This window comes from Cobetia sp. 3AK (assembly GCF_029846335.1).
Classification (GTDB): Bacteria; Pseudomonadota; Gammaproteobacteria; order Pseudomonadales; family Halomonadaceae; genus Cobetia; species Cobetia marina.
The window spans coordinates 1-57671 of record NZ_JARWKR010000012.1 but is presented as its reverse complement, the minus strand read 5'-3'; the positions used below and the strand labels follow the sequence as shown (position 1 = coordinate 57671).

Annotated in this window: 51 protein-coding genes and 1 tRNA gene (1 of these 52 running past the window's edge); 36 read left to right on the top strand and 16 right to left on the bottom strand. The window is 62.5% G+C overall.

The features are described from left to right. The 7 genes from QD228_RS15215 to QD228_RS15185 form a co-directional block, all read right to left on the bottom strand. Nucleotides 1–1207, bottom strand: the 5' portion of a protein-coding gene (locus QD228_RS15215) for an FAD-dependent oxidoreductase (protein WP_279876000.1). 140 nt of this gene lie to the left of the window's left edge; only the first 1207 of its 1347 coding nucleotides appear in the window; it begins with the start codon at nt 1205–1207; the stop codon falls past the left edge of the window. Nucleotides 1208–1281: 74 nt separating this feature from the next. Continuing rightward, nucleotides 1282–2082, bottom strand: a complete 801-nt coding sequence (locus QD228_RS15210; protein WP_136939714.1) for an SDR family NAD(P)-dependent oxidoreductase — start codon at nt 2080–2082, stop codon at nt 1282–1284. Nucleotides 2083–2168: 86 nt separating this feature from the next. Next, nucleotides 2169–2651: a nuclear transport factor 2 family protein gene (locus QD228_RS15205; protein WP_279876010.1), complete on the bottom strand. Its 483-nt coding sequence runs from the start codon at nt 2649–2651 to the stop codon at nt 2169–2171. An 89-nt stretch (nt 2652–2740) separates the two neighbouring features. Beyond that, nucleotides 2741–4192: a deoxyribodipyrimidine photo-lyase gene (phrB, locus tag QD228_RS15200; protein WP_279876009.1), complete on the bottom strand. Its 1452-nt coding sequence runs from the start codon at nt 4190–4192 to the stop codon at nt 2741–2743. Between the two features lie 150 nt (nt 4193–4342). After that, a complete protein-coding gene (locus tag QD228_RS15195) occupies nt 4343–5254 on the bottom strand; it encodes a MerR family transcriptional regulator (protein ID WP_279875999.1) in 912 nt (303 codons plus the stop codon). A 272-nt stretch (nt 5255–5526) separates the two neighbouring features. After that, nucleotides 5527–5913, bottom strand: a complete 387-nt coding sequence (locus tag QD228_RS15190; protein ID WP_084207753.1) for a CbiX/SirB N-terminal domain-containing protein — start codon at nt 5911–5913, stop codon at nt 5527–5529. A gap of 52 nt (nt 5914–5965) precedes the next feature. Beyond that, nucleotides 5966–7117, bottom strand: coding sequence for an FAD-dependent oxidoreductase (locus QD228_RS15185; protein ID WP_279875998.1), 1152 nt, complete (start codon nt 7115–7117; stop codon nt 5966–5968). Between the two features lie 159 nt (nt 7118–7276). Here QD228_RS15185 and QD228_RS15180 point away from each other — a divergent pair, with 159 nt between their 5' ends. After that, complete coding sequence (locus QD228_RS15180) at nt 7277–8209, top strand: TIGR01777 family oxidoreductase (RefSeq protein WP_077373400.1); 933 nt, start codon at nt 7277–7279, stop codon at nt 8207–8209. Nucleotides 8210–8275: 66 nt separating this feature from the next. On the opposite strand, the gene QD228_RS15175 is transcribed toward QD228_RS15180, so the two are convergent. From QD228_RS15175 to QD228_RS15165, 3 genes are all read right to left on the bottom strand, one after another. Next, complete coding sequence (locus QD228_RS15175; RefSeq protein WP_077373403.1) at nt 8276–9040, bottom strand: RluA family pseudouridine synthase; 765 nt, start codon at nt 9038–9040, stop codon at nt 8276–8278. Nucleotides 9041–9206: 166 nt separating this feature from the next. Continuing rightward, nucleotides 9207–12149: an RNA polymerase-associated protein RapA gene (gene rapA, locus QD228_RS15170; protein WP_077373406.1), complete on the bottom strand. Its 2943-nt coding sequence runs from the start codon at nt 12147–12149 to the stop codon at nt 9207–9209. 183 nt (nt 12150–12332) lie between these two features. Next, a complete protein-coding gene (locus QD228_RS15165) occupies nt 12333–13190 on the bottom strand; it encodes a TlpA disulfide reductase family protein (RefSeq protein ID WP_279875997.1) in 858 nt (285 codons plus the stop codon). A 178-nt stretch (nt 13191–13368) separates the two neighbouring features. Here QD228_RS15165 and QD228_RS15160 point away from each other — a divergent pair, with 178 nt between their 5' ends. Continuing rightward, a complete protein-coding gene (locus QD228_RS15160; protein WP_077373412.1) occupies nt 13369–13629 on the top strand; it encodes a hypothetical protein in 261 nt (86 codons plus the stop codon). A 14-nt stretch (nt 13630–13643) separates the two neighbouring features. Here QD228_RS15160 and QD228_RS15155 read toward each other — a convergent pair whose 3' ends face one another. The 3 genes from QD228_RS15155 to ispB all read right to left on the bottom strand — a co-directional run bounded on the left by QD228_RS15155 (nt 13644) and on the right by ispB (nt 15264). Beyond that, nucleotides 13644–13874, bottom strand: a complete 231-nt coding sequence (locus tag QD228_RS15155; RefSeq protein WP_077373415.1) for a hypothetical protein — start codon at nt 13872–13874, stop codon at nt 13644–13646. Between the two features lie 122 nt (nt 13875–13996). Further along, a tRNA-Pro gene (locus tag QD228_RS15150) sits at nt 13997–14073 on the bottom strand. 201 nt (nt 14074–14274) lie between these two features. After that, complete coding sequence (gene ispB, locus QD228_RS15145; RefSeq protein WP_084209569.1) at nt 14275–15264, bottom strand: octaprenyl diphosphate synthase; 990 nt, start codon at nt 15262–15264, stop codon at nt 14275–14277. A gap of 283 nt (nt 15265–15547) precedes the next feature. Here ispB and rplU point away from each other — a divergent pair, with 283 nt between their 5' ends. The 26 genes from rplU (at nt 15548) to thiO (ending at nt 43396) form a co-directional block, all read left to right on the top strand. Continuing rightward, complete coding sequence (rplU, locus tag QD228_RS15140) at nt 15548–15859, top strand: 50S ribosomal protein L21 (RefSeq protein ID WP_065392479.1); 312 nt, start codon at nt 15548–15550, stop codon at nt 15857–15859. A 33-nt stretch (nt 15860–15892) separates the two neighbouring features. Then, nucleotides 15893–16150, top strand: coding sequence for a 50S ribosomal protein L27 (gene rpmA / locus QD228_RS15135; RefSeq protein WP_043335969.1), 258 nt, complete (start codon nt 15893–15895; stop codon nt 16148–16150). Between the two features lie 125 nt (nt 16151–16275). Further along, a complete protein-coding gene (gene cgtA, locus QD228_RS15130) occupies nt 16276–17472 on the top strand; it encodes an Obg family GTPase CgtA (protein WP_077373417.1) in 1197 nt (398 codons plus the stop codon). 261 nt (nt 17473–17733) lie between these two features. Beyond that, nucleotides 17734–18864, top strand: coding sequence for a glutamate 5-kinase (gene proB / locus QD228_RS15125; protein ID WP_136939727.1), 1131 nt, complete (start codon nt 17734–17736; stop codon nt 18862–18864). 264 nt (nt 18865–19128) lie between these two features. Beyond that, complete coding sequence (rpsT, locus tag QD228_RS15120) at nt 19129–19395, top strand: 30S ribosomal protein S20 (protein WP_077373420.1); 267 nt, start codon at nt 19129–19131, stop codon at nt 19393–19395. A 232-nt stretch (nt 19396–19627) separates the two neighbouring features. Next, a complete protein-coding gene (murJ, locus tag QD228_RS15115; protein ID WP_255317675.1) occupies nt 19628–21166 on the top strand; it encodes a murein biosynthesis integral membrane protein MurJ in 1539 nt (512 codons plus the stop codon). Nucleotides 21167–21289: 123 nt separating this feature from the next. After that, the gene (ribF, locus tag QD228_RS15110; protein WP_077373426.1) at nt 21290–22420 is read left to right on the top strand and encodes a bifunctional riboflavin kinase/FAD synthetase; all 1131 of its coding nucleotides are present in this window, start codon (nt 21290–21292) and stop codon (nt 22418–22420) included. Between the two features lie 11 nt (nt 22421–22431). After that, a complete protein-coding gene (gene ileS / locus QD228_RS15105; protein WP_279875996.1) occupies nt 22432–25263 on the top strand; it encodes an isoleucine--tRNA ligase in 2832 nt (943 codons plus the stop codon). A gap of 141 nt (nt 25264–25404) precedes the next feature. Then, complete coding sequence (lspA, locus tag QD228_RS15100) at nt 25405–25932, top strand: signal peptidase II (RefSeq protein ID WP_279875995.1); 528 nt, start codon at nt 25405–25407, stop codon at nt 25930–25932. A gap of 20 nt (nt 25933–25952) precedes the next feature. After that, nucleotides 25953–26396, top strand: a complete 444-nt coding sequence (gene fkpB / locus QD228_RS15095) for an FKBP-type peptidyl-prolyl cis-trans isomerase (RefSeq protein WP_077373432.1) — start codon at nt 25953–25955, stop codon at nt 26394–26396. Between the two features lie 58 nt (nt 26397–26454). Further along, on the top strand, nt 26455–27423 hold the full coding sequence (gene ispH / locus QD228_RS15090) for a 4-hydroxy-3-methylbut-2-enyl diphosphate reductase (RefSeq protein ID WP_077373435.1): 969 nt from the start codon (nt 26455–26457) through the stop codon (nt 27421–27423). 252 nt (nt 27424–27675) lie between these two features. Next, nucleotides 27676–28125, top strand: a complete 450-nt coding sequence (locus QD228_RS15085; RefSeq protein WP_255303302.1) for a type IV pilin protein — start codon at nt 27676–27678, stop codon at nt 28123–28125. 92 nt (nt 28126–28217) lie between these two features. After that, the gene (locus tag QD228_RS15080) at nt 28218–28718 is read left to right on the top strand and encodes a GspH/FimT family protein (RefSeq protein WP_077373519.1); all 501 of its coding nucleotides are present in this window, start codon (nt 28218–28220) and stop codon (nt 28716–28718) included. Continuing rightward, a complete protein-coding gene (pilV, locus tag QD228_RS15075; protein WP_279875994.1) occupies nt 28715–29215 on the top strand; it encodes a type IV pilus modification protein PilV in 501 nt (166 codons plus the stop codon). The genes QD228_RS15080 and pilV overlap by 4 nt, the downstream gene beginning before the upstream one ends. Next, the gene (locus tag QD228_RS15070) at nt 29212–30189 is read left to right on the top strand and encodes a PilW family protein (protein ID WP_271303368.1); all 978 of its coding nucleotides are present in this window, start codon (nt 29212–29214) and stop codon (nt 30187–30189) included. Before pilV ends, QD228_RS15070 begins: the two co-directional genes overlap by 4 nt. Then, nucleotides 30189–30767 (top strand): hypothetical protein, encoded by a 579-nt coding sequence (locus tag QD228_RS15065; protein WP_136939704.1) that lies wholly within the window; start codon nt 30189–30191, stop codon nt 30765–30767. Before QD228_RS15070 ends, QD228_RS15065 begins: the two co-directional genes overlap by 1 nt. 13 nt (nt 30768–30780) lie before the next feature. Continuing rightward, nucleotides 30781–34419, top strand: coding sequence for a PilC/PilY family type IV pilus protein (locus QD228_RS15060; RefSeq protein WP_279875993.1), 3639 nt, complete (start codon nt 30781–30783; stop codon nt 34417–34419). Between the two features lie 10 nt (nt 34420–34429). Then, entirely contained in the window at nt 34430–34774 is a 345-nt protein-coding gene (locus tag QD228_RS15055) for a hypothetical protein (RefSeq protein ID WP_279875992.1), read from the top strand. Next, nucleotides 34774–35259 (top strand): type IV pilin protein, encoded by a 486-nt coding sequence (locus tag QD228_RS15050; protein ID WP_084207762.1) that lies wholly within the window; start codon nt 34774–34776, stop codon nt 35257–35259. Before QD228_RS15055 ends, QD228_RS15050 begins: the two co-directional genes overlap by 1 nt. Before the next feature lie 242 nt (nt 35260–35501). Next, nucleotides 35502–36047, top strand: a complete 546-nt coding sequence (locus QD228_RS15045) for a GspH/FimT family pseudopilin (RefSeq protein ID WP_279875991.1) — start codon at nt 35502–35504, stop codon at nt 36045–36047. Further along, nucleotides 36031–36537, top strand: a complete 507-nt coding sequence (locus QD228_RS15040) for a hypothetical protein (protein WP_127734350.1) — start codon at nt 36031–36033, stop codon at nt 36535–36537. Before QD228_RS15045 ends, QD228_RS15040 begins: the two co-directional genes overlap by 17 nt. Nucleotides 36538–36602: 65 nt before the next feature. Next, entirely contained in the window at nt 36603–37538 is a 936-nt protein-coding gene (locus QD228_RS15035) for a hypothetical protein (RefSeq protein WP_279875990.1), read from the top strand. Then, nucleotides 37535–38074 (top strand): hypothetical protein, encoded by a 540-nt coding sequence (locus QD228_RS15030; protein ID WP_279875989.1) that lies wholly within the window; start codon nt 37535–37537, stop codon nt 38072–38074. The genes QD228_RS15035 and QD228_RS15030 overlap by 4 nt, the downstream gene beginning before the upstream one ends. Before the next feature lie 1261 nt (nt 38075–39335). Next, nucleotides 39336–41510 (top strand): PilC/PilY family type IV pilus protein, encoded by a 2175-nt coding sequence (locus tag QD228_RS15025; RefSeq protein ID WP_279875988.1) that lies wholly within the window; start codon nt 39336–39338, stop codon nt 41508–41510. Between the two features lie 110 nt (nt 41511–41620). Then, nucleotides 41621–42136, top strand: a complete 516-nt coding sequence (locus QD228_RS15020) for a type IV pilin protein (RefSeq protein ID WP_279875987.1) — start codon at nt 41621–41623, stop codon at nt 42134–42136. A 114-nt stretch (nt 42137–42250) separates the two neighbouring features. Further along, nucleotides 42251–43396: a glycine oxidase ThiO gene (thiO, locus tag QD228_RS15015; protein ID WP_279875986.1), complete on the top strand. Its 1146-nt coding sequence runs from the start codon at nt 42251–42253 to the stop codon at nt 43394–43396. A gap of 56 nt (nt 43397–43452) precedes the next feature. Here thiO and QD228_RS15010 read toward each other — a convergent pair whose 3' ends face one another. Next, a complete protein-coding gene (locus tag QD228_RS15010; protein WP_077373474.1) occupies nt 43453–43716 on the bottom strand; it encodes a PP0621 family protein in 264 nt (87 codons plus the stop codon). Between the two features lie 180 nt (nt 43717–43896). Between QD228_RS15010 and QD228_RS15005 the strand changes: the two genes are divergently transcribed. After that, nucleotides 43897–45531, top strand: a complete 1635-nt coding sequence (locus QD228_RS15005) for an NAD+ synthase (protein WP_176494355.1) — start codon at nt 43897–43899, stop codon at nt 45529–45531. 151 nt (nt 45532–45682) lie between these two features. Here the strand turns inward: QD228_RS15005 and QD228_RS15000 are convergent, their stop codons facing one another. Beyond that, on the bottom strand, nt 45683–46474 hold the full coding sequence (locus tag QD228_RS15000) for an outer membrane protein assembly factor BamD (RefSeq protein WP_103751389.1): 792 nt from the start codon (nt 46472–46474) through the stop codon (nt 45683–45685). A 106-nt stretch (nt 46475–46580) separates the two neighbouring features. Between QD228_RS15000 and rluD the strand changes: the two genes are divergently transcribed. From rluD to ilvN, 5 genes are all read left to right on the top strand, one after another. Further along, on the top strand, nt 46581–47534 hold the full coding sequence (rluD, locus tag QD228_RS14995) for a 23S rRNA pseudouridine(1911/1915/1917) synthase RluD (protein ID WP_077373483.1): 954 nt from the start codon (nt 46581–46583) through the stop codon (nt 47532–47534). 39 nt (nt 47535–47573) lie between these two features. After that, a complete protein-coding gene (pgeF, locus tag QD228_RS14990) occupies nt 47574–48353 on the top strand; it encodes a peptidoglycan editing factor PgeF (RefSeq protein ID WP_077373486.1) in 780 nt (259 codons plus the stop codon). A gap of 327 nt (nt 48354–48680) precedes the next feature. After that, nucleotides 48681–51317 carry an ATP-dependent chaperone ClpB gene (clpB, locus tag QD228_RS14985; RefSeq protein WP_279875985.1) on the top strand — a complete coding sequence of 879 codons (2637 nt, stop codon included), beginning with the start codon at nt 48681–48683 and terminating at the stop codon, nt 51315–51317. 577 nt (nt 51318–51894) lie between these two features. Continuing rightward, complete coding sequence (locus QD228_RS14980) at nt 51895–53619, top strand: acetolactate synthase 3 large subunit (protein ID WP_043337225.1); 1725 nt, start codon at nt 51895–51897, stop codon at nt 53617–53619. Next, the gene (gene ilvN / locus QD228_RS14975) at nt 53619–54110 is read left to right on the top strand and encodes an acetolactate synthase small subunit (RefSeq protein ID WP_043337227.1); all 492 of its coding nucleotides are present in this window, start codon (nt 53619–53621) and stop codon (nt 54108–54110) included. The genes QD228_RS14980 and ilvN overlap by 1 nt, the downstream gene beginning before the upstream one ends. Nucleotides 54111–54224: 114 nt before the next feature. Here ilvN and ilvY read toward each other — a convergent pair whose 3' ends face one another. Further along, the gene (ilvY, locus tag QD228_RS14970; RefSeq protein WP_279875984.1) at nt 54225–55154 is read right to left on the bottom strand and encodes an HTH-type transcriptional activator IlvY; all 930 of its coding nucleotides are present in this window, start codon (nt 55152–55154) and stop codon (nt 54225–54227) included. A 320-nt stretch (nt 55155–55474) separates the two neighbouring features. On the opposite strand from ilvY, the gene ilvC reads away from it, so the two are divergent. Next, on the top strand, nt 55475–56491 hold the full coding sequence (gene ilvC, locus QD228_RS14965; RefSeq protein WP_043337232.1) for a ketol-acid reductoisomerase: 1017 nt from the start codon (nt 55475–55477) through the stop codon (nt 56489–56491). A 209-nt stretch (nt 56492–56700) separates the two neighbouring features. Continuing rightward, a complete protein-coding gene (gene pssA, locus QD228_RS14960) occupies nt 56701–57552 on the top strand; it encodes a CDP-diacylglycerol--serine O-phosphatidyltransferase (protein WP_077373497.1) in 852 nt (283 codons plus the stop codon). The last annotated feature ends 119 nt before the right edge of the window (nt 57553–57671 follow it).

Genomic DNA, 57671 nt, shown 5'->3' with positions numbered 1-57671 from the left:
CGGAGATCTCCATGAAGCGCTGCTTGGCGGCCTCGGCCTCAAGCGTGAAGCGCGGGTGATCATAGGCGTAACGGCCCAGTACGAGGGCGGGGTCGATGGCATCGCTGTCGTTGAGCGTGATGCAGAAGGTCTCTCGAGGCGGATAGTCGCGCTCATCGAGGCGCTGCAGGATGTTCATGTCGTAGGTGACGCTGGCTCGCTGGGCGTCATCCCGGCCATCGAGACGGTAGTTCCAGCTCGCCCAGGCCTCACGGCGCCTGGGCAGCAGGGAGGTGTCGGTGTGCATCACTACGTCATTGCGCTGGGTCGTGATCACCGAGAGCACGTCCTGCTCACGGGCGCTGGCGTCTTTCAGCAGAGCCAGTGCCTGAGGCGCATGACAGGCCAGCACCACCTGATCGAAGCGTTCGCAGCGCCCATCGACGTGTTCCAGTGTCACGCCGTCGACATCGCGCCGTATCTGGCGGATCTCGCTGTTGAGGTGAATGCGCTCGGCATAGCCCTCGGTCAGCGGGGCGATGTAGCTGCGTGACCCACCGATCAGCGTGAACCACTGGGGACGATCGTTGATCGACAGCAGGCCGTGATGGCGGAAGAAGCGCACGAAGAACTGCAGCGGGAAGCGCTCGATGTCCGCGATGCTGGCGGACCAGATCGCCGCGCCCATCGGCAGCAGATAATGCTCACGAAACACCTGCGAGTAGTCGTTGGCGTCGAGATAGCTGCCCAGGGTCGCGTCCTCGGCGAGCCTGCCGCTGTCCAGGTCCGCCGCGGCCTGCTGATTGAAGCGCAGGATGTCACGCAGCAGTCGATAGAAGCGCGGACGCAGCAGGTTGCGTTTCTGGGCGAACAACGACAGCAGCGTATGGCCGTTGTACTCGAAGTCCTCGGCGGTGGTGTGTACCGAGAAGCTCATCTCGGTGGGCTGGTAGGCGACATCGAGACGCTCCAGCAGGCGCTGGAAGTGGGGATAGGTGCGGTCGTTGAAGACGATGAATCCGGTATCGATGGCCCATTCGCTGCCATCGGCGGTCTGCACGTCCATGGTCGCAGTGTGGCCGCCGAGACGCTCGGCCGACTCGAAGACATGTACCTCGTGGTGACGACTGAGGTAGTAGGCCGCTGCCATGCCGCTGATGCCGCTGCCGATGACGGCGATCCGCTGGCGGGGAAGAGGAGCTGTTGCCTGTGACGTCGTTGTATTCATGCCACTCCAGAGAAGGAAGACCTGCGATCAAGAAACATGCTGTTCGTGGCAGGCATTCGCATGCCTGATGTCGGTCAATCTCGCGTCATGCGCAGTCCGATCTGGCGGCGCAATGTCGGCGGTAGAATGCCCAGCAGCTTCACCAGCAGCGTGAAGCGCCTGGGGAAGTGGATATCGAGCCGGTGACGCGCCAGCCCTGACACGATCGCCTCGACGGCCTGATCGACCGTGACCTGCATCGGCATCGGGAAGTCATTGCGCTCGGTCAGCGGTGTCTTGACGAAGCCCGGATGAATCACGCTGACATCGATCCCCTGGGCATCCAGGTCCAGCCGCAGCGACTCGAGGAAGTAGCTCACTGCAGCCTTGGAAGCTCCGTAGGCTTCGGCGCGTGGCAGCGGCAGGTAGGCCGAGGCACTCGACACCGCCGCCAGCTGTGGCCGCTCTCCCCCCTGCGCGGCAGCCGTGCGAAGCAGGGGCAGCGCGCTCTCGATCACATCCACGGCTGCCTGGAAATTGGTGGCGAAGACTCGGTGAACCAGGTCGGCCTCGAAATCACGTGCATCCAGATATTCGCAGGTACCTGCGTTGAGGAGCATCAGGTCGAGTCCACCGAAGTCTTCCTCGATCTGTTGTGCGGCCGTGCGGATGGCGTCACGGTCGGTGAGATCCAGCGTGATCACCAGTGCATCACCGGGGCCTTGTTCGGCGTCGGCCGCGATGGCCTTCAGCTTGTCGGTGGAGCGTGCGCTCAGCACGACACGATGCCCATCGGCCAGCAGGCGACGCGCCAGCCCTTCACCGATCCCGGAGCTGGCACCGGTCAACCAGATGCGCTTGCGTGTCGTGGCTGGGGGCCTGGCTTGACTGGGCATTCTCTCTCCTTGGCGTGTTCGCCTGTCGCGATGAGCGCACCGCTTGACTGTCGGTGGGGGATGTCATCTGCGTGCCTGGGGGCACATCAGTCCATGCGTCGCTTGAGCAGCCTGATCACCTTGCCCAGCAACGGCACCTGCTCGTAGAGCAGCTCGCCGGCATCGAAGAAGTCACGGTGCCGACATACCTTGCCGTGTCGGAATTCGAGGCGTGAGGCACCTTCCACCACGATATCGCTGCCGCCGTTCAGGCGCGGATGGCGATAGGTCATCGTCCAGCTCAACCATGCCAGTCCCTGCTCCGCGCTCTCCCACGTGTTCGGTGCCTCATGCGACGTGGCGGCTGGCTCTGGCCGAGTCGGGCCCAGCGGATGATGAAACACGAAATCAATCGATGAGACATTCGTGTACAACCCTGAGAAATACTGGTTGAGCGCTTCGAGGCCCTGAACTTCGTGCAGAGGGTCGCGAAAAACGACATCGTCACTATAGACTGATTTCAGCAGCTCTGTAGAGGTTTTGTCCAGCTTTTCGTAAAGGCGACAGACCCGAACCAGCGCCGGGCTCATCTCGGGGGGCAGCGATTGCATGGCTGTGCTCCTGACGTCGAGACAATGAAAAAGCGGCCCGCTGGAGATCAGCAGGCCGCCTGGCAGGGTCACTCGCTTCTGGTGAGCGCCTTGAAGGCATCGAGGGCTCGCTGGCGGGCGGCCTTGTGGTCGACGATCGGGCGCGGGTAGCCACAGGCATGGCAGTCGTCAGCCGTGGGCTGGTGACGACGCTTGGCGGGAAGTTCGGCCAGCTCAGGCACGAAGCTTGCGATGAAGTCGCCGTCCTTGTCGAAGCGTTGCCCCTGGGTGGTGGGGTTGAAGATGCGGAAATAGGGCGCGGCATCGGTGCCGGTCGAGGCGGCCCACTGCCAGCCGCCATTGTTGGCCCCCAATTCACCATCCACCAGGTGTGCCAGGAAGTAGGCCTCACCACGGCGCCAGTCGATCAACAGGTGCTTGGTGAGGAACATCGCCGTCACCATGCGCAGGCGATTGTGCATCCAGCCGGTCTCGACCAGCTGACGCATGGCGGCATCGACGATGGGGTAGCCGGTACGCCCTTCGCACCAGGCGGCGAAGCCTGCGTCATCATCGCGCCATTGCAGGGCTTCGGTATGGCGCTGGAAGGGGCGGTGGCGATTGACGCGCGGAAAGCCGACCAGGATGTGCTGGTAGAACTCGCGCCAGATCAGCTCGTTGACCCAGGTGGTCAGGCCGACATCACCGTCGGCGAGACTGCCGTTTTCCGCCAATACCGCCGCGTAGCACTGTCGAGCCGAGATCATGCCGAGCGCCAGATAGGGGGACAGTTCGCTGGTGCCGCGCGTGGCGGGCAGGTCGCGCTGCTCGTGGTAGCGGCGCGCCCGGAAGGTCATGAAGCGCTCCAGGCGCTCCTGAGCGGCATCCTCGCCGGCAGGCCATCGCTCCACCTCCAGCGGCTCGCTCGGCCCATGTTCCACGTCGACGCTGAGCGTGTCGGGAAGCGCGGGAATGGCGTCTCCCGAAATCTCGCGTCCCTCGGCGTCTCGGGGCGCATCCTGCACCGCGGGAGCCTCATTGAGCGCCAGACGCCGCGCGTCGATCTCCTTGTGCCAGCGCTTGGAGAAGGGCGTGAAGACGCCGTAGTAATCGCCCTTGCCGGTCAGCAGTTCGCCGGGCGTGAAGGCGAGCATGTCAGTGTAGCGATGCAGGCGGATGTCGCTGTCGGCCAGGCGCGCGCGGACGAGTCTGTCGCGTTCGCGCTCATTGACGGCGTACTCGTCATTGAAGTGCAGCGCCTGGACGCCAAGTTGCGAGCACAGCGTGGCCAGCGCTTCGGGCACTTCCGCGAAGGTGTCGCAGTCGAGGACCTTGAGCGGGATGTGATGGCCGGCGAGTGCCTGCTGCAGGACGTGCAGACCGCGACGCAGGAAGTCGAGCTTGTTGGCACCATGACCATGGGTCATCCACTGGGCGTAGCAGGGGATGACCACCGCCACCACCGGGCCGCGTGCGGCCGCTTGCGAGAGGGCGGTATTGTCATGCACGCGCAGGTCGCTTCGCAGCCACACGAGCTGCAGAGGCTGTCGGCTCGCGTCGGAGTCAGCCCCGGATTCGGTGTCCGTACCGGGAGACCGTGAGGCGGTGGCTGTGCGGGATGTGGGAGAAGGGGCAGGCATGAAAGCTCCTTTGCGGTCGGAAATGTGCATCGCGCAGGAGCTTCGGGGGGATCAACGAGCCAGCAAGGACCTCAGGCGGACCACCGCTTGAACGGGGTCGGCCCCGAGACCTTCCAGGGGCCCGTCCACCAGCTCCTGCTGGCGAATCTGGGCGGCCGGGCCAGCGATGGCCAACGGCACGGAGAGTTGTTCTGCCACCCGCGGCAACTGGCGGCGCATGACATCGCTGCGCTCGGCCTGAGTGCCGACCAGGATCACGGCCTGCGCCTGGAACCGCTCAGCGGCCAGTGGCAGCTCGGCCAGGGGCAGCGGGCCATCCAGCAGGCTGACGTGATAACCGGCATCGCTGGCGACCAGCGCCAGCAGCAGCAGCCAGCTCAACCCCGGTTCATCCGGCAGGCGCGTCAGAGTGATGTGCGGGGCATGGCGCTCCTGATTCGCGAACATCAGGCGGGCGCCGATACGTGAGCGCAGGAAGCTCTCGAGGAAACATTGTGCCAATCGGGCCCCGAAGGTCGTGGTGCCACGCTCCTCCAGCTGCTCGACCACCGGCTTCCACAGGCGTTCGACCACACTGTTGACCGGATACAGCGCCAGACTCTGGTTGTAGAGCTCCGCCAGCCGAGACTCATCCTGGGCGTCGATGGCGGCCATGATCAGTTGCTGCTGGCCGCCCCAGCTGCCTTCATCCGGCATCGGCGTCGTCTCTGGCTGGGGCTGATCCAGCAGCTCTCGCACCTGACTGACGGGCACGCCCCTGTTGAGCCACTGCAGGATGTGCTCGATGCGCTCGATGTCCTCGCGGGCATACAGGCGATGTCCCTTGGGCGTTCGACGCGGTTCGATCAACCCGTAGCGGCGCTCCCAGGCTCTCAACGTGACCGAATTGACGCCGGTCAGGCGTGAGACTTCACGGATCGGAAACAGGGGCGAGCTGGCAGTTTCCGTGGCCTTGTCAGTCATGGATGGTGTTACCTCTGCGGTGACGAGGCATCCCGGATGAAGCACGAAGAGGAACGAAGCACAGAAGTGGGAACTGAAGCATTCGAAGCGCTGCGGGATGCCGGCAATGCATCTTGTGCATTAGCTGTACATGTGGGGCTCAGGATGGCGCAGCCGCCTCGGCCTGACAAGTGGCATCACGCGTCAATTCACGTCGCATATTCGACGCGCAGGCCTGAAGGTGGCATCGCAGAGCCTTTCCGGTTCGCAGTCTCTCTCGGGTCATCGGGTCATCATGCGTTGTCCTGTTGCTCCACAATCTCGATCAAGGCCTCGACAAACGCTGGATGGGCACCTACCGGGTCCAGCAACGTGATCGGACAATCCGGATGCTGCTGGCGGGATGTCTCGAGCATGGCGGGGACGTCTTCGCGCAGATGGCGGCCCGCCGCAAAGAACAGCGGCAGGATGTCGATACGCGCCGCACCGTCCGCCGCCAGGGCGTCGATGGTGTCGGTCAGCAGCGGGTCACACAGCTCCATGTAGGCCAGACGTGTCGGGCGCTTCAGGCGACTGGCGAGCGAGGTCTCGAGTGCCTCGAAGGGCTCGCGCCAGCGTGGATCACGCGAGCCGTGCGCCAGCAGGATCAAGGCATCATCCTGGTGTTCCGTCTTGCTCATGAGGGCTTCCTGTCATGGGGGGATCGTGGGTCAGTTCTCTGAACTCGCGGGCTCATGAGTTCAGCGTGTCAGCCAGTCGCTCTGCCGCTTCGCGTCCTGACAGCCAGGCATCTTCGACTCGCGGTCCTTTCAGTGCATCGCCCGCAAGGCTCAGACCGTGCTGGCTCATCGGCGAGGCGGGCATTGCCTGAGGTGCGCAGCGGGTCGGATGAGCATAGCGCCAGCGATGGGCCGTGAGCGATACCTTGCCTTCACTCCAGTCCTCGCCCAGCGCCTGGATCTCGGGCAGTGCCGTGAAGGCTTGCCAGAGTGCCGCGCAGATGTCCTCAGGCGAGTCTTCCAGGTGAGTCTGGCTCCAGCCGGCGGTGGCCAGCAGGCTCAGGGTCTCGCGAGCCCCCGAGGGGGGCTGGCGGCCGGGGCGCGAATGCTGTCGCATCACGCAGCGCAGTGGTGCGTCATCTCCGCGACTGACCAGCAGCCCCTGCCAGTCCTCGATGCCTGCCAGGGCCGGCAGCGGTGTCTCCAAAGCGGCCATCACGGTCCAGGTGGGTGCCATCTCGATCCGCGAGAGCAGGGCGCTCAGCTCGGGCGCCAGAGAGTGTGAGGCCTGTTGCGCCGAGGCCGGCACGTTGCCTTCAGCGTCGGTGCCGGCGTCATTCAGCAGAGCACGGGCCTGAGGGGCCGGGGCGGTGATCATCACATGATCAAAGGGACCATGCCGCTCGCCGTCCCGGTCCTCAAGCTGCCAGCGAACCTTGCCTCCCGCCGCTTCATCGCGGATCAGGCGTGTGATGCGCAGGCGAGTGTGCAGGGTGGCATTGGCCGGCAGCTCCTCGCTCAGGTGGCGGCTCAGGGCGCTCATGCGCGGACTGGCTACATAGCGGGCAGAATCATCGCGAAGCCGCTGCCATTCCTGCGTGTCAGACGCTGTCTTGCCCAGACGCAACAGCCTGTCACCCCAAGGGGCGACGATACCGTCTGCCCGCCATGTCTCGAGTGCTGACTGGAAGCGCGGATCACGCGCGGTGAAATACTGAGCGCCGATGTCGAGGGGGCCGTGGGGAGTGCGCCGACTGGCCAGACGCCCGCCCGGGCCGCGTCCCTTCTCGAAGATCGTCACCGCGTGACCCTGCGCTGCCAGGTACGAAGCAGCAGAGAGACCGGCGATACCGGCACCGATGATGGCGATGGACGATACTGACATCAGGCAGGGCTCCTGCTGGGGAAGATGGACCGGGAGGATGCAGCATGAAATGACGCCGGCATCCCTTGAAGTTAACTTCTTGTGCAGGATTGTACAATAAAGGTATAGATTCATGGCAAGAGTTGGCACACTCGATGCTTCATCGCCGAGGAGGACAGCATGCGAATCTTGATCACGGGGGCAACGGGATTTGTCGGTCAGGCACTCTGCCGCTCACTGGCCGCGGCCGGGCATGAGCTGGCAGTGGTGTCACGTCGTCCGGAGCGGGCCGAGCGGCAGTTCGCCGAACTGGGCATCACCCTGAAGGCGGCGGATTCGGCGCTGATGTTCAAGGACTGGCAGCCACAGGGCATCGTCAATCTGGCGGGGGAATCGATTGCCGGGAGGCGCTGGAGCGAGGATCACAAGCAAGAGCTGCGTCGCTCGCGGCTGGAAACCACCGAGCATCTGGTGCTGCTGTGTCAGCAACTGGCGGCTGAGGGGCAGGCTCCCCAGGTGATGGTATCCGGTTCGGCGATGGGCTATTACGGCGCGCAGCCCAAGGCGGGCGAGCCGGGTGATGTCGAGATCGACGAGCAGGCAACGCCTCACGATGACTTCAATCATCGCCTGTGTCGCGACTGGGAAGCGGCCGCCATGCCGGTCTCGGACTGTGGTGTTCGCCTGGCGATCATCCGCATCGGTCTGGTGATGGAAGCGGATGGCGGAACGCTCGCCAAGTTGTTGACGCCCTTCAAGTTCGGCTTGGGTGGGCGTCTCGGCGATGGCCGTCACTACATGCCGTGGATCCACCGCCATGATCTGATCCGCATCATCGAGCGTCTGCTGGAGGATGAGGACTTGAGTGGGGCCTTCAATGCCAGTGCACCGCATCCGGTCACCAACATGGGCTTTACCCACGCCTTGGCGCGCGGTCTGGGGCGCCCGGCGATCCTGCCGCTGCCGGCCAAGGCCCTCAAGCTGGGGTTGGGAGAGATGAGCACGCTATTGCTGGAGGGCGCCCGCATGGTGCCGGCGCGTCTGCTGGCCGCAGGCTTCACCTTCGACTACCCGACCCTCGACGTGGCCTTCGCCGACATCCTGAGAAAGTGAAGGCCTGGGCCTGATGCTGCAGGACTTGAGCCTGGTGGCTAGGGCCTCTTGGCCAGAACCTGGCGGCTAGAACGGCAGCGGAGCGTTCAGCACCAGCGATGGTGCGTCGCTGCCTGTCGCTGACGGAATCACCAGCTGTGCGGCATGCAGCAGCAGGCGAGGGCTGGCATTCAGTGCCGCCCCGCGTGCATAGAAGCCATCACCGATGATGGGATGGCCGAGCGCCAGCATATGCAGGCGCAGCTGATGCGAGCGCCCGGTATGAGGTGTCAGCAGGACACGGCTGGCGGCGAGGGTCTGAGGCGAGCCATCCGGGCGCTGGCCATCGAGCATCAGGTGACGCTCGACTTGATAGTGCGTCAGTGCCGGTTTGCCATGGAGGAAGTCGACGATCTGCCGCGGTCTGCGCGGCCAGTCACAGCGCAGCGGCAGGGCGATGCTGCCCTCGTCGGGCGTGAGATGCCCTGCCACCACGGCCACGTAGCGTTTCTCGAGGGTGCGCGACTGGAAGAGGCGCGACAGCCGCCGCTGTCCCTCGACATTGCGCGCCACCAGCAGCACCCCGGAAGTTGCCACATCCAGCCGATGCACGGCACGGGTGTCCTCGCTCAACCGGCACAGGCGCGAATGGACGCTGTCGAAGCGTGAAGGGTCGCGGCCCGGTACCGAGGGCAGCTCGGCCGGCTTGTCGATCGCCCACCAGTCATCGCCTGCCGCCAGCAGCGTCAGCCCCACTCCCTCGACACGCGCGACCTCCTCGGCAAGGCGTTGTCCCTGCCAGCCATGCTCGGTCGTGGTGTCGGGTCGGCTTTCTGGATGTGATGTCGCCATGACGGTGCTCTAGGGTGGTAGGGGTTGGACGGTCAGGCCCAAGAATAACGCTTTCGGCGACTCACAATGAAAAGCGCCCCACTTGCCGATGGCAGGTGGGGCGCTTTTCTTGCGTCATTGGCAAGCCGTGACGTCAGGGGCTACCTGACATCACGGCGCGGGCAGATCAACGTTCGTGAGCATCCACGGTGACGATGACGCGCACGCTGTCCAGACGCAGACGCGTGGTCTCGATGGCGCCATCGAGAGCGGCACGCTCCTGGCGCAGCGCTTCCAGCTCTTCCTCGCGCACCGACGGGTTGTGGCTGGCCAATGCTTCGAGGCGGGCGAGCTCCGCGCTGAGCTGCTCACGCATCTGCTGCTGGGCCTGCTCGACGATGCTCGGCAGTTCGCGCTCGGCTTCCTGCTCGGCGTCGCTCATCAGCTTGCGCAGTGTCGCGTGGCTCTGCTTGATCAGATCACGCGCGACCGCCTTCTTGACCGGCTTGAGGTTCTTGGCCAGCCCGCCGAAGGAGACCTTGTCGGACAGGTTGCTGCCGTTTTCATCCAGCAGTACCCGGATGGCGGTCGGTGGCAGGAAGCGACCCAGGCGCAAGCCGCGCGGTGCGGTGGACTGGGTGCGGAACACCACTTCCGTCATCAGGCGACCGCCCGGGATCGCCGGGTGCTTGAGCAGTGCCAGCGCCGTGTTGCCCATGGAGCCATCGATGATGCGCACCAACATCTCGCGGACCAGCGGGTGCTCCCACGACAGATGCTGGACATCTTCGCGTGACAGCGCCGTGGCGCGGTCGCTGGTGACGCTGAAGCCTTCCTCGCCCTTCACCAGCCCCGGCAGGCCGTCAAGCATGTGCGGGCCTGGCGCCAAGTAGGTGATGCCGTCGCCGAGGTCACGGCTCTCGATACCGAAGATGTCGAAGGCGCGCTCCAGGTAGCCCGGCAGCGCCTTGTCGTTGTCCAGTGTCTCGATGGCGGCGATGACTTCCGCGGCGCGCTCGTGACGACAGGCATTGAGTTCCAGCAGACGGTTGCGACCGGACTGGCGCTCGGCCTGCAGGGCGTCGAAGCGTTCGCGGGTCTGCTCGATGATGCTGTCGATCTCTTCGCTGTCGAGCAGGGCTTCTTCCAGCTCGTCACCGAATTGGGAATACAGCTCGCTGCCGATGCCGTGGGGCGCACTGAAGGCGTCCATGCCATCGCGGTACCAGCGCAGCAGCTGGGCGCCCGGTGAGCCTTCGAAGACCGGTACGTGGATCTCGATCGGGAATTGCTGGCCGATGCGGTCCAGACGCCCGATGCGCTGCTCGAGCTGATCCGGATGCACCGGCAGGTCGAACATCACCAGGTGGTGGCAGAACTGGAAATTACGGCCTTCCGAGCCGATTTCCGAGCACACCAGCAGCTGCACGCCTTCTTCCTCGGAGGCAAAGGCGGCGGCGGCGCGATCACGCTCGACCAAGCTCATGCCCTCATGGAAGACCGGTGCATGCACGCCGCCCAGCACGCGCAGACCTTCGGACAGCTCACGCGCGGTATCGGCGGTGTGACAGATCACCAGCGCCTTCTCGTTGCCGAGGTCGGTCAGGGTTTCCAGCAGCCACATGACGCGCGGGTCGATCTGCCACCAGGGCTCGGCGTTCATGCGGTCATCAGGCAGGGCGCGGTACATCTCGTCGAGGAACAGCACCACCTCGGGGTGGTTCATGCCGGTCTCGATCAGCAGGTCATCGAGGTAGTCCTCGTCACGCTCCAGCTTGCGCACCACACGCCGGTAGGAGGAGGGCAACTCCAGCTCGTGGACGTGCAGACGACGCTCGGGGAAGCCTTCGACGTGGGTGCGCGAGTTGCGGAACATCACGCGGCCGGTGCCGTGGCGGTCGAGCAGCTGGTCACGCAGCTGACGACGGGCGCTGTCCCGCTGGGCGTCATCGCTGTCGCTGTCCATCAGGGTCTCGAGCAGGGCGCGGCTGTCGCCGTCATCCAGCACGGCGGTCAGGCTGTCCAGGCCGCTGGTGTCAGTCGGCAGGGCGTCCAGGCTGTCGATGGCCGAGGCCACGGCGACGTAACCCTCTTCCTCGGCCTTGAAGCGCTCCAGGTCGTGGTAGCGCTCCGGGTCGAGCAGGCGCAGGCGCGCGAAGTGGCTCTCCAGCCCCATCTGCTCCGGTGTGGCGGTCAGCAGCAGCACACCGGCGGTCTGGCGGGCGAGTGATTCGACGCAGGCATAGCCCGGGCCGACCTTGTCTTCGCTCCAGTCGAGGTGGTGGGCTTCATCGACGATCAGCATGTCCCAGTCGCAGGCGGCAGCCTGGACCTGACGCGACGGGTTGGCGAACAGCCAGTCCTGGCTGGCCAGAATGATCTGGTTGCCTTCGAAGGGGTTGCGCGTGCCGTGGGCCTTGCATTGCTCTTCATCGAGCAGCGAGACATCCAGCGCGAAGCGGCGCAGCATCTCGACCAGCCACTGGTGGGTCAGGCTCGCCGGTACCAGGATCAGGGCGCGACGGGCACGACCGCTGAGCAGCAGGCGATGCAGGATCAGGCCGGCTTCGATGGTCTTGCCCAGGCCGACTTCATCGGCCAGCAGCACGCGCGGTGCGTGACGGCGCGAGACCTCATCGGCGATGTACAGCTGGTGCGGTACCAGGTCGACCTTGGGGCCGGAGAGGCCCAGCGCGGGGCTCTGCTCGACACGATGGAAGTGGCGCAGGGTGCGGTAACGCAGGTCGAACCAGTCATTGCGGTCGACCTGGCCGGTCAGCAGGCGGTCACGGGCCTGGTTGAACTGCATCTTGTCGTTGAGGCGTGCCTCGGGAAGCTCGAGCAGCTCGCCGGCGCTTTCGCCTTCACGTTCACAGATGTAGAGGATCTGGCCGCGCACTTCCTTGGAATCATCGACGATCAGCCATTCGCCATCGTCGGACTGGATGCGGTCGCCATTGCCGAAGGCGACTCGGGTCAGGGGCGCCTCGCGGAGGCTGTAGGTGCGGGTTTCTTCGCTGGCGGCAAAGAGGACGGTAACCGTGCGGAAATCGACATTGAGGATCGTGCCAAGGCCGAGATCGGCCTCACCATCACTGATCCAGCGCTGACCGGGAATGAAGTCGCTCATGATGCCTCGGGGTAGGACAAAGACGGGAATCGGGAATACAGGGGCGCGGTATCTTACCGGATCACGCGCCGTGGCTTAAGCGCCTTTTGTCCTTGTGAGGCGTCTTTGTCCTCTCGTGTCGTCACTGGGCGTGGTGCACCCATGGCATGAGGCCTTCTCTCATGATTTGGGGGAGGGTGTCCGTCACGATCCAGACGGGGGCATCAGCGCCTGCAGCTGGGCGCGGCTCAGCTCGCCGATGTGGCGTTCGATCAGGCGGCCTTCGCCATCGAATATCAGGGTGGCAGGCAGGCCCTGTGCGTCGGCGAGCCCCATCAGCTGCATGGCGGGGTCCAGCAGGGCGTATTCCAGCGTGAGTCGCTCACTCTTGAGGAAACGAGTGACCGCGAGCGCCTGTTCGCCCTGATTGGCCAGCACCACGGTGACATCCGGCCGGGCGTCCACCTCGGCCAGCAGCGGCATCTCCCGGCGGCAGGGCGGGCACCAGGTAGCCCACAGATTGACGATCACGCGCTGATTGCGGACCTCATCCAGCGATACCGGGCGACGATCCAGATGATGCAGGGTGATCGACGGCATGCGCTCGATGGAATGCGTGCTGCCCAGCGGGTCGAGCTGCTTGAGGCCGAGGAAAGCGGTCAGGCCCAGAGTCAGACTGCCCAGCGCGATGACCTGGCGAATCACGCCATGCCGGCGCAACAGCCACAGGCTGGCCAGGGTCGCGGCCAGCATGCCGCCGAGCAGGTGGTAGCCCGGTTGCCACAGCTTGAGAATATCCAGCGGTGTCTGCTGATAACTTGCCCAGTGCAGGGCGACGTAAGTGAGGCGCGCACCGATCACCCAGCTGACCAGCATGCGATTGAACCAGCGCGAGGGGCTCAGCGGTGAAGAGTCGTGAGCGGGCGCGGTCGTGCCCCTGGCGTGCATGCGCGCCAGTAGACGAATCAGCAGCGAGAACTCGATCAGCATCACCAGGGCTGCCACGAAGGCATAGAGGCGTTCGACGGAAATCAGGGCAGGGCCCAGAGCGATGGCATCCATGCGGTTATCCTTTGGCGGTGTCCGGGAAGGGGCATTCGGGTCAGCACTACCTGTCGAGCGGCGCTTGGCCGGCGCTGCAGTCGCGAGGCTCGAGTATGCGATAATCGACGGACTTCGACATCCACGCCTCGCGCGCTGAGCATTGCTCTGGCGCCGAGGACGCTCCAGGGATATCCCCATGCTTTCACATCATTATGACCGTAGCCGTGCGATCGCCGTTGCCAGTCAGGCCGCCGGCCTTATCGCCATCGTCGCGCTGGAAACCTGGCTGGGGGATGCCGCCCGCCCGTGGCAGGGGCTGGTGTTCGCCCTGATGCTTGCCTGTGGACTGGGGCTGGCGCTGCGCAGTTACTACCTCAAGCAAAAGGCCCGCCGCGACCGAGAACGTGCTGGTCGCGAGCGGGCCCGCAAGGCGAGTGACACCTGGATGTCCGATTGACGCAGGTGAGCGACTCAGTAGCTCTGCAGTCGGTAGCCTTCACGCTCCATGCAGTACTTCAGCAGCGTCTGTTTCTCGTTGTCTGACTTGTCCGTCAGGCCAAGTTCGTACTGGCAGCCGGCCCAGGTGTTGTGAGCCTCCGTGCTGTTGGCACCGGGCTTCTCCCATTGGGTACGGGTGGAGGCGCAGGCGGAGAGCAGGGAGGTGAGCAGCAGGGACAGCATGGCAAGGCGCAGTGTGTGCATGTGGCATCCTGAGGGATGTAAGGCATTGGAGGGGAGTTCGTCACTGGGCAACATCAGCCGCAGGAAAACCTTCCAGCATCAAAAAAGCCGCTGATCAGTGATCAGCGGCTTTTTCAGATATCTGGTCGGAGTAGCAGGATTCGAACCTACGACCTCTGCCTCCCGAAGGCAGCGCTCTACCAAGCTGAGCTATACTCCGATGCGTCGTGAGCTTGTCTCGACGGAGGTGAATTATACGCAGACAGCTTTGCTTTGCAAGCCCTTGAGGTCAAAAAGTTTTATCGATGTCTCAAGGGGCAATTCGGCTGTCGAGAAGCGCGCTTTTCTTCACCTCATCCTGCCGGTACTTCTCGTCACGTTTTCCTGCTGGTGGTCTGTCTCCCCGTGGCTGAAAGGGGGATCAGGCCTGACGGCCGACGCTCAACAGCGCGATGCGTTCGAGACTGTCGCGGAAGTCACTCTCCGGCAGCGCCTCGAGTTCCGCCAGGGCGTTGTCGGCCATTTCCTGCGCGCGACTGCGGGTATAGTCGAGGCCGCCGGTGAGGCGCACGACTTCCAGTACCTCGTCGAGTTGCTCCAGTCCGCCCTTCTCGATGGCGCCACGTACCAGGCTGGCCTGCGCCGGGCTTCCGACCTGCATGGCGCGAATCAACGGCAGGGTCGGCTTGCCCTCGGCCAGGTCATCACCGACATTCTTGCCCATGGTCTCGGCGTCGCCCTGATAGTCGAGCAGGTCATCGATGAGCTGGAAGGCGAGGCCCAGGTAGCGGCCATAGTTCTGCAGCGCGCTGACCTGTGCCGCCGTGACGGTGCCATCCGCTTCCTGGGCGAGTATCGCCCCGGCATGCGCGGCCGCCTCGAACAGCATGGCGGTCTTGCCGTGGATGGTCTCGAAGTAGGCGGCTTCATCGATGTCGGCATTGCCGATGTTGGTCAGCTGCAGGACCTCGCCTTCGGCGATGGTGCAGGTGGCGGCGGAGAGAATCGCCATCACGTCCATCGAGCCGACTTCCACCATCATCTGGAAAGAGCGGGAATAGAGGAAGTCACCGACCAGCACGGAGGGCGCGTTGCCCCAGGTGTCATTGGCGGTGGAGCGACCGCGACGCAGACTGGACTCGTCGACGACATCATCGTGCAGCAGTGTCGAGGTGTGCATGAACTCGATCAGTGCGGCCAGGTTGATGTGGCGATCACCCTGATAGCCGAGTGCGCGGGCTGCCAGCAGCACCAGGACCGGGCGCAGGCGCTTGCCACCACTCTGGATGATGTACTGACCGATGGTCTGGACCAGCGGCACGCGCGACTCGAGCTGCGCGAGAATGGTGCGGTCTACGGCGGCGAAGTCATCTGCCACTGCCGCGTGAAGGGTCGATGCGTCGGCTTGCATGAGGTCGTCGTGCCCGTAGCGAGAGGTGAGGCCGCCGTGGCGTGCCATTTGCCGGTTATGCTATGGGGCACCCCTATGGCCGTCAAGGCGTGCACCCGCGCAGGGATGCAGGCTGGCGGCGGGTCGGACGTGTGCATCTTGACATTGCTTGTCGATCGCGGCACGCGGCGCTATAATACGCGGCCGTGACTCATCCCGCTCCCTGTCAGATGGCTCCAGAAGGGGCGCCACTCGCAGCAGGCCACCCAAGAGCACACCCTTGATGAGTTCGATGGAGAGAATCATGTACGCAGTTATCAAGAGCGGTGGCAAGCAGTACCGCGTTCAGGAAGGCCAGACCCTGAAGCTCGAGAAGCTTGAAGTCGCCACTGGCGAAACTATCCAGTTCGACGAAGTCCTGATGGTCGCTGAAGGCGACGACATCAAGGTCGGCGCTCCGCTGGTTGAAGGTGCCAAGGTTGCTGCCGAGGTCGTGTCTCACGGCCGTGGCGACAAGGTCACCATCATCAAGTTCCGTCGCCGGAAGCACTCCATGCGTCGTGCGGGCCACCGTCAGTGGTTCACCGAAGTCAAGATCACTGGTATCTCTGCGTAATTGCAGCGCTACCCACCATAGGAGAATTATCCAATGGCACATAAGAAGGCGGCGGGCTCTACCCGCAACGGTCGCGATTCTGAATCCAAGCGCCTTGGTGTGAAGCTGTTCGGTGGCCAAGCGGCTATCGCCGGCAACATCATCGTGCGTCAGCGCGGCACCCGTTTCCACGCCGGTACTGGCGTTGGCATCGGCAAGGACCACACTCTCTTCGCTCTGGCCGACGGCCACGTGAAGTTCGAGACCAAGGGTCCGAAGAACCGCAAGTTCGTCAGCATCGTTTCTGCCTGAAACGTCTGACAGCTTACGCAGACTGGACGATGCCCCGGTATCGTATGACGGTCTGCAAGGAAGCCCCGCTCAGGCGGGGCTTTTTTGTCGCATGACGGCCCGGGTCGTCGTCAGGAGAGAGCAGCATGCAGTTCCTTGATGAAGCGTCGATCATTGTCGAGGCCGGACGTGGCGGCAATGGTTGCCTGAGTTTTCGCCGTGAGAAATACGTGCCGCGTGGTGGCCCCGATGGGGGTGACGGCGGGCACGGCGGCAGTGTGTACCTGATCGGGGATGATTCCCTCAATACCCTGATCGACTTCAAGTTCCAGCGCTATTACCAGGCCGAGAGCGGTGATGCCGGCCAGGGCCGTCAGATGGCGGGCAAGGCGGGTGAGGACCTGATCGTCAAGGTGCCGGTCGGCACTACCGTGATCGACGAGGAAACCCTCGAGATCATCGGTGACGTGACGGAAATCGGCCAGCTGGTGCTGGTTGCGCAGGGTGGGCGTCGTGGTCTGGGCAACATCCACTTCAAGTCCTCCACCAATCGCGCGCCGCGCCAGACCTCCAAGGGCACCTGGGGTGAGCGTCGCAACCTGCGTCTCGAGATGAAGGTGATGGCGGATGTCGGCCTGCTGGGCATGCCGAATGCCGGCAAGTCGACGCTGATTCGGGCCGTCTCCGCGGCCAAGCCCAAGGTCGCCAACTACCCCTTCACCACGCTGGTGCCGAACCTTGGCGTCGTGAAGATCGGTAGCCACCAGCACTTCGTGATGGCCGACATTCCCGGCCTGATCGAAGGGGCGGCGGATGGCGCCGGCCTGGGGCTGCGCTTCCTCAAGCACCTGACGCGCACGCGCCTGTTGCTGCATGTGGTGGATATCGCGCCCTTCGACGAGAGCGACCCGGTCCATGCGGTCGAGGCGATTCTCAATGAGCTCAAGAACTTCTCCTCGGCACTCACGGAGCTGCCGCGCTGGCTGGTGATCAACAAGATCGATCTGCTGGCGGAAGAGGATCGCGAGGCGATGGTCAAGGACCTCGTCGAGCGTCTGGGCTGGGAAGGTGAGCTGTTCGTCGTCTCCGCGGCCAGTGGTATCGGCACTCAGGAGCTGGTGCAGGCCGCACACCGCTGGCTGGGCGAGCAACGCCTGCAGCTGGCGGAAGATCCGGAAGCTGCCGAGGCGCATGCCGCCCTGCTGGCGCGGATGGAGAACGAGTCGCTGGAGCGCGCTGAAGAGCGCCTGACACGTCGCAAGCGCAAGAAGGATGACGAAGAAGAGGACGATGACGACTTCAATGACGACGATTACGACGTCGAGGTCGAATACGCGCCCTGAGGTCGAGGTTCGTCCGGTGGCTGCCCTGCGAGGCAGTCACTGAGTGACGAGCGACCCGCTTCGCGATTCACGCCCCGCCCCGAGCCTTCTGGTCTCGCGGCGGGGCGTTTTCGTTGCAGGTGCCGCTCGAGGGTGATGACAGCAGCGGGGCGGGAGCGGACAATGACGCGACGGGGCAGTCACAGCCTGCCGAGCGGGGCGGGAGACCACATGACAGGAGATAGTGCGGTGGCGGAGCAGAAGGTGGCGGAAGTGGCGGAGATGGGCAGTCGGGTCGGACGTGAGGCATTGGCCAGGGCGCGGCGCGTGGTGGTCAAGATCGGCAGTGCGCTGCTGACCGACGACGGCCGCGGGCTGGACGATGCCGGCATCGGGCGTTGGGTCGACCAGATCGCGGCACTGCATGCGCGTGGCATCGAGGTGATCGTGGTGTCTTCCGGCGCGATCGCCGTCGGCATGTCCCGGCTTGGCTGGACGGCGCGACCCAGTGGCGTGCATGAGCTGCAGGCCGCGGCGGCGGTCGGCCAGAATGGCCTGACCCAGTGCTATGAAGAGCATTTCCATCGTCACGGCCTGACCACCGCCCAGATTCTGCTGACCCACGACGATCTCTCCAATCGCAAGCGTTACCTGAATGCACGCTCGGCGCTGCGTACCCTGGTGGAGCTGCGCGTGGTGCCGGTGATCAACGAGAATGACACTGTCGTCACCGACGAGATTCGCTTCGGTGACAACGATACGCTCGGCGCGCTGGTCGCCAATCTGCTGGAAGCCGATGCCCTGTTGCTGCTCACCGATCAGGAAGGGCTGTACGACGCCGACCCGCGCCATGATCCGGCGGCCAGGCTGATCGAGGAAGCGCAGGCCGATGACCCGATGCTGGTCAAGGTCGCCGGTGGCGGCGGGGTGCTGGGGCGTGGCGGCATGGCCACCAAGGTGCGGGCGGCGCGCCTGGCAGCCCGCAGCGGCGCGCTGACGGTGATTGCCTCCGGCCGCCAGCCTGACGTGATCACGCGCCTGGCCGCTGGCGAGCGCTTCGGTACCCTGCTGCTGCCCGAGCATGCGCCGATCGCGGCGCGCAAGCGCTGGATCGCCGGGCAACTGCAGGTGCGGGGCACCCTGACGCTGGATGCCGGAGCCGTCAGCGTGCTGACCACGCGTGGTTCCAGCCTGCTGCCGGTGGGCGTGAAGAAGATAGACGGCACCTTCAAGCGCGGTGACCTGGTGCAGTGTGTCGATGAATCCGGCGCGCGGATCGCCAAGGGGCTGGTCAACTATTCCGCGGTCGATGCCGAGCGCATCCTGGGGCTGCCGAGTCATCAGATCGAGGCTGCGCTGGGCTATATCGAGGCGCCGGAGCTGATCCATCGCGACAACCTCATCGTGCTGTAGGGCGCATGAGGCCTGCCGATGCGGGCCTCATGCTGGCAGTCATCCGTCCGGCCATGCTAGACTCTGCCGTCCTGTCGGGAGCTGGTCCGCTCCGATGGCGAAGGCTTGGCGGGGCTTCCACGTCAAGTCGCTGATTTCTCTATGGTCTTCACGTCAAGTGTCGAAAGCGAGAGATGACCGGACCCGCTGTCGCCCCGCGACAACGTCTTCCAAATTCAAGTTCATGAGTACGCGCCTACGGGTGGACTCATAAGGAGCATCAAAGTGGCAAACTCCAAGCAAGCTCGCAAGCGCGCTCGTCAGGCTGAAGTCCGTCGTCAGCACAACTCCGCACAGCGTTCCGCCGTGCGTACCAGCGTCAAGAACGTGCTGAAGGCCGTCAAGACTGGTGACCACGCTGCTTCCATGGCCGCTTTCAATGTCGCGCAGAAGGTCCTCGACCGTTACGCCGACAAGGACATCCTGTCCAAGAAGAAGGCCGCTCGCGTCAAGAGCCGTCTGAACGCACGCGTCAAGGCACTGGCTGTCTAAGACGTGTTCGCGTGAAAAAACCGGCTTCGGCCGGTTTTTTTGTGTCTGTCTATCGTGTTGGATGGCATCGGTATCGGATCAGGGAAGTGAAAGGGGTGTCAGGGTGAGCAAGCCGCAGGATGAGTCGCCCAGAGGCGATCAGGATGTCGGGAAAGAGTCGGGTCGCCAGGCCGTGCAGACTGGCTCTCAGGCGACGGCTCAGGCAGAGACCAGCAGTGGAGACAGCCTGCCGGTGCGCGCGGGACTGCTGCGCTCCGGACTGATCGTCAGCGTGATGACGATGCTGTCGCGGGTGCTGGGGCTGGCGCGAGACGTGATCATCGCCAGTCTGCTGGGGGCAGGCAGCGGGGCGGATGCCTTCTTCGTGGCCTTCAAGATCCCCAACTTCATGCGTCGTCTGTTCGCCGAGGGGGCCTTCAATCAGGCCTTCATTCCGGTGCTGTCCGAGTATGCGACCCGGCGCACGCGGGAAGAGGTCCGCGAGTTGCTGGATGCCGTCAGTGGCAGTCTCGGCGTCATTCTGGCGCTGATCACGGCGCTGGCGATGCTGTGCGCGCCCTGGCTGGTGTGGGTCTTCGCGCCCGGGTTCGGTGACGATGCCGGCAAGCTGGCGCTGACCGGTGACATGCTGCGCCTGACCTTCCCCTATCTGTTGCTGATCTCGCTGACCGCCTTCGCCGGCAGCGTGCTCAATACCTGGAATCGCTTCGCGGTGCCGGCCATCACCCCGGTGCTGCTCAACCTGAGCCTGATCGGTGCGGCGCTGTTGCTGGCACCGCGTTTCGAGACACCCGCCATGGCGCTGGCCTGGGGCGTGTTGATCGCCGGTGGCGTGCAGCTGCTGTTCCAGGTGCCGTTCCTGCTGCGTCTTGGCCTGATGCCCAAGCCATGGCCGAACTTCGCCCACGAAGGCGTGCGGCGCATCCTCAAGTTGATGACACCGGCGCTGTTCGGGGTCTCGGTCTCGCAGATCAACCTGCTGCTGGATACCGTGCTGGCCTCGTTTCTGGTCACCGGCAGCGTGTCGTGGCTCTATTACTCCGACCGGCTGGTCGAACTGCCGCTGGGCATCATCGGCATCGCCATCGGCACCGTGATTCTGCCGGCGCTCTCCAAGCGTCACGCGGAGCAGTCGCTGGAGCACTTCCAGAAGATGCTCGACTGGGCGCTGCGTTCGGTATTGTTGATCGGCGTGCCGGCGGCGCTGGCGCTGGGCGTGCTCGCGGAGCCGCTGCTGATCACGTTGTTCCACTATGGGGCGATGACGGACAATGATGTGGTGATGTCGGCCCAGAGCCTGCGGGCCTACAGCTTCGGGCTGCTGGCCTTCATGCTGATCAAGGTGCTGGCACCGGGCTTCTATGCGCGTCAGGACACGAAGACGCCGGTCAAGATCGGCATCATCGCGATGGTCGCCAACATGGCCTTCAACCTCGCGCTGATCGTGCCGTTGGCCCATGCGGGCCTGGCATTGGCCACGGCGCTGTCGGCCTTCCTGAATGCCGGGCTGTTGGCGCGTGGCCTGTATCGCGAGGGTGTGCTGCGCTTCCAGCCGGGCTGGGGGCGCTATTCGCTGACGCTGATTGGCGGTTGCGCCCTGATGGGCGGCGGCCTGCTGTGGCTGTCACCGGACTGGACCACCTGGCTCGGTTGGGGCCTGTGGGAGCGCTGTGCGATGATGGGGGCGCTGGTCGTCGGCGGTGTGCTGGTCTATGCGCTGTGGTTGGGGCTTTGCGGCATACGTCCGCGCCACTTCCGCATGCAGGGCTGAGCCCCGACTCCCGATTCACATCTCGCGTTCCAGCAGTTTTCTCTCTGGTGGGGCAACGGTGGCTGTCAGCGCCGTGCCCCTTCGCTATAATCGACCACTTTCGGCGGCTTGTGTGATGCACGCATGGACTTGATCAGAGGACTCCACAATCTCGCCCGCCTGCGCAAGCAGGATGGCAGTCGCGGCTGCGTGGCCACCATCGGCAATTTCGATGGGGTGCACCTCGGCCACCAGGCGATTCTGGAGCAACTGCGCGAGCGCGCGGCGGCCTATGGGCTGCCGGCCACGGTGGTGGTGTTCGAGCCGCAGCCGCGCGAGTTCTTCGCGGGTGACAAGGCGCCGCCACGCCTGACGCGACTGGCGGAAAAGGTCCGCCTGCTGGGTAGCCACGGCGCCGAGCGCGTGCTGTGCCTGCCCTTCAATGAGGCGCTGCGCTCATTGTCGGCCCGTGAATTCATCGAGCAGGTACTGATCGATGGTCTCGGCGTGCGCCACCTGGTGGTCGGCGACGACTTCCGCTTCGGCTGTGATCGTGCCGGTGACTTCGCGCTGCTGGAGCGCATCGGCGCCGCCGAGGGCTTCGCGGTGGAGCATACCCGCACCTTCGAGATCGCCGGTGAGCGTGTGTCCAGCACTCGCGTGCGCAAGGTACTGGCCGCGGGTGACATGGCATTGGCCGCCAGATTGCTGGGACGAGCCCATCACTGGCAGGGGCGCGTGGTCGCGGACCGTCAGCTGGGGCGTACCATCGGCGTGCCGACCGCCAATCTGCCGCTGCCGAATGCGCCGCTGGCGGTCTCCGGCGTCTACGCGGTGATGGCGCATCTGGCCGATGGCCGCGCCTGCCCGGCGGTGGCCAATATCGGCTGGCGCCCGACGGTCGGCACGCCGCGCCCGGTCCTTGAGGTTCACCTGCTGGACTTCGCGGAGGACCTCTATGGCCAGTCGATGCGTGTCAGCTTCTGTGCCTTCCTGCGTGGCGAGCAGCGCTTCGATGGCCTGGAAGCTCTCAAGGCCGCCATCTACGCCGATATCGCATTGGCACGCCGCTTCTTCGCGCTGGCCGCAGGTGAGACGCCCGCCAGTGATGAGCAGGCATTGCTCGATTGCATGACCTCGATGGCTGACCTGCCGCTGGCCAGCCGTCCGCTGAGCGCACTGATGAATGCGCCGACGGCACCCTTACACGGCACTGCTGAGGTGTCTGATTCCACAGCTCGGGAAGCTCAGGCTTCCCGCCCCCACGACGGCTGACCCGAAAGGCTATGAGCGACTACAAGCACACTTTGAATCTGCCCGATACCGACTTCCCGATGCGCGGCAATCTCCCCAAGCGTGAGCCGGACCAACTGGCCCGCTGGAACGAGATTGACCTCTACGCGCGTCTGCGTGAAGCAGGCAAGGGCCGTCCGAGCTTCGTGCTCCACGACGGCCCTCCCTATGCCAACGGCAATATTCACATCGGTCACGCCGTCAACAAGATTCTCAAGGACATCATCGTCAAGTCCAAGACGATGGCGGGCTTCGATGCGCCTTACGTGCCGGGCTGGGACTGTCATGGTCTGCCCATCGAGCACAAGGTCGAGACCACCCACGGCAAGCATCTCGAGTCCGAGAAAGCCCGCCACCTGTGCCGGGAATACGCGGGCGTGCAGGTGGAAGGTCAGAAGCACGAGTTCATCCGTCTCGGCATCGTCGGTGACTGGGGCAACCCGTATCGCTCCATGGACTTCGCCAACGAAGCCGGTGAGATCCGTGCGCTGGCCGAGATGGTCAAGGGCGGTTATGTCTTCAAGGGCCTGAAGCCGGTCAACTGGTGCTTCGACTGTGGCTCTGCGCTTGCGGAAGCGGAAGTCGAATACGCCGACAAGACCTCTGACGCCATCGATGTCGCCTTCGCGGCAGACGACAGCGCGGCGCTGGCCAAGGCCTTCGGCCTCGAGTCACTGAGCAAGCCGGCGGCGATCGTGATCTGGACCACCACCCCGTGGACCATCCCGGCCAACCAGGCGCTCAACGTTCACCCGGACTTCGTCTACTCGCTGGTCGATACCGGCGAGCGCCTGCTGGTGCTCGCCGAGGAGCTGGTCGAGGACAGCCTGGCGCGCTTCGGGCTGAGTGGCGAGACACTGGCGACCGTCAATGGCGCGGCACTGGAGAATCTCAACTTCCGTCACCCGATCTACGATCGTCTGTCGCCGGTCTATCTGGCCGACTACGTCGAGACCGGTGCCGGTACCGGTATCGTCCACTCCGCGCCGGCCTACGGCGAGGATGACTTCCACACCTGCCGTCGTTACGGCATGAGCTTCGACGAGATCGAGAGCCCGGTGCAGGGCAACGGTGTCTACGTGCCGGACCTGCCGGAATTCGGTGGTCAGTTCATCTGGAAGGCCAATCCGAACATCGTCGCGCGTCTGGAAGAACTCGGCGCGCTGATGGCGCACGAGAAGATCACCCACAGCTACATGCACTGCTGGCGCCACAAGACGCCGGTCATCTATCGCGCCACGGCCCAGTGGTTCGTCGGCATGGACATCGCCGGCACCGATGGCGTGACCCTGCGTGACAAGGCGCTGTCCGCCATCGAGGACACCACCTTCATCCCGGCCTGGGGCCAGGCGCGCCTGAAGAGCATGATCGCCAACCGCCCTGACTGGTGCATCTCGCGTCAGCGCAACTGGGGCGTGCCGATTCCGCTGTTCCTGCATCGCGCCACTGGCGAACTGCACCCTGACAGCGTCGCGCTGATGGAAGCGGTCGCGGATCGCGTCGCCGAGCACGGCATCGATGCCTGGTGGTCACTCGACAGCCAGGAGCTGCTGGGCGATGAGGCCGAGAACTACGAGAAGGTCACCGACACGCTGGACGTGTGGTTCGATTCCGGAACGACCCACTGGCATGTGCTGCGTGGGTCGCACCCGCATGGTCACGAGGTAGGTCCGCGTGCCGACCTGTATCTGGAAGGCTCCGACCAGCACCGTGGCTGGTTCCACTCGTCACTGCTGACTGGCTGTGCCATCGACGGCCACGCGCCCTACAAGGCACTGCTGACTCACGGTTTCACCGTCGATGCGCAGGGCCGCAAGATGTCCAAGTCAGTGGGCAACGTGGTCGCGCCGCAGCAGGTGATGGACAAGCTGGGTGCCGACATCCTGCGCCTGTGGGTGTCCTCCAATGACTATTCCGGTGAGATGGCCGTCTCGGACGAGATCCTCAAGCGGACTGCCGATGCCTATCGCCGCATTCGCAACACCTCGCGCTTCCTGCTGTCCAACCTGAACGGTTTCGAGCCCGAGCGTGATGCGCTGGCCTTCGACGACATGCTGGCGCTGGACCAGTGGGTGGTCGATCGTGCCGCCCAGCTGCAGGCACGTGTCGAGCTGGCCTACGAGGAATACCGCTTCCTCGACATCTACCAGCAGGTGCTGACCTTCTGCTCGCGTGAGCTGGGCGGCTTCTATCTGGATGTCATCAAGGACCGCCAGTACACCACGCAGCCGAACTCGCGTGCGCGTCGCAGCTGTCAGACGGCGCTGTATCACGTGATCGAGGCGCTGGCACGCTGGATGGCGCCGATCCTCTCCTTCACCGGAGAAGAGATCTACGCCAACATCCCGGGTCCGCGCAAGGACACCATCTTCCTGGAGACGGCCTACACCGGCCTGACCACGCTGGCGGATGATGCTCCCATGGGGCGTGAGTTCTGGGAGCAGGTGCTGCACGTCAAGCAGGCGGTCAACAAGACGCTGGAAGGCGCGCGCAACGCCGGTCTGGTCAAGAATGGCCTGGCGGCGGAAGTCACCCTTTACGTCAATGACGAGCTAAAAGCACTGCTGGCAAGTCTCGGCGACGAGCTGCGCTTCGTGATGCTGACCAGCGGCGTGACCCTGGCGCCTCTCGATGCTGCGGGTGACGCAGAAGAGACCGAAGTGTCCGGCCTCAAGGTGGCGGTCAAGGTCAGCGAGAATGCCAAGTGCGAGCGTTGCTGGCACCACCGTCCGGAAGTCGGCACCCTGCCGGAACATCCGACCCTGTGTGGCCGCTGCGTGACCAACCTGCCGGATGGCGAAGGCGAGACGCGTCACTTCGCGTGATCGCTGACGCGACCGCGGCATCGTTCAGCCTCCGCTGAGCGCTGATATCGAACGCCGGGCTCTGGCCCGGCGTTCGTGTCTTGCCGCCGACGGATTCATTTCATGCAGGGATGCCCATGGCATCCCCGACAGGAAGGTAACATGACGTCTTCTTCACAACCGCCTGCCAGTGAGGCCGGCTCGGTCGCCAGTGAGCCGATGCGTTCGCCGTTGCGCTGGCTGTGGCTGTCAGTGGTGATCGTGGTGCTGGATCTGACCACCAAGTGGTTGGCCAGCAGTTCTTTGATCTACGGTCAGGCCAACGAGGTGCTGCCGGTCTTCAATCTGACGCTGCTGCACAATACCGGCGCGGCCTTCAGTTTCCTGGCCGGTCATGACGGCTGGCAGCGCTGGCTGTTCGCCGGCATCGCCGTGGTGGCGGCCATCGGTCTGAGCATCTGGCTTGCGCGCCTCAAGCGTCACGAGACCTTCACGGCGCTGGGCATCGCGCTGGTACTGGGTGGCGCATTGGGCAATCTTTATGATCGTGTCGTGCATGGTTACGTGGTGGACTTCCTGTCCTTCCACTGGGGCAATGCCTTCTTCCCGGCCTTCAATGTGGCGGACGTCGCCATCAGCCTGGGAGCCGTGGCACTGATCATCGAATCCTTCCGTGGCCGCTCCGAGTGAGCGGCGCAAACGAGGTCAGCATGAGCGAATATCGTATCGCCGAAAACATGGAGGTCAGCCTCCATTTCCGTCTGCGTCTGGAAGACGGTACCGAAGTGGATTCCACCTTCGACAAGACGCCGGCCACCTTCCAGGTAGGCGATGGCAATCTGCCGCCGGGCTTCGAGCGGCCGATCATGGGCATGGCGGCAGGTGAGACCGGCAGCTTCACGGTCACGCCGGAGCATGCCTTCGGTCAGCACAATCCGCAGAATGTCCAGACCGTGGCGCGCAAGAGCTTCGATGACGAGATCGAGGTCGGCATGGTGATGTCCTTCGCCGAGCCGTCAGGCTCGGAGCTGCCGGGCATCATTCGCGAGATCGATGAGCGTGACGTCAAGGTCGACTTCAACCACCCGCTGGCCGGGCGTACCCTGACCTTCGAGGTCGAGGTGCTGTCCGTCTCCCCCGCGACCACGCACTGAGTCTTCTTTTCCAGGGGCGCCTCACACGTGTGCCCCTTGCCATCAAGCGGAGCCTGTCATGCAGATCAAGCTGGCCAACCCGCGCGGTTTCTGCGCCGGAGTGGATCGCGCCATCGATATCGTCAACGGGGCGCTCGACGTGTTCGGGCCGCCGATCTACGTGCGTCACGAGGTGGTGCACAATCGCTTCGTGGTCGACTCCCTCAAGGAGCGCGGCGCCATCTTCGTCGAGGAACTGCACGAAGTGCCGGATGACGTCATCGTCATCTTCTCGGCCCACGGTGTCTCGCGTGCGGTGCAGGAAGAGGCCGAGCGTCGCAACCTCAAGGTCTTCGATGCCACCTGTCCGCTGGTGACCAAGGTGCACATGGAAGTGCTGCGCTATGCGCGCAAGGGCCAGGATTGCGTGCTGATCGGCCATGAGGGTCACCCGGAAGTCGAGGGCACCATGGGTCGCTATGACACCTCCAAGGGTGGCACCATCCACCTGGTGGAGGACGAGTCCGATGTGGCGCGCCTGGAGGTCAAGGACCCGGATCAGCTGGCCTTCGTCACCCAGACCACACTGTCCATGGATGACACGGCGCGTGTGATCGATGCGCTGCGCGAACGCTTCCCGGCGATTCAAGGGCCGCGCAAGGACGATATCTGCTACGCGACCCAGAATCGTCAGGACGCCGTACGCATGCTGGCGGAAGCCTGCGATGTGGTGCTGGTGGTCGGCAGCCCCAACAGCTCCAACTCCAATCGCCTGCGCGAACTGGCCGAACGCATGCAGACCCCGGCCTGGTTGATCGATGATGCCGAGCAGATCGAGGCCGCCTGGCTCGAGGGTATCGGCAGTATCGGGATCACGGCAGGCGCAAGTGCGCCCGAAGTGCTGGTGCAGGGCGTGATCGATCGCCTGATGGCACTGGGGGCTTCGGCGCCCGAGGAACTGGAAGGTCAGGAGGAGAATATCGTCTTCTCCATGCCCAAGGAGCTCAAGGAGCGCTTGATCGCCTCGGATCAGATTCGCGAGCTGTAACGCTCTGTAAGTCATTGGTCATCTGAAAGCCGCGACTCTGTCGCGGCTTTTTTCATGTCTGATCCGCAATATCTGGCTCTTTGTGAGTTATTGCGCATGTTCTCAATGCCCTGATCATTCCGGTGAGCGTTGATCTGGCCTGAGGATATATGAAAAAAAATGTAATGCTCAGTTACGAAAATGATACATAATGGAGGGTAAGCCACCTCTGGAGATATCGGCATGCCATGCCATCCCCTAGCCAAAAGCGTCATCGGTGCTCGTGCACGACGCGGGGCAGCGGGAGCGTGCGGGCCCAGAGGAGCACGAGGCTTCACGCTCATCGAAGTCATGATGGTGGTCGCGATCATCGGGATTCTGGCGGCGGTAGCAGTGCCATCCTATCTCGGGTACGTGGAGCGCAGCTGGCGTTCTCATGCTCAGCAGGCGCTGGGCCAGCAGGCCAGGCAGTTGCATGGCTTCTATGGCCACGATTTCTCCGAGGCGCCGGTGCTGGAGGGTGAGTTGCCAGCCGATGGCGTCAGCAGTATCGAGGATGCCGGCGGCAATCTGCGCTACCTGATCTCCTATCGCAGCCTCACGCCGAGCACCTTCGTGTTGCAAGCCACTCCGCAGGGAGCACAGCTCAACGATGACTGCGGCATTCTGTGGATGGATGAGGTCATGAATACCGGCGCGGAAGGAGGGGGGCGGTGTTGGTGAAGTCTGCGAGACCATCCTCTCGACATCGGGTCGGGAGAGAACTGCCTTTCGCGTTGCATGAGAGGCCACGAGAGGCCGGGGAGCCTGACATCATGCGTCATTCACGCGGTTTCACGCTGATCGAGCTGGTGGTGACGGTGGCGATCATCGCCATCATCGCTGCCTGGGCGGTGCCTGCCTGGCAAGGGATGGTACAGCGCTCTCAGGTGGAGTCCGACGTGCGCGCCCTGACGCATGCCCTGGCGATGGCACGCAGTGCCGCGACCAGTCGCGGCACCATGGTCAGCGTCTGTCCCTATGCTCCGAGCGTTGCCACGCCGAATCCCACTGTCTGTGATGCGGACTGGTCGAATGGCTGGGTGGTGTATGAAGGCAGTGGGGCCAATTTCACGGCAGGGGATCGCATGTGGGTTCATCAGGGCAGCAACTCGGTGGCGCAATCCGGCGGTGCCAGTCGCATCACCTTCAACGATCGCGGCACACTCAATAGCGGCAACAGCACGCTGGTGTTCTGCGCAGCATCGGATTCCACTTCCGTGGTGGTGGCGCCTTCAGGGCGCGTGAGACTCGAGACGGGAGGTGATTGCTCATGACAAGGCGTAACCCTCCGAAGATCGCGACGGCGCATCGACAGTGTGGCGTCGGTCTGATCGAGGCGCTGGTGGCCGTGCTGCTGCTTGGTGTCTCCTTGCTGGGGTTGGGGCTGCTGCAGGTGCAGACGTTGCAGCATCAGCGCGTCAGTTACAGCAATACGGTGGCACAGCTGCTGTCATTGGACATGGCCGAGCGCATCCGGGCCAATCTCGAAGCCATTGCGCAATACGATGGTGCCGATACGCAGGACCCACCGGACAATGGATGCTCGTCAGACTGCACGCCTGCTCAGTTGGCCAATCAGGATGTGATCGACTGGCGAACGGCCATTCAGGGTTCCACTCTGACCAGCGGTGTCGGCAACGTGACGGTAGACGAGCGCCTGGTCGGCGGTGCCGGTATCGGGGTGCATGACGTCAGTGTCCAGGTGCAATGGAGCGATACGCTCAATGGTGGAATGGATATCCAGGCATATCGCTTCGAGGTGGAGCCATGAACCCGCGTGTCTCTATCGCTGGCAAGAAGTTCTCTCGCTCTCCAGCCTCTCGCGCGCATCAGGCGGGGGTTGGCCTGGTCGAACTGATGATCAGTCTGGTGCTGGGGCTTCTCATCACGGCGATGGCGGTGCAGATGTTCTCGACGTCACGCAGTACCGTGAGTACCCAGGAAGCCCTGTCCTATCTTCAGGAGTCGGCGCGTTATGTCTCGTTCCGGCTTCAGCCCCTCATGCGCAATGTGGGCTACGCGGGGTGTGCCAACAGTCGTGATATCACCAATGCCAGTTCAGTGGATGACTCCCACGATCTCACGGCGCCCTTCGGTGGGCAGCAGCGTACCCAGCGTAGCCTCAGCTATTTCAATCTGACGTTCGTCGCCGCCAGCAAGGATGGCGATGAGATCACGCTCATCAGCAGCATGACCTCACTGGGCGGACCGCTGAGCGTGCGCAATGGCAGTGAAGCGGCCTTCGTGACCGACGAGTTCGCGCTGGTCAGTGATTGCAACAGCACCGATGTCTTCAAGGTGTCGGGGACGACCCAGGGCAGTATCGAGACCAACGATACCCTGTCGCGTTCCTATGGCAGTTCACAGTCATCGAACGCCTATCTGTATCCGGTGCAGGCCTGGGAGCTTCGGCTGGATGATCAGGCCAATGACAGCTCGGTGCGTGCGCTGTATCTCGATCGCATCGATGCCACCTTTGCGCGCGAAGAGCTGGCCTCTGGCGTCGAGGGCTTCGATGTCAGCTTCAGTCTGGACACCACCGGCAACGGCAGTGTCGATCGGGTCAAGGTGCCTGCCGCCACGGTTCGCAGCGAAGACCGTTGGGATGAGGTGCGTCGCATCGAGATCGCCCTGACGCTCGAGAGCCTGCCGGGCGTGGTGCCGGGCGGAGATAACGATGGCCGTCTTACACGCACCTTCAATCTCACGTTCACGCCGCGCAATCTGCAACTGAGGGGCAGCTGATGCATACATCGCCGTCAACATCCGGGCCCTGCGCGGCAACGAGGGGGCCCGCGCATCAGCAAGGCATCGCACTGCTGATCGTGCTGGTCATGCTGGTGGTGATCGGCCTGCTGGCCGTCACCGGCGTGGAGGACAGTCAGTTGCAGACCCGGATGGCCGTCAACAGCCGTAACTTCGAGCAGTCCTATTACAACGCCGAGACCAGCCTCAGCATCGGTGAGCGGGCGTTGCAGGAGGGTCTGGAGAATGGCGCCTGGGAACTGGGCGATTTCGATGACTCGGCTGGGCTGATGCTGGCACTCCCTGAGGATGCGCCGCCGATCAACCCGCTCTCTGAAGCGGATTGGCAGGCCAATGGCATCGATACGCTGGATGATGATGACGGCGCGGTGATCGGGGCGTACGTGATCGAGTATCTGGGCAAGGTCGGGCAGCCCCCACTGAATACCAGCAACGAATTGAATGCGGTCGGTACGCGCCTGGATGCCTTCCGCGTCAGTGCAATGGGCCTGGGAGGCGGCAATGGCGCCTCCTGGACAGTGGTGCAAAGCGAGTTGGAACTGGGCCCTTACTTCTGAGAGGAGCATGAACATGCGTTATCTGCTGAGTGGTGCCCTATGCCTTTTCGCTCTGCCTTGCCTGGCGGCTCCCGGGGAAATCGCTCGTGCGCCAGTGACGGAAGCCACGGGTGTTCAGCCCAATATCCTGTTCATCCTTGATGATTCGGGCAGCATGGCCTGGGAGGATACTCTCAACAAGGGGGTGGAACACTGGAGTCTCCAGCCGGCTTCCTCGCTGATGGGTTACACAGGGGTGTATTCCAAGAGCGGGATCTGGATAGAGAACAACCATGATGCTGATGATCGTATCGTTTCCTATACGGATCTTGGCGGGGCGATCGGGGCCTGCATGGGCTTCAATGTCATGGCCTACAACCCTGCGCTGACCTACACCCCCTGGGCGGGAGCTGATCGAGCGGGAATCGCCTATCAGAACATGAGCCTGTCGAATGTCCGTGAAGATCCCTACGAGCCTACCAGCTTGGCCAGGATGAGCGATGACGCCTACTACGTCCGCTGGGACGACAATGGTGATGGGGACTATGACTACGGTGAATGCGGCGTCTATAGCAACAATTCGGGGCGCCTGTATCTGGACGACGATCATGTCGTTGAAGTAGAAGATCTGTCCGCGGCTCAGCAAGTCAATTTCGCCAACTGGTTCACCTACTATCGCGACCGCATGCTGGTGGCCAAATCCGCCATGGCCGGTGTGATCAACGCCAATGAGTCCCGGGTGGGGCTGCGCACCATCCAGGGCCGCAACAATCGCAACGTTGCGGATATGACGGATACTGATGAACGTGAAGCCCTGCTGGAGGAGCTGTTTACCGCCTATCCCTCCGGTGGCACCCCTCTGCGTACCGCGCTCAAGAATGCCGGGGAGTATTACTCCAGCACTGGTCGTTCGGCCCCCATTCTGAGTGCGGATGAGGGCGGCATGTGCCAGCAAAACTATTCCATCATGATGACCGATGGCTACTGGAATGGCTCCAGTCCCAGCGTCGGCAACGTCGACGGTGGCAGCGGCGACTTCATCAGTGCCAGTCACCGTGACAGCTATTCCAATACGCTTGGCGATGTCGCGATGAAATATTATCGCGAGGACCTGCGGACTGACTTGATCGACAGCGTGCCGACCATACCGGGAGTGGATGAAAATTCCGCTCAGCACATGGTGACCTACACCGTCGGTTTCGGTGTGGATGGCTCACTGTCCGAGAACCCTGCTGATCTCGAGTCTGCCTTTACCTGGCCGCAGCCGGTTGCCAACGCCAATACCACCATCGACGATCTGCGCCATGCGGCCTGGAACGGGCGTGGTGAATATCTCAGCGCCGCCAACCCGCAGGCATTGATTGATGCGTTGAACAATATCGCTCAGTCGATCGCAGGACGCGCGGCCAGTACCGGTAGCCTGGACATCAGCAGTGGTGGGCAGACCAGCGGCGCGTACGTGATTCAGACCATCTATGATCCCGCTGATTGGTCGGGCGATGTCGTTGCACGAAAGATCGGCACCAATGGCACCTTGAGCGCCACCTCGGATTGGTCCGTCGCGGAGTGGTTGCGTGATGATGATAGCCGTAGCTCCAGTCGCAAGGTAATTACCTATAACCCGGGAATCGCGGAAGTTGACGAGAAGGCCTTCTTCTTTGATATCGAGGAGGCCGGCTCATTGGAGGCGGAACAGATTCTCGACCTAGTCGGTTTCCTGGACGAGACGCTGTTGACCGATGCCGTGCTGATATCCGTGCGTGAAGCTGCAAATGGAGCATCTGGCATCATCGGCAACGGGCTGGGTCTGGGGTTGGGTAATGGCAATGGCCTTGCCAATGCCGTGGGACTGACTGGTGGACAGAGCGGAGTGCTGGACTTGGTCGGTGATACCGTGACGCAGCTGACGGGGCAGATTCTGGATACGAGCGGGACCTTCCTCACGCTCAATGGGACACCGCTTGCCGTGAGAACGTCGGAGCTCGAGAATCTGATCGGCTATCTCAAGGGCGATGATACCTATGAAGGTACCTTGTTCCGTGATCGTGACGACAACTATCTCGGTGATATCGTCCACGCCTCGCCGGCCATCGTCGGCCCGCCTTCCGCCAGCTACCGCAATGACATGGAAGTGTCTTCGTACCGCTCCTTCAAGACCTTGCATGAAGATCGCCAGTCGATGATCTACATCGGTGCCAACGATGGCATGTTGCACGCCATCGACATGGAAAGCGGGGAAGAGAAATTCGCCTACATGCCATATGCCGCTTTCAGCATCGAGGGTGGGCGTGGCATTCGTCAGCTCGCCGACCAGAATTATGTTCACCAGTATTACGTCGATGCCACGCCTGTCGCGCGCGATGTCCACGTACAACTGGGAGAGGAAGATGCTCCCAGCTGGCATTCGGTCCTGGTGGGGGGGCTTGGCGCGGGTGGCAAGGCGGTCTACATGCTGGATATCACGGATCCCGAAGCCTTCGACACGCTGGGGGAGTCCAATGGCACCTCGCCGGCGGATATCGTGCAGTGGGAGTTCACCCACGAGGATCTCGGTTACACCTTCAGCGACATTCAGGTTGCTCGACTTGATGATGGCAAGTGGTACGCCATCTTCGGCAATGGCTACAACGCGGATAGTGACGGGCGTGCCAAACTGTTCATTGTTGACCTGGAGGACCCGGAAAACTTCGCGCTGCTGGATTCACAGCAGGGCAGCAATGCCGGGGGTTCCTGCACGTCAGCCAACAGCGACTGCAATGGCATGTCGAGCCCGGAGCTGGCGGACATCGATGCCGATGGCATTACCGATTGGGTCTACGCGGGTGATCTTCACGGCAATGTCTGGGTGTTCGACATGCGTGATTTCTCGTTGGATGACGTGGGGAGCGGCGAGACGTCGCGCCTCTTCCAGTCATGTGCGGTGGCTCTGAACAGCACGACATCGACCTGTCCGACGGCTTCGCGCCAGCCCATCACCTCGCGAGTGGCCGTGGCACGCAGCGGTGTCTTCAACAGTACCGTCGATACGCCGTACCTGAATGTCTATTGGGGGACGGGGCAACTGTTGACACTGCAGGATGCCATCGACACCTCGACGCAGTCTTTCTATAGCGTATTACACACGGGCGACACGACGCGTCGTTATCACGGACAGCTGGAAAAGCAGAGCTTCACGAACATCACCGGGGTCAGTGATGCACGTACCGTCACCGGTGTGGGTGTCGATTATGCCAATCAGAACAACAATGGCATCCAGTACGGGTGGTATGTGGAGCTTTCCGATTCCGGGGAGCGTCTGGTGACGATTCCGGCAGTACGTGGCGATCTGATCGTCTTCAATACCACGATCCCGGGCAGCAATGGCCCCTGTACCGGTGGTGCCAGCGGCTGGTTGAATGCCCTCAGCCTGCGCAATGGTCTGCAACCGGTCCGCAGCAACAACAGTGTCCAGCAGGTCTTTGACTACAATGGCGACGGCAAGGTGGATGCCAGCGACAACGTCAACAATCAGGTCGTGCTGTCGATAAAGACGGACGGGGAGCCCACCTCGCCCAAGTTCCTGGGAGATACCCAGTACGTCGGTCAGGGCGGTACCAATCAGGTGGTCGAGATGGCCATGGACTTCGGGATCGATGGACTGGAAGGCCGTAGTGCCTGGTACCAGCTGCGCTAGGAGAGGGAACATGCAGATATCACGACACAAGTGGCAGCGGAGCGGCGGCGCATGGATACTGGCAGCCTGTGCACTCCTCACGGGGTGGGGCGGGACGGCCATGGCGGCAGATACCTTGATTCAGCTGGACATGGAGCAGACCGTCACAGGCGTGATTGACCAGGTGGAGGGGGACCAGCTGCAGCTCAACGACATGGGGTTCGTGATCCTGCCCTCCACGCGCGTCCTCAATCGCAATGGGCGAGAACTTCAGGCATTCCACCTCAATCCGGGGCAGGAGGTCGAGGTACGCTTCGATCCGCGCGGCGAGCCAAGACCGGTGATCGATATCACGCTGCTTCGCAGGGGGCGTTGATGATCAGACGAACTGGCGGTTCTCGATCACAAGGTGGTTTCGGCTTGATGGAGCTGATGATTGCCGTGGCCATCATCGGAATCCTGGCCGCTATCGCCTATCCCAGCTATCAGGATCAGGTGGAGCGCTCACGCCGCACGGATGCCATCACGTCCCTGCTGGCGCTTGCCCAGACCCAGGAGCGCATCATGGCCACCTGCGGAGAATATGCGACCGCCAGTGTGACTACCGCCACGGACTGTGATGATGCTCTGGGGCTCGGCGGAGACGGGATCGGGCTTGGACAGGCTGATACGGCCAGCGAGGAGGGCTTCTATACACTGGCCGTCGCGGGGGACGCCGACAGCTATACGCTGACGGCCACTGCCACGGGCAGTCAGGCCAATGATGAGGACTGTGCCACTTTCACGTTGACGGAGCTGGGTATCAAGGGAGCTGCGGTATTGGCAGATTCAGAAGGCACCGACAGTAGCAATTGCTGGTAACGCAGCACACCCTGCCATCCGTTTGCAGCAGACACGAGCCCCGATTCTTTTGGATCGGGGCTTTTCGTTGTCCAGAAACTCGCGCCACCAAAGATGAAACAATGATGAATATGAGTAATTTGTGGGATGTCAGGTAATTCTATGTAACATAATAATTCCATTATGTGGCTGGTTGACGTTACATTGCCCCATTTCACATCGCGAAGGGCACCTTCGCCTGCGTGTTTCTCAGGGATATGACGATGTCAGTTTTTCATGCGCTTCGACACACACGTCAGCAGGAGGGGCAGCAAGGATTCACGTTGATCGAGCTGATGATCACGTTGGCGGTGCTGGTCATCACGATCACGATCGCCGTCCCCGCCTGGCAGGGAGTGGTCGCGCGCAATGCCGTGACCAGTACCGCCGAGACACTCATTGCCTCGGTCAACTACGCGCGCAGCGAGGCGGTGGCCAGTGGTGGCAGCATCACGCTCTGTCCGCTGAATGCCGCGGGTGATGCCTGCATGAATTCGACCCGCTGGAGCAATGGCTGGGCGGTCGTGCAGGGCACTCAGGCGGATGCTCGGGTATCGCTGGGCGATGATCTGTTGCGTCTGTTCGATGCCGCCATCACCGTGCAGGCAGATGTCGCCGGCGTGACCTTTGATGACCAGGGCGCGACACCGGACTCCACCTGGCTGTTGATCTGTGACCAGTCGGGTGGTCAGGGCCATCGCCAGCTTGAATTGACCCCCATTGGACGAGTACTGACGGAGACATATGGCAGCGATGACCAGAGTTGCTGAGGTGGGCTCGCATCCCGCGAGAAAGGGGCAACAAGGTACCAGTCTGCTGGAGGCTCTGATCGCCCTGTTGCTGATGGGGCTGACGTTGCTGGGTTTCGGACTCATGCAGATGGAGAGCCTGCAGGCCAACAACGAGAGTTATGCGCGTACCGAAGCTCGCATCCTGTTGATCAGCATGGCGGAGCGTATCCAGGCCAACCCTGACGGCGTGGATGACTACGCTGGTCTCGACACCGAGAGCGCGGGCAATCCCGGCAATTGTCCCTGCAGTGTTGCTGAGCTTGCGGCACGCGATGTAGCGGTGTGGGCGGACAGGCTTGAGGACAGTGGACTGAACGCGCCGGTCGGGGCCATCGCCAGCAGCGGGAGTGATCTTCTGACACTGACCCTCGGCTGGAGCGGTGCCGCGCCGCTGGGTCAGAACGCAGACAGCATGGACGCCGATGCTCAGGCGTTGAGCGAGACCCTACAGATACGAGTGGTGCCCTGATGTCATTGAAAGTCTCTCTCTCGCGGCGAGCCTGCGCGTCGCGCTCGCCAAGGGCGCCTCGCTCGATGCCTTCACGGCGTGCCCAGCAGGGCGTCGGCCTGGTCGAATTGATGTTGGCGCTGGTGCTGGGGTTGTTCATTTCCGCCATGGCGCTGGAGTACTTTCTCGCCTCGCGCTCAACCCTCAACACGACGTCTGCCGTGTCCTACCTGCAGGAGTCTGCGCGCCATGTCACGCGTCGCTTGCAGCCATTGGTGCGCAATGCCGGTTTTTCCGGCTGTGCGTCGGTGAGCAGTGTCAGTGATGGCACCGGCAGCCACGCGCTGTCCGATGCTCCCTTGACGGCCGAGTCCGACACGGTGGCGGGGGTCACCTACGACCGCCTGGCCCTGCAGGTACCCGCACTGGGAGCGCAGCGTGGCTGGCAGCTCGGGTCGAGTGTCGCTCAGGGGGATACGTCGTTGGTACTTGAAGATTACGCCGCCGATACGCTGGAGGCGGATAGCGTCGTGCTGATCAGTGACTGCGAGAGTGGTGATATCGCTCGCCTGGCGGGCGATGGCAGCAATTCACTGGATCTGTCGAGTGCTGTGGAACATGGCTACGGCGGTGCCCAGCAGACCCAGGCATATGTCTACCCGTTGCAGCGTTGGTATCTGCTGGTGTCGCAGACCGATGACGATTCTCCCGTCCGTCTGTGCCTGAACGGAGAAGATGTCGATGGTGACCCGACCGCAGGCTGTGATGAAGAAGTGGCGCGATACGTCGAAGCGCTGGATCTGTCCTTCGATACGGCCTCGGGCAGTGGCAGTGCGAGTCGTTTCGCAGTAGAGCGCAGCGCGGCGGAAGTGGAAGCCGCAAATGACTGGGGTAGCGTCAGACGTATCCACATCAGCCTGACCCTCAAGACGCCACCGACGATCAACGTTGAGGGTGAGGATGATGGTGAATTGGAACGTACCTTCGACATTACCCTGAGCCCGAGGAATATCGGTCTATGAATCAGATGAACGCCCCCCGGCATCCTCGTCAGCAGGGGATGGCATTGCTGGTCGTGTTGATCATGCTGATCGTGGTCGGCGTGATGGCAGTGACGGGCAATGAGGATACCCAGTTGCAGACCCGTATGCTGATGAATACCCAGTTCTACGACAACGCCTATGCCGAGGCCGAGAGCCTTCAGCAACAGGCGGAGAGTCGTCTGCTCGAGGGGGAGCTGACCCTGGATGATTTCGATGGGGACGGCTTCTACGACGTGACGGTGGGGGAGGAGCTGGGCTTCGATCCTCTGCAGGCAGACGCCTGGGAGGGGGAAGGTGTCTTGAGCGGTGATGCGGCTGACAACGGCAACTATGTCATCGAGTATCTGGGGGAGACGACGGAAGGCGTTCTGAATGACGATAACCTGAGCAGCAGTCAGTTGTTGAAAGCCTTCCGCATCACGGCCGCTGGTTGGAGTCTTGAGAGCGCAGGTGACCCTGATAGCAAGAAGCGTGCACTGGCAGTGGTGCAAAGCGAAATCATGATGGCCGATTGAAGGGAATCTATCGATGAAATCGAAGCACTCACCCCGCCGCAGCGGCTTGCGTCGTATTCACCTGCCGGTCTTGCTGTCAGGCGGACTGCTGGTCGCCTTGCCCGTGCTGGCAGATAGCGACACGCTACTTCAGTTGCCCACCACCCAGAGTGTCGGTGTTACCCCCAACGTCCTGCTGGTGCTGGATGATTCGGGCTCGATGTCTTTTGAAGACACTTTTGAGGGTGGGGATTCTGTTCAGAAATATGACCTGGTCTATGCCGAACAGGAAGAGTGTGAGTGGGTACAGAGGTGGTGGGGAAAACAAAAGAAATGTGAGACTGTTTTCAAACCTCTTGACTTGGATAGAAAGTATTTCTGCTACACACAAAATACTCAAGCATATAACCCTCATCAGACTTATCTTCCTTGGAAAAAGGGGGATGGAGATGAACGCTATGACAATATGGATCCGACTGCTGCCTGGGTTGATTTCAACTCAGGAGATGTTACCAGTAACCTGGTTGATCTCACCGATCCAGATTTGAACTATCGTTACTACACTGGAAGTAACTGTAATTCGGATACTGAGGTGAAACTCTCAGGTGACAGTCTTTCGGAACAAGAGAAAATCAATTACGCCAATTGGTTTACCTACTATCGTGATCGTTTGGGTGTCGGTAAGGCTGCTGCCTTGGAGTTGTTGGCAGGCACTAATTTTCGCACTGGCTTTTTGACTATCAATCCAGACTCTGTTAGTGCCAAGCAAGCTGAAGTTGATGATATATATGATACATTGATAAACGAGGTCATCAATTCTATCGGAACAATAGTCTCAATAATAACAAGCTCCGACAGTGGTAATGATCATCTAGATGAAGTGAAAGATGCTATCGTTGGCTCCAAAATCATATCAAAGACTGAATATAATTATAACTCCTATCGTGGAACTCCACTACGAGAAGCACTGTATCGTGCTGGTGAATATTACAGTGATAATTATTCCAGTCTGGGCTCTACACCGATTCTTTCCGAAGATGAAGGTGGCATGTGTCAGCAGAATTTCACTGTTCTCATAACCGATGGTTTCTGGAATTCCGAGGACTCCTCAGACTCCAATGCGATTGAAAGAGATATTCGTGATGCCAACGGTGATGGTCGCACTTGGCAACAAAGTAATGGCCGATCTGGTGGCGATGCCACCTTGGCGGATGTCGCTTATTATTATGCACATAATGATCTCCTGCCGAAGCTTGGAAGCGGGACCTATGAAAAGCAGGTGATGACGACCTATACGGTGGCGTTCGGGGTCGAGTCGACCAGTAACGACTGGGATGACAAGGATCGCGTTACGGAGAGCAGCTCCAGCACCATCGATGATCTGGAACAGGCCGCCATCGATGGCGGGGGCTCCTACTTCAATGCCTCCAGCCCGACGGATCTCGTCTCGGCGCTGGCGGCGATCGCCTCCGAGATCGTCGCGGTAGGCAACAGTGTCAGCGGCCTATCTACCAATCTGACGACGGCCAGTGTCGAGACGGACAGTCGACTGGTCGAGAGCCGCTATTCCGCCTCGACCTGGACGGGAGATGTGGTGGCCTCCTCGGTACAGGAGGGCAATGACGTCGAGGAGGACGATCAGCTCTGGAGTGCTGCCACCCAGCTGAGTGAGGCATTGGCAGAGGAGGATGGCCTCGAGTCACGTACGGTCTTCACCATGTCCGGGGGGAACGGCGTCGAGTTCACGACTGACAACGCGGGCCGCCTGAGCTCGAGCCAGCGCAACGATCTCGCGCGCATGGAAGTCGGTGGCAACTCTACCGATGACCATGTGAAGGCAGCGATCGAGTGGTTGCGGGGCAGTGATGAATATGAGGGCGATGGTCTGCGCAATCGCACTGGCGTGCAGCTGGGCGACATCATCGGCTCATCGCCAGTCGTCGTGACACGTGAGGACTCGACGACACAGGGCAGTGTCTTCGTCGGGGCCAACGACGGCATGCTGCACGCCTTCGACCTCAATACCGGTAGCGAGCAGTTCGCCTACATTCCGGAGCTGCTCTATAGCGAAGAGGACGACGCAGGGCTGGGCTATCTGACCGACCCGGGCTATCAGCATCGCTATTATGTCGATGGTGAAGTGCGTATCGCCAGTCTGGATGGCGAGGAGTGGCTGGTGTCCGGTCTGGCGGGCGGTGGACGCGGCCTGTTCGCGCTCAATGTCACCAAGGCCGTGGCGGGTGAAGACTTCGATGAAGATGATGTGGTGCGCTGGGAGTTCGGTTCAAGCGACGATGATGACATGGGGCATGTCTTCGGCAGTGCGCATATCGTGTCACTGAACAATGGTGACAGTGCGGTGCTGGTCGGCAATGGCCTGGAAACTGCCGATGAGAACGCCGCGCCGACGTTGTTCGCGCTGGAGCTCGATGGAGTCAATGCCGGTGGCGTGATCGCCAAGCTGTCCCCCAGTGGGGTGACCGGCGGCCTGGCCAATCTGCAGGTTGCTGATATCGACAGCAATGGCACTGTCGATTTTGCCTATGGGGGAGATCTTCAGGGGCGGTTGTGGAAGTTTGATCTCAGTGATGACGACAGCAGCAAGTGGAGTGTCACGCGGCTGTTCACGGCCTGTGCTACCAGCCTGACTGGCGGGGAGTGCCAGACGGATGCGCTGCAACCGATCACGGTCAAACCGACGCTGAGTCGCTACTCCGGAGGCACGCAGACCATGTCTTCTCCCAACCTGCTGGTGTCCTTCGGAACAGGACAGGACATGTACGCTGATGCCGAGGACGAGGCCTGGGTCACCCAGAGCCTCTACACCGTGCTGGATGCCGGTGGCAGTCACACCAGCTTGATGCGCAGCAACCTCGAGGAGCGGACTTTCGTCAGTGGCAGCTACACCAACGGGGAGCTGACTGGACGGACTCTCGGTGGCGACAGCTTCAGCTATTACCCCAGCCAGCTGGAAGATCAGGACAGCGATCGCTTCGGCTGGTATCTGGATCTGGATGCCTCCGAGCAGGAAGAGCTGGTCGAGCCGGCCAACCTGCTCTCCAACCTGGTGGTCTTCTCTACCAGCACCTCCAGCACGGGGACCAACTTCTGTGAAAGCACCGGGGGCGGCTGGCTGGTCGCGCTGGATACCGAGACAGGGTTGCCGACCTACGATGACAGCGAAGGCAGCTATGTGACCATCTTCGATTTCAATCAGGATGAGGCCTTCAGCGCCGATGATCTGGTCGGCACCATCATCGACAACACCGTCGCCGTCGGCAATGTGGTCGTCAGCGTGAAACTGAGCGGTACGCCGACGTCCAGCGTCAGTGTCGGCAATACGGTCTATGTGGGTAGCAGCTCATTGGGAACGGTAGAAGGCACCGTCTCATCCTACGACCTGAACGTGTCCAGCTCGACGGATACCGGTCGTGTTTCCTGGTATCAACTGCGCTGATCGCATTGCATCTGTGATGCATGACCCGACGCCGTCACGCTCTCTCAGAGTGTGGCGGCGCCTTCACTTCTCAGCAGTACCTTCAAGTCCGCCTTTCAAGGAAGATCTTCATGGCCAGCTTTCTCTCTCTAGGCGCTAGCCTGTCCCGCAGTGCTCTGTCTCGCAGTGCTCTGTCCCGCAGTGCTCTGTCTCGCAATGCGCTGTCTCACCGCAGGTACGCCCGCGGTTTCACGTTGACGGAAATCATGATCGTGGTCGTCATCGTCGGCATCCTCGCGGCGATCGCCTACCCGAGCTATCAGGATCAGGTAATCCGCTCACGTCGTGCCGATGGGCAGGCGGCACTGATGTCATTGGCCCAGGCTCAGGAGCGTTACATGGCGCGTTGCGGTGGCTACGCGACCAGCATCGCCGGTGACAGTGATTGTGACGAGGAGGGACTGGGGCGCGCCACCGAGTCGCCGGAAGGCTATTACGCCCTGAGCCTGGAGGATGGCGCCACGACGACCCGCTTCACGCTGATCGCGACTGCGGTGGCGCCTCAGAGCGCCGATACCGATTGCCCTGCGCTGACCCTCACCAATACCGGCATCCGCGACACGACCGGCGATGGCGATTGCTGGTAGCAGTGGCGAGAGCGGCCTCGGTGCGATGCTGGATTGCGCGCGGCTCGCTTGCACCGCCTTGCGGGCGGCGTATTCTGGAAGCCTTTCCCGGTCTTGAGGCAGGAGCGAACAGGCGTGAATGACTTTGTGGTGGTAGGCGGTGGCGTGATCGGCATGCTGACTGCGCTGGAACTGGCGGATGGCGGTGCCGAGGTCACGCTGGTCGAGCGGGGCCAGTGTGGGCGCGAGGCATCCTGGGCGGGCGGCGGTATCGTCTCGCCGTTGTATCCGTGGCGTTATAGTGCGCCGATCTCACGCCTGTCTGCCTGGTCGGAAGGTTTCTACCCCACGTTGGCCGAGCGCCTGATCGAGACCACCGGCATCGACCCCGAATATCGCCAGCAGGGTCTGCTGTACCTGAATGTCGAGGATGCCGAGCAGGCACTGAGCTGGTCCGAGGAATACACCAAGCCGCTGACGCGCGTGGAGGCTGACTTTCTTTACGACAAGGCACCGGCCGTCGCGCCCGGTTGCGAATCGGCGCTGTGGATGCCGACGCTGGGCAGCATCCGCAATCCGCGCCTGGGCAAGTCACTGCGCGCCGCTCTCGATGCCCACCCGCGCGTACGTCTGCTCGAGAATGTCGCGGTGCAGGGCATTCTGCTGCAGGACGACACCGCCATCGGCGTGCATACCGCCAATTCAGTGCTGTCCGCCGGACAGGTCGTGGTCTGTGGGGGCGCCTGGAGTCGCGAGATATTGAGTGAGGCGGGGCTGGCGCTGCCGGTGCGGCCGGTACGCGGCCAGATGGTGCTGTTCAAGGCACCCAAGGGGCTGGTGGAGCGCGTGGTACTCAAGAATGGACGCTACGTGATTCCACGTGCCGATGGGCGCATCGTGGCGGGTTCCACGCTGGAGGAGGTCGGCTTCGACAAGGCGACCACCCTTGAGGCGCGTGAGTCGCTGATCAAGAGCGCCTGCGAGATCATCCCGGCGCTGGCCGAGTGTGAGGTCGAGCATCACTGGGCGGGGCTGCGTCCCGGTTCGCCGACCGGCACGCCGTTCATCGGTGCCGTGCCCGAACGCCGCCACCTGCACGTCAATGCCGGTCACTATCGCAATGGCCTGGTACTGGCGCCGGCCTCGACCCGCCTGCTGGCGGATCAGTTGCTGGGGCGTACGCCGATCATCGACCCCATCCCCTACCAGCCCGAGACCTTGCTGGGCGAGATCGCCACGCTGGAAGCCTCGTCCCAGCCAGACGCGACGCGCTGGGCCTGAGCATCGTCATGGCGTCTTCCCCCTCGAGCCTTCGTCTCGAGGGGGAAGACAGTGCGTTACTTGCGTGGGCCCTCGTCGAGGAAATGCTGCTGGTGTTCCTGACAGCAGAAGTGCAGCGCTTCATGGCGGATGGCGTCATTTTCCGGCAGATGCAGATCGCAGTAGGCGCAGCGCACCATGTTCTGGGCCTCGCGCTCGGCAGGCTGGCCGTCATCGTGGTTGTCCTGGCTCAGCTTCCATTGGCGATACATGCGATAGAGGCGCAGGCCTGCCCAGAACAGGACGACGAATACCAGCAGACGGATGATCAACAGGCTCATTCCTATATGACTCCCAGATGAGGCGGCGCGCGTGGCTTTTTGCCAGCGGCGCGACCTTGCGGGACAATGGCGGCCATCATGAGACTGATGAGCCGGTGCACGGCTCAGCAGTCTGAGCCAGATGTCTGGCCACAGTGTACTGGCCCCTTATCGAACCGCCAATCGAGAGATCCTTACCGCATGCAAGATCTGACTCTGGTGATGGCCCAGCTCGACCCGCTGGTCGGTGATATCCCCGGCAATACCGAGCGTGCCATCGAAGCCGTCCGTGAAGCGAGTCTCGAGCACAAGGCCGACGTCGTCGTGCTGCCCGAGCTGTGTCTGACCGGCTACCCGCCGGAAGACCTGTTGCTGCGCGAATCCATGGAGGCACGACTCGACGAGGCGCGCGCGCGGATGGCCAGCAAGGTCGCGCGCGGCGTGATGGTCATCGTCGGCTACCCCGGCATGCGTGACGGCAAGCGCTACAATCTGGCCGGCGTGCTCAAGGATGGCGAGTGGATCGCCGAGTATGCCAAGCAGGCCTTGCCCAATTATCAGGTCTTCGATGAGCAGCGTTACTTCACGCCGGGCTCCGAGGCCTGCGTGGTGGAATGCCGCGGCGCCCGTCTGGGTATCGTCATCTGTGAAGACCTGTGGGATGGCGCGCCCGTTCGTCAGGCGCGGGATGCCGGCGCGGACATTCTCGTCAGCCTCAATGCCTCGCCCTATCATCTGGAGAAGCCGGCCGAGCGCAATCATCTGTTCGCTCAGCGGGCGGCCGAAGTGAAGTGTCCGCTGGTCTACGTCAATCAGATCGGTGGCCAGGACGAGCTGGTCTTCGATGGTGGCTCCGCCGCCATCGATGCCGAGGGCAATACCTGCGTGCAGGCACCCTGGTGGGATGTCGGCCTGATGCCGGTGCAGTTCCTCAAGGAGGAAGGCGGTAGCTGGGCGCCGCAGAGCGGCGAGATCGCCGAGCTGCTGTCACCGGAAGAGTCGCTCTACTGCGCACTGGTCACTGGCCTGCGTGACTACGTCAACAAGAGCGGCTTCAAGGGCGTGGTGCTGGGTCTCTCTGGTGGCATCGACTCCGGCCTGTCGCTGGCGATTGCCGTCGATGCGCTGGGCGCGGACCGCGTGCATGCGGTGATGATGCCGTACCACTACACCGCGGACATCTCCAGGGAAGACGCTGCCGAGCAGGCGACACTGCTGGGCGTGAATTACGAGGTGATGCCCATCGCCCCGATGGTCGAGGCGTTCACCGAGACATTGGCGGAGAGCTTTGCCGGCAGTGTGCGCGACACCACCGAGGAGAACCTGCAGTCACGCTGTCGTGGCGTGCTGCTGATGGCCATCTCCAACAAGAAGGGCCTGATGGTGCTGACCACTGGCAACAAGAGCGAGATGGCGGTGGGTTACGCCACGCTCTATGGCGACATGGTCGGTGGCTACAATGCGCTCAAGGACGTCTACAAGACCTGGGTATTCCGTCTCGCCAACTGGCGCAACACCATGGGCCCGGCGATTCCGGAGCGTGTCATCACGCGTCCGCCGTCCGCGGAGCTCGCCGAAGACCAGCTCGATAGCGACTCGCTGCCGGACTACGACACCCTGGATGCGATTCTCACCCATTACATCGAGGGTGACATGAGTGCCGAGGCGATCATCCGTGCCGGTTTCGAGGAAGAGGATGTCTATCGTGTGGTGCGTCTCGTCGACCGCTGTGAGTACAAGCGCCGTCAGGCGCCGGTGGGCGTGCGTGTCACGCCGCGTGGCTTCGGGCGTGACCGTCGCTACCCGATCGTCAATGGCTGGGCGGCCGGCGATTGAGGCAACTCATGTCCGGTGTCAGGGATTGCGAATTCTTTGCGCAAGATGCCGATGACACCCGGATGCAGCGATGTTGAGTCGACAATCGCATGAAAAAAGCCCGTGATCGGTGATCACGGGCTTTTCGATGGTGAGGCGGGAAGCCTGATCGTCAGACGGTCAGGTCATCCGCCTTCACGTAGCGCGGCTCGAAGGTACGGCCATCCAGACGCTTGTTGTCCGGATCATTCTGGATCAGCACCTTGAGCGTCTCGCTGGCGCGGTCGCGCAGACCGAGGCCCAGATAGCCTTCGACCATCACGGCCAGCGCATCGCGAGTGGCAGGAGTGTTAGGGTAGTGCTCGATCACCCACTCACCACGCTTCACGGCGGCCAGATAGGCCTGCTTGCGCAGGTAGAAATCGGCAGTCTGCAGCTCGCCGCGCGCCAGTACGTTGCGCAGATAGATGATGCGCTGACGCGAATCTGCCGCGTAGGTGCTGTTGGGGAAGCGGCGCACCAGTTCGCCGAAGTCGACGTAGGCGTCCCGCGTCGCACCGAGATCCCGCTTGGAGATGTCGATCAGGTCCAGCGATTCCAGGCTGAAGCGCCCTGCACTATAGGCTGCCAGTCCACGCATGTAGTAGGCATAATCGACCTGCGGGTGGTCCGGGTGCAGCCGAATGAAGCGGCTGGCCGCCGCGCGTGCGGCTTCCCAGTTGTCCACCTGGTAGTAGGCGTAGATCAGCTCCAGCTGCGACTGTTCGGCATAGCTGCCGAACGGGAAGCGAGTATCCAGTGCTTCAAGTTGTTGCACGGCGGAGTTGAAGCGGCTGGTATCCAGGGAAACCTGAGCCTGACGGTACAGCTCCTGCTCCTGAAGATCCGGTGCCGGCTCGTTGGACGCACAGCCGACCAGCAAGGTGCTGGCCAGGGCGAAGGCAGTCAAGGGAAGGGCGCGCATCGGTTTCCTCATCTCGGGCAATCCATGGCGGGCATGCTAGAATCCGCCGATCCGCACTCACTATAAAGCAAAGGCCCTTTCCTGCGAAACGGCCTCAGAGAGCAATATGGCAGACACCATCAACCGCGAAGAGCGGATCCCGGAGGCGATGATTGGCATGCGCCTTGATCAGGCCTGCGCCGAGATCTTCTCCGACTATTCCCGCGAGCGCCTCAAGCACTGGATCAAGACCGGTGCCTTGACCCTCGACGGTGCCGCCGTCAAACCCCGCGAGAAGGTCTATGGCGGTGAACGTCTGGCCCTGACCGCCGAGCTTGAAGAAGAAGTCAGTCATGGCCCCGAGGACATCGAGCTCGAGATCGTCTTCGAGGATGACGACGTGCTTGTCATCAACAAGGAGCACGGCATGGTCGTGCACCCGGGGGCCGGCAATCCGGATGGCACGCTGCTCAATGCCATCCTGCACCATTGTCCGGGCAATGCCATGCTGCCGCGTGCCGGTATCGTGCATCGTCTCGACAAGGACACCAGTGGCCTGATGGTGGTCGCCAAGTCGCTGACCGCCCAGGCGGACCTGGTCGAGCAGCTGCAGGCGCGTACCGTGTCTCGCGAGTACGATGCCGTCGTGACTGGTGTGCTGACGGCGGGCGGTACCGTGGATGCGCCCATCGGGCGTCACCCCAAGGATCGCAAGCGTCAGGCCGTGACCCATAGCGGCAAGATGGCGATCACGCATTTTCGCGTGGTGGAGCGCTTCCGGGGGCATACCCATATCCGCTGCAAGCTGGAAACCGGGCGTACCCACCAGATCCGTGTGCACATGGCGCACCAGCGCTATCCGCTGATCGGGGACCCGGTCTACGGAGGCCGTCTGAAGCTTCCGCCGGGGGCCAGTGACCCGCTCAAGGAGCTGCTGCGTCAGTTCCCGCGTCAGGCGCTGCATGCCCGTCGCCTCGCCTTCATCCACCCGATCACGGGCAAGGAAGTCGAATTCCGCGCCGAGATGCCGGGTGACATGCTGGTCTTGATCGACTATCTCAAGGAAGACATCGCCCGCTGAGGGGCTCGGTTCGCGTATCCCATCGCGCCAGGAGAGGTTATGCACGACGACAGTCTACGCCCGACCCTGATTCTGCCGGACTGGCCAGCACCCAGTCCGGTGCAGGCCTTCGTGACCACGCGTGAGAGCGGCCCGAGTCAGGGGCCATACGCTGGCTTCAATCCGGCGCGGCATGTCGGGGATGATCCGGCGATGGTCGCGCGGGTGCGTGACCTGCTGGCGGCGGAGGTCGATGATGGTCGTCCGCTGGCGTGGCTGGATCAGGTGCATGGGACTCAGGTGGTGGATGCCTTTGACGTCTGTCACGCCGATGAGCGCCATGAGGCGGTGCCACCACGTGCTGACGCCTGCATCAGTACCGGTACGGGGCAGGCCTGCGTGGTGATGACGGCGGACTGCCTGCCGGTGCTGTTCTGTGATCGACAGGGGACGCGGGTCGGGGTGGCGCATGCGGGCTGGCGTGGCCTGGTGGAAGGTGTGCTGGAAGCCACTGTCGCCCGTCTTGGAGATGACCCGGGCGAGCTGATGGCCTGGCTGGGCCCGGCGATCTCCAATGCCCAGTTCGAGGTCGGCCCCGAGGTGCGTGACGCCTTCATCGCGGATCTCCCCGAGGCCGACGACGCCTTCGAATCCAGCCCCTATCGGCTGGGCCACTACATGGGCGACCTCTACAAGCTGGCTCGCCTGCGGCTGGAGCGTGCGGGGGTCGGCCATGTCAGTGGCGGTCACTTCTGTACCGCCTCGGAATCGCGCTTCTACTCCCATCGCCGTGATGATGGCGTGACGGGGCGAATGGCCACGGTGATCTGGTTACGCTGATAGCATGAAGTGGAGACCTGGCCGCCGCGATGCACCGACGCTCGGCAAGCCGAAAGACGAAAGCGCCCCGTTGACCTGATCACTCAGGTTGGCGGGGCGCTTTTCCGTGTCGAGCGGAAGCCCCTGGCGACATCTTCAGGCGCTGAGGGCCAACCTGCTGCAGGGGAACCTGATCTGGATCATGCTTCGCGGACAACATGCTGCGTTGCCGCAAATCACGCCTTGAAAGCAACCCCCCAGCCCCCCATCTCTAGGGTTAGATACGAAATGTTACAGGCGAAGCTCCTGAGAAGAGGAGTACCGCCATGACTCTCAGGAGAAGGCACCATGCGCATCGACAAACTCACCAGCAAGCTGCAGAACGCGCTTGCGGATGCCCAGTCGCTCGCCGTCGGGCGAGGCCACAATGAAATCCATCCCCAGCACCTGCTGCTGGCCCTGCTGGAGGACCGCGATGGCGGTCTCAAGGCGTTGGTCAACAAGGCGGGCGGTGATGCCACCAGCTTGATGAGCGGGCTCAAGCGTCAACTGGATGACCTGCCCACCGTGTCCCAGTTCGACGGCAATGTCGCGCCTTCCCAGGCGCTCGGCAAGCTTATGAATCTGGCCGACCGCGAAGCCCAGAAACGCGGTGATCAATACATCGCTTCCGAGCTCGCGCTGCTGGCCGCGCTGGAGCTGGGCGGTGATCTCGGCAAGTTGTTCACCTCCTCGGGCATCAAGAAGCCCGCCCTGACCTCCGCCATCGATGCACTGCGCGGTGGCGAGGCGGTGGGAGATGCCGACGCCGAGAACAATCGCGAGGCACTCAACAAGTACACGATGGACCTCACCCAGCGTGCGCGCGACGGCAAGCTCGACCCGGTGATCGGGCGTGACGAGGAGATTCGCCGCACGATTCAGGTCCTTCAGCGTCGCACCAAGAACAACCCGGTGTTGATCGGTGAGCCCGGTGTCGGCAAGACCGCCATCGTCGAGGGGCTGGCCAGCCGTATCGTCAATGGCGAGGTGCCGGAAGGCCTCAAGAACAAGCGTGTGCTGTCTCTCGACATGGGCTCGCTGCTGGCGGGGGCCAAGTTCCGCGGTGAGTTCGAGGAGCGCCTCAAGTCCGTCCTCAAGGAGCTGTCGCAGGAAGAAGGCCAGGTCATCCTGTTCATCGATGAGCTGCACACCATGGTCGGCGCGGGCAAGGCCGAGGGCGCGATGGATGCCGGCAACATGCTCAAGCCGGCGCTGGCGCGTGGCGAGCTGCACTGTGTCGGTGCCACCACGCTTGACGAGTATCGCCAGTACATCGAGAAGGATGCCGCGCTGGAGCGTCGTTTCCAGAAGGTGCAGGTGGATCAGCCCAGCGAGGAGGACACCATCGCTATCCTGCGTGGCTTGAAGGAACGCTACGAGGTGCACCATGGGGTGGATATCACTGACAGTGCGATCATTGCGGCCGCGCGCCTCTCATCGCGCTACATTACGGACCGTCAGCTGCCTGACAAGGCGATCGACCTGATCGATGAAGCCGCGTCACGCATCCGTATGGAGCTGGACTCCAAGCCGGAGGAGATGGACCGTCTCGACCGCCGTCTGATCCAGCTCAAGATGGAGCGTGAAGCCCTCAAGAAGGAGACCGACGAAGCGGCACTCAAGCGTCTCGGCGCGCTTGAGGACCAGATCGCGGAGCTGGAACGCGAATATGCCGATCTCGATGAGGTCTGGAAGGCCGAGAAGGCCAGTATCCAGGGGGCAGCGCAGTTCAAGGCCGAACTGGAACAGGCGCGCATCGATCTGGAACAGGCGCGGCGTGCCGGCGACCTCAGCCGCATGTCGGAACTGCAGTACGGCGTGATTCCGGGGCTCGAAAAGCAGATCAGCGAAGCCGGCGAAGGCGAGGCGGATACCTCCGCCCACGTGCTGCTGCGCTCCAATGTCACCGAGGAGGAGATTGCCGAGGTCGTCTCGCGCTGGACCGGCATTCCGGTCTCCAAGATGCTCGAAGGCGAGCGCGACAAGCTGCTGCGCATGGAAGAGGCGCTGCACGAGAAGGTGATCGGTCAGGACGAGGCGGTGATCGCGGTGGCCAATGCGGTGCGTCGCTCACGCGCCGGGCTGTCGGACCCGAATCGTCCCAATGGCTCCTTCCTGTTCCTCGGCCCGACCGGGGTCGGCAAGACGGAGCTCTGCAAGTCGCTGGCCAGCTTCCTGTTCGATACCGAAGAGGCGATGGTGCGCATCGACATGTCCGAGTTCATGGAGAAGCACTCGGTGGCTCGTCTGATCGGCGCGCCTCCCGGCTATGTCGGCTATGAAGAGGGTGGCTATCTGACCGAGGCCGTGCGTCGCAAGCCGTACTCCGTGCTGTTGCTCGATGAGGTCGAGAAGGCGCATCCGGATGTCTTCAACATCCTGCTGCAGGTATTGGAAGATGGCCGCCTGACCGATGGGCAGGGGCGTACTGTCGACTTCCGCAATACCGTGATCGTGATGACCTCGAATCTGGGGTCCGAGATGATCCAGCGCATGAGCGGTCTCAATGGCGAGCTGGCGGACGAGGAAGACACGCAAGAGAGTGTCGATCGCAAGGCGGCCTTCCAGTACGACGACATGAAGACGGCGGTGATGGAAGTCGTCGGCAATCACTTCCGGCCGGAGCTGATCAACCGCATCGATGAAGTGGTGGTCTTCCACGCGTTGGGGCAGGCGCAGATCGCCTCCATCGCCGGCATTCAGCTCGAGCGGCTCAAGGCGCGGCTGGCCGAACGTGATCTCGGCTTCGAGATCACCGATGCCGCGATGGCGCTGCTGGCCAAGGCAGGCTTCGATCCGGTCTACGGTGCGCGTCCGCTCAAGCGCGCCATTCAGAGTCGTATCGAGAACCCGCTGGCCCAGGCGCTGCTGGGCGGTGAATTCGTGCCCGGTGACGTGATCCAGGTCGGCGAAGAGGGCGGAGAACTGACCTTCACGCGCTGAATCGCGCGCCCGTGAGTGACGCCCCACCGTGACGGAAGTCTGTCTTCCACTTGCGGTGGGGCGTTTTCGTGTCTGTCGTCTGGGCGCAAAATGACAACCCGGCGGCAGGGATGCTGAAAATCACGAGGCAGAAAATTGCGAATTAAATGCCATTCGTGAGGTTTTACGCACGCATATGGCCGGATTTTCCGTTATCGGTGTGGCATTTGGCGTAGGCGGCGCACACTGGCGTAAGGTTGAGTTGACAGCCCCTTGCGGCTGTTGGACTCTTGACCATTCCTGATTGCGGGCGTGGCCATTCGGGCGACCCTCGAAGCGCCACGTGAAGGACAGACGCTGAGTCGCTGTCCGCCTGTCGAAGGATATGCCGATCAGGGTACGCCAACCGTACCGATCGGCCATCAGCCCCGACCGCATCCAACCGATGCGACAAGAGTGCAGGCCCTAACCGGGCCGCAGACGCCAGGGTTTGGCATCAGGTGCCGCAACTGTTGCGGTAGCGACATTCAGGTCGCACTCGATCCGGCTTGCGTATTGCTGCCGGACGCACTCGAGACCTCCAGGGGAGAACAACCAAGTGGAATTGCTTTCCGGCGCTGACATGATCGCCCGCGCGCTGCATGACGAGGGCGTGGAGTATATATACGGCTATCCCGGTGGAGCGGCGCTGCACATCTATGACGCCCTGTTCCGTCAGGACAAGGTCCAGCACATTCTGGTCCGCCACGAACAGGCTGCTACCCACGCAGCCGATGGCTACGCACGCGCTTCCGGCAAGCCCGGAGTCGTGCTGGTCACCTCAGGCCCCGGCGCGACCAATGCCGTGACCGGTATCGCCACGGCCTACATGGACTCGATTCCCATGGTCGTGCTGTGTGGCCAGGTCGCCAGCCACCTGATCGGTGAAGACGCCTTCCAGGAAACCGACATCGTCGGTGTGACTCGCCCGATCGTGAAGCACAGCTTCTCGATCAAGCATCCGAGCGAGATTCCCGAAGTGATCAAGAAGGCCTTCTATCTGGCCTCCAGTGGTCGCCCGGGGCCGGTCGTCATCGATATCCCGAAGGACATGACCGCCCCGACCGAACGCTATGAGTACAGCTACCCCAAGAAGGTACGCATGCGCTCCTACAGCCCGGTCACCCGTGGCCACAGCGGCCAGATCAAGAAGGCCGTCGAGCTGATGCTCAAGGCCCGCCGCCCGCTGTTCTTCACCGGCGGTGGCGTGGTCTCCGGTCGTGCCAGCGAAGCGCTGACCGACCTGGTGCGCCGTCTGAACTTCCCGATCACCACCTCGTTGATGGGCATCGGTGCCTATCCGCAAGGCGATCGCCAGTGTCTGGGCTGGCCCGGCATGCATGGCTCCTATGAGTCGAACAATGCCATGCACCACACCGATCTGATCATCTGCATCGGTGCGCGCTTCGATGACCGCGTGACCAACAACACCTCGAAGTTCTGCCCGACGGCCAAGATCATCCACGTCGACATCGACCCGAGCTCGGTCTCCAAGACCGTGCGCGCCGATGTGCCGATCGTCGGTCCGGCCGATGCCGTGATCAACGAGATGATCAGCCTCGTGCAGGGGCGTGAGCTGGCCAACCCTGATGCACTGGAGGCCTGGTGGTCCCAGATCGATGGCTGGCGTGCCGAGCGTGAAGGCAAGCTGTATGAGCCGTCCGCCCCGGGCGAGCCGCTCAAGCCGCAGCAGGTGGTGGAAGCCGTGCACCGCGCGACGCGTGGCGAAGCCTTCGTCGCCACCGATGTCGGTCAGCACCAGATGTTCGCCGCCCAGTACTACAAGTTCCAGCGCCCCAACCGCTGGATCACCTCCGGTGGTCTGGGCACCATGGGCTTCGGCTTCCCGGCGGCCATGGGCATCAAGATGTCCTACCCGGAAGACGATGTGGTGCTGTTCACCGGGGAAGGCAGCTTCCAGATGATGATGCAGGAGTTCTCGACCTGTAAGCAGTACGGGATCGGGGTCAAGATCATCAATCTCAACAACCAGTCGCTGGGCATGGTGCGTCAGTGGCAGGACCTGAACTACAAGTCCCGTCACTCGCATTCCTATATGGAGTCGCTGCCTGACTTCGTGCAGCTGGCGGGCGCCTATGGCTTCCGTGCCATCAAGGTGCACACGGTGGAGGAGCTCGAACCTGCGCTGGAAGAAGCCTTCCGCAACAAGGACGAGCTGGTGTTCCTCGACATCTATGTCGACCCGCGTGAACACGTCTATCCGATGCAGGTGCCTCTCGGCTCCATGCGTGACATGCTGCTTACGAAGACGGAGCGGACCTGATGCGCCATATCATCTCCATTCTGATGGAAAACGAACCGGGCGCGCTGTCACGGGTCGTCGGCCTGTTTTCACAGCGCAATTTCAACATCGAGACCCTCAACGTGGCCCCGACCGAGGACGCGACCCTGTCACGTCTGACCGTCACCACGGTCGGCGAAGATCGCGTCATCGAGCAGATCACCAAGCACCTCAACAAGCTGGTGGATGTGGTCAAGCTGGTGGATCTCACCGAGGGCAGCCACATCGAGCGCGAGCTGATGCTGGTCAAGGTCAAGGCGTTGGGTGCCCAGCGTGACGAGATCAAGCGCACGGCGGACATCTTCCGTGCCCAGATCGTCGACATCACGCCGAGCCTCTACACCATCCAGATCACCGGTGACGGTGGCAAGCTGGATGCCTTCCTGGCGGCGATGCAGCCGGTAGGGGTGCTGGAAGTGGCTCGTACCGGTGTCTCCGGCATCGCCCGCGGTGAGAAGGTGTTGAGCCTGTAAGACGGTGATTGTGGAAACGCGATACAAGAACGGCGCCCCTCGGGGCGTCGTTTTCGTTGTGGCGTGGGGCAGGCCATGTAGCGCAATGTTCCGTGGCGCAGGGTCACTGCGTCATCACTCCTCTGGCCGCCGCGGGGTGCCGGGCAGCTGTTCCCAGAGTGCGCGTACCAGTGGATGTCGAAGACGTTTCTCCTGTACGCACAGCCCGACCTTGTAGGGGGTCAGCGGCGGATCGACATCGAGGATGCGCACCTGATCGGCCAGAGGGGAGTTGTCGAGCACGATCTGCGGCACCACGCCGATCCCGAAGCCCAATCCGACCATGCTGACGATGGCCTCGTTGCCGGCAACCTGGGCATACAGGCGCGGCTTGATGCCACGAGTATGGCACCAGGCATCGAAGCGCTCGCGCGCCAGGCCAGTCTCCGAGAGGATCATCGGGACACGGGTCCAGTCGATATGGTCGTCCCCCGCTGACGAATCGTCCGTCTCGCCGATGCCTTCCAGCTGATGGCCGGGGCCATCACGACGCGGGGCAATGAAGCGCAGCGGCGACTCGGCGAAGTCGGTGAAGGCCAGGCGCGAGGGCAGCACGTCCGGGCGAGCGGCGATTGCCAGATCCTCGTGGCCCATCAGCACGCGCTCCAATGCCACGGCGGGGTCACCGGTATGCAGTTTGAGCTCCACATGCGGATGGCGGGCCCGGAAGGAGGCGAGAATCTCATACAGGAAGCTGTAGCTGGCGGTCACCGAGCAGTACAGGGATAGCTCGCCACGCAGTTCGTCGCTGTCTTCCAGCAATGACTGACGAATGTCATCCCACTGACTCAGGAGTTCGCGAGCATGACGACGGAAGCGCTCTCCCGCCGGTGTCAGTGCGACGCTGCGGTTGTCGCGCTCGAACAGGCTGACGCCCAGTTCCTCTTCCATGGCGCGAATGGCACGTGACAGGGCAGAGGCGCTCAGGTGCAGGGCAGTGCTGGCGCGTCCGAAATGCAGCGTTTCGGCGAGGGTCAGGAATTGCTTGAGTTGACGATTGTCCATGCCGGAGTCCGCTGTCGATGAGTGCTGAAGGGGGAAATGCCTTGTGTTGCGCTATATGGCATATGATGGTGCAAATATAGCATTTTACGCAATGTCGAGGTGCGGGTAAGGTGGACTCATCGCCGCGCAGGAGGAGGACGGCAGACCTTGATCCAAGGCGCACGACCTCCCAGGGACGCAGAGCGGTCAGGATAGATGGCCGTCGGCGCTGGACACTGACATACGCCCTTCCCTCGCGGGAAGGGTCGCAAGAACAACAGACACTCTTTCAAGATCTAACGCCATCCCGCTGACGGGGTGAGCCGCCAGGAGCAATGACGATGAAACTCTATTACGACAAGGATTGTGACCTCTCCCTCATCCAGGGCAAGAAAGTGGTCATCCTCGGTTACGGTTCCCAGGGCCACGCCCACGCGAACAACCTGAAGGAATCCGGCGTCGACGTCACCGTAGCCCTGCGTCGCTCTTCCTCCAGCTGGGCCAAGGCCGAAGCGGCTGGCCTGAAGGTTGCTGAAGTCGAGGAAGCGGTCAAGGCGGCCGACCTGGTCATGATCCTGGCGCCGGACGAGAACCAGAAGGCCATCTACGAGAACCAGGTGGAACCGAACCTGAAGCAGGGCGCGACACTGGCCTTCGCTCACGGCTTCAACGTCCACTACAACCAGGTCGTGCCGCGTGCTGACCTCGACGTCATCATGATCGCGCCGAAGGCACCGGGTCACACCGTGCGTTCCGAGTTCGTGAAGGGCGGCGGTATCCCGGACCTGATCGCCATCCACCAGGATGCGACTGGCCAGGCCAAGGACATCGCACTGTCCTACGCGGCAGGCGTCGGCGGCGGTCGTACCGGCATCATCGAGACCACCTTCAAGGACGAGACCGAAACCGATCTGTTCGGTGAGCAGGCTGTCCTGTGTGGTGGCGCGGTCGAGCTGGTCAAGATGGGCTTCGAGACCCTGACCGAAGCCGGCTACGCACCGGAAATGGCCTACTTCGAGTGTCTGCACGAGCTCAAGCTGATCGTCGACCTGATGTACGAAGGTGGCATCGCCAACATGAACTACTCCATCTCCAACAATGCGGAGTATGGCGAGTACGTGACCGGCACCGAAGTCATCAACGAGCAGTCCCGTGTCGCCATGCGCAATGCACTCAAGCGCATCCAGAGCGGTGAATACGCCAAGATGTTCATCCAGGAAGGCAACACCAACTACCCGTCCATGACGGCCCGTCGTCGTCAGAACGCCGAGCACCCGATCGAACAGACTGGTGAGAAGCTGCGTGGCATGATGCCGTGGATCACTGCCAACCAGCTGGTCGACAAGTCACGCAACTGATCCTGCCTATTGGATCAGGCGTGAAATGAGCGGGGCGCTCTCCATCAGGAGGGCGCCCCGCTTGCGTTGTTGCTCTATAAGCGCTATCGAATGGGGGAGGGAAGTGACAGTCGACGGTGAGGCCGCTAGGGTGTCACTACTATTCGCGCTCACTGGCAGGTGTAGAATGTGGTTACCCTGCCACGACGAGGCATGATGCAAGGAATCCCATGACTGACGAAAATCGACATCCCGGCGCAGAAGATGCCCCCGAAGAACCGACCCGCCGTAGCAGTTCCGTGCTGGACAAGGTGGTGGAAGAATTCACCGACGACAGCGAAGTCGTGGAAGAGGCCATCGAGGATGGCAAGCCCGTTCGTCGGCGTGGCATCTACCTGCTGCCCAACCTGTTCACCACGTCGGCATTGTTCTCTGGCTTCTTCGCTGTGGTATGTGCGCTGAACGGCGAGTTTGCCAATGCCTCCATCGCCATCTTCGTCTCGATGGTGCTGGATGGTCTCGATGGACGTGTGGCTCGCCTGACCAATACGCAAAGCGCCTTTGGTGCGGAGTACGACAGCCTGGCGGACATGTTGTCCTTCGGCGTGGCACCGGCACTGGTCACCTTCAGCTGGATTCTGCAGGATGTCGGCAAGATCGGTTGGATCGCCGCCTTCGTCTATGTCGCGGGCGCAGCGCTGCGCCTGGCGCGCTTCAATGTCCAGATAGGCTCCACCGACAAGAAGTGGTTCATCGGTCTGCCCAGTCCGGCAGCGGCGGCACTCGTGGCTGGCTGTGTGTGGACCATGCACAACTTTGACGCCGAGACCTTCGCCTTCAAGTCGCTGATGGTCTTCGTGGTCGCGGCTGCCGGTATCCTGATGGTGTCGAACATCCGCTACTACAGCTTCAAGGAGATCGACCTCAAGGGGCCGGTGCCCTTCGTCGCGCTGCTCGCCATCGTGCTGGCCTTCGTGGTCATCTCGCTGGAGCCGTCCGTGATGCTGCTGGGCCTGTTCGGTTGCTATGTCGCCAGTGGCCCGATCATGGCACTGGGCCGCAAGCTGCGCGGCAACAAGTAAGCGCCAGCTGCCATTGGTGTGATGATCGATATTCGGCCCCGCCATTTCTGGCGGGGCCGAATGCGTTTCTGGCCAGGGAAGAGATGTGTCAGCAAGCGACGGCGAGATGAGGCCAAAGG

Excerpts from the sequence above, each read along its gene's own strand:
- QD228_RS15065 (WP_136939704.1), top strand. The coding sequence starts at position 30,189 with ATGCATACATCGCCGTCAACATCCGGGCCCTGCGCGGCAACGAGGGGG.
- clpB (WP_279875985.1), top strand. The coding sequence starts at position 48,681 with ATGCGCATCGACAAACTCACCAGCAAGCTGCAGAACGCGCTTGCGGAT.
- QD228_RS15025 (WP_279875988.1), top strand. The coding sequence starts at position 39,336 with ATGACGACCTATACGGTGGCGTTCGGGGTCGAGTCGACCAGTAACGAC.
- QD228_RS15205 (WP_279876010.1), bottom strand. The coding sequence starts at position 2,651 with ATGAGCCCGGCGCTGGTTCGGGTCTGTCGCCTTTACGAAAAGCTGGAC.
- QD228_RS15000 (WP_103751389.1), bottom strand. The coding sequence starts at position 46,474 with ATGCGCGCCCTTCCCTTGACTGCCTTCGCCCTGGCCAGCACCTTGCTG.
- ilvY (WP_279875984.1), bottom strand. The coding sequence starts at position 55,154 with ATGGACAATCGTCAACTCAAGCAATTCCTGACCCTCGCCGAAACGCTG.
- QD228_RS15210 (WP_136939714.1), bottom strand. The coding sequence starts at position 2,082 with ATGCCCAGTCAAGCCAGGCCCCCAGCCACGACACGCAAGCGCATCTGG.
- QD228_RS15185 (WP_279875998.1), bottom strand. The coding sequence starts at position 7,117 with ATGTCAGTATCGTCCATCGCCATCATCGGTGCCGGTATCGCCGGTCTC.
- QD228_RS15155 (WP_077373415.1), bottom strand. The coding sequence starts at position 13,874 with ATGCACACACTGCGCCTTGCCATGCTGTCCCTGCTGCTCACCTCCCTG.
- QD228_RS15050 (WP_084207762.1), top strand. The coding sequence starts at position 34,774 with ATGATCAGACGAACTGGCGGTTCTCGATCACAAGGTGGTTTCGGCTTG.
- QD228_RS15190 (WP_084207753.1), bottom strand. The coding sequence starts at position 5,913 with ATGAGCAAGACGGAACACCAGGATGATGCCTTGATCCTGCTGGCGCAC.
- QD228_RS15030 (WP_279875989.1), top strand. The coding sequence starts at position 37,535 with ATGAATCAGATGAACGCCCCCCGGCATCCTCGTCAGCAGGGGATGGCA.
- ispB (WP_084209569.1), bottom strand. The coding sequence starts at position 15,264 with ATGCAAGCCGACGCATCGACCCTTCACGCGGCAGTGGCAGATGACTTC.
- rpmA (WP_043335969.1), top strand. The coding sequence starts at position 15,893 with ATGGCACATAAGAAGGCGGCGGGCTCTACCCGCAACGGTCGCGATTCT.
- QD228_RS15035 (WP_279875990.1), top strand. The coding sequence starts at position 36,603 with ATGCCTTCACGGCGTGCCCAGCAGGGCGTCGGCCTGGTCGAATTGATG.
- QD228_RS15055 (WP_279875992.1), top strand. The coding sequence starts at position 34,430 with ATGCAGATATCACGACACAAGTGGCAGCGGAGCGGCGGCGCATGGATA.
- ilvC (WP_043337232.1), top strand. The coding sequence starts at position 55,475 with ATGAAACTCTATTACGACAAGGATTGTGACCTCTCCCTCATCCAGGGC.
- QD228_RS15040 (WP_127734350.1), top strand. The coding sequence starts at position 36,031 with ATGACCAGAGTTGCTGAGGTGGGCTCGCATCCCGCGAGAAAGGGGCAA.
- pilV (WP_279875994.1), top strand. The coding sequence starts at position 28,715 with ATGACAAGGCGTAACCCTCCGAAGATCGCGACGGCGCATCGACAGTGT.
- ilvN (WP_043337227.1), top strand. The coding sequence starts at position 53,619 with ATGCGCCATATCATCTCCATTCTGATGGAAAACGAACCGGGCGCGCTG.
- cgtA (WP_077373417.1), top strand. The coding sequence starts at position 16,276 with ATGCAGTTCCTTGATGAAGCGTCGATCATTGTCGAGGCCGGACGTGGC.
- pgeF (WP_077373486.1), top strand. The coding sequence starts at position 47,574 with ATGCACGACGACAGTCTACGCCCGACCCTGATTCTGCCGGACTGGCCA.
- rapA (WP_077373406.1), bottom strand. The coding sequence starts at position 12,149 with ATGAGCGACTTCATTCCCGGTCAGCGCTGGATCAGTGATGGTGAGGCC.
- QD228_RS15060 (WP_279875993.1), top strand. The coding sequence starts at position 30,781 with ATGCGTTATCTGCTGAGTGGTGCCCTATGCCTTTTCGCTCTGCCTTGC.
- QD228_RS15080 (WP_077373519.1), top strand. The coding sequence starts at position 28,218 with ATGCGTCATTCACGCGGTTTCACGCTGATCGAGCTGGTGGTGACGGTG.
- ileS (WP_279875996.1), top strand. The coding sequence starts at position 22,432 with ATGAGCGACTACAAGCACACTTTGAATCTGCCCGATACCGACTTCCCG.
- fkpB (WP_077373432.1), top strand. The coding sequence starts at position 25,953 with ATGAGCGAATATCGTATCGCCGAAAACATGGAGGTCAGCCTCCATTTC.
- QD228_RS15180 (WP_077373400.1), top strand. The coding sequence starts at position 7,277 with ATGCGAATCTTGATCACGGGGGCAACGGGATTTGTCGGTCAGGCACTC.
- QD228_RS15195 (WP_279875999.1), bottom strand. The coding sequence starts at position 5,254 with ATGACTGACAAGGCCACGGAAACTGCCAGCTCGCCCCTGTTTCCGATC.
- rluD (WP_077373483.1), top strand. The coding sequence starts at position 46,581 with ATGGCAGACACCATCAACCGCGAAGAGCGGATCCCGGAGGCGATGATT.
- pssA (WP_077373497.1), top strand. The coding sequence starts at position 56,701 with ATGACTGACGAAAATCGACATCCCGGCGCAGAAGATGCCCCCGAAGAA.
- QD228_RS15010 (WP_077373474.1), bottom strand. The coding sequence starts at position 43,716 with ATGAGCCTGTTGATCATCCGTCTGCTGGTATTCGTCGTCCTGTTCTGG.
- ispH (WP_077373435.1), top strand. The coding sequence starts at position 26,455 with ATGCAGATCAAGCTGGCCAACCCGCGCGGTTTCTGCGCCGGAGTGGAT.
- QD228_RS15160 (WP_077373412.1), top strand. The coding sequence starts at position 13,369 with ATGCTTTCACATCATTATGACCGTAGCCGTGCGATCGCCGTTGCCAGT.
- QD228_RS15165 (WP_279875997.1), bottom strand. The coding sequence starts at position 13,190 with ATGGATGCCATCGCTCTGGGCCCTGCCCTGATTTCCGTCGAACGCCTC.
- lspA (WP_279875995.1), top strand. The coding sequence starts at position 25,405 with ATGACGTCTTCTTCACAACCGCCTGCCAGTGAGGCCGGCTCGGTCGCC.
- QD228_RS15045 (WP_279875991.1), top strand. The coding sequence starts at position 35,502 with ATGTCAGTTTTTCATGCGCTTCGACACACACGTCAGCAGGAGGGGCAG.
- QD228_RS15070 (WP_271303368.1), top strand. The coding sequence starts at position 29,212 with ATGAACCCGCGTGTCTCTATCGCTGGCAAGAAGTTCTCTCGCTCTCCA.
- QD228_RS15020 (WP_279875987.1), top strand. The coding sequence starts at position 41,621 with ATGGCCAGCTTTCTCTCTCTAGGCGCTAGCCTGTCCCGCAGTGCTCTG.
- QD228_RS15005 (WP_176494355.1), top strand. The coding sequence starts at position 43,897 with ATGCAAGATCTGACTCTGGTGATGGCCCAGCTCGACCCGCTGGTCGGT.
- QD228_RS15175 (WP_077373403.1), bottom strand. The coding sequence starts at position 9,040 with ATGGCGACATCACATCCAGAAAGCCGACCCGACACCACGACCGAGCAT.
- rplU (WP_065392479.1), top strand. The coding sequence starts at position 15,548 with ATGTACGCAGTTATCAAGAGCGGTGGCAAGCAGTACCGCGTTCAGGAA.
- ribF (WP_077373426.1), top strand. The coding sequence starts at position 21,290 with ATGGACTTGATCAGAGGACTCCACAATCTCGCCCGCCTGCGCAAGCAG.
- proB (WP_136939727.1), top strand. The coding sequence starts at position 17,734 with ATGGGCAGTCGGGTCGGACGTGAGGCATTGGCCAGGGCGCGGCGCGTG.